At 62.5% G+C, this 50,033-nt stretch carries 52 protein-coding genes and 2 pseudogenes; 30 read left to right on the top strand and 24 right to left on the bottom strand.

Annotation, left to right across the window (positions count from 1 at the left end; genetic code table 11):
- Window positions 1-230, bottom strand: a pseudogene (locus tag AC13QO_RS25020) (invasion associated locus B family protein); the annotation flags it as partial.
- A 183-nt stretch (window positions 231-413) separates the two neighbouring features.
- On the opposite strand from AC13QO_RS25020, the gene coxB reads away from it, so the two are divergent.
- From coxB to AC13QO_RS24990, 6 genes are all read left to right on the top strand, one after another.
- The gene (gene coxB, locus AC13QO_RS25015; RefSeq protein WP_183705249.1) at window positions 414-1,298 is read left to right on the top strand and encodes a cytochrome c oxidase subunit II; all 885 of its coding nucleotides are present in this window, start codon (window positions 414-416) and stop codon (window positions 1,296-1,298) included.
- 18 nt (window positions 1,299-1,316) lie between these two features.
- Window positions 1,317-3,017 carry a cytochrome c oxidase subunit I gene (gene ctaD / locus AC13QO_RS25010; protein WP_488542178.1) on the top strand — a complete coding sequence of 567 codons (1,701 nt, stop codon included), beginning with the start codon at window positions 1,317-1,319 and terminating at the stop codon, window positions 3,015-3,017.
- 66 nt (window positions 3,018-3,083) lie between these two features.
- Entirely contained in the window at window positions 3,084-4,034 is a 951-nt protein-coding gene (locus AC13QO_RS25005; RefSeq protein WP_488542177.1) for a heme o synthase, read from the top strand.
- Window positions 4,034-4,174, top strand: a complete 141-nt coding sequence (locus tag AC13QO_RS25000) for a hypothetical protein (protein ID WP_488542176.1) — start codon at window positions 4,034-4,036, stop codon at window positions 4,172-4,174. The genes AC13QO_RS25005 and AC13QO_RS25000 overlap by 1 nt, the downstream gene beginning before the upstream one ends.
- Window positions 4,171-4,779, top strand: a complete 609-nt coding sequence (locus AC13QO_RS24995; RefSeq protein ID WP_488542175.1) for a cytochrome c oxidase assembly protein — start codon at window positions 4,171-4,173, stop codon at window positions 4,777-4,779. Before AC13QO_RS25000 ends, AC13QO_RS24995 begins: the two co-directional genes overlap by 4 nt.
- Window positions 4,780-4,839: 60 nt before the next feature.
- Window positions 4,840-5,718 (top strand): cytochrome c oxidase subunit 3, encoded by an 879-nt coding sequence (locus AC13QO_RS24990; protein ID WP_085777208.1) that lies wholly within the window; start codon window positions 4,840-4,842, stop codon window positions 5,716-5,718.
- Window positions 5,719-5,828: 110 nt separating this feature from the next.
- On the opposite strand, the gene AC13QO_RS24985 is transcribed toward AC13QO_RS24990, so the two are convergent.
- Window positions 5,829-6,092, bottom strand: a complete 264-nt coding sequence (locus AC13QO_RS24985; RefSeq protein WP_085777209.1) for a hypothetical protein — start codon at window positions 6,090-6,092, stop codon at window positions 5,829-5,831.
- 353 nt (window positions 6,093-6,445) lie between these two features.
- Between AC13QO_RS24985 and AC13QO_RS24980 the strand changes: the two genes are divergently transcribed.
- Complete coding sequence (locus AC13QO_RS24980) at window positions 6,446-6,928, top strand: HIT family protein (protein ID WP_085777210.1); 483 nt, start codon at window positions 6,446-6,448, stop codon at window positions 6,926-6,928.
- A gap of 40 nt (window positions 6,929-6,968) precedes the next feature.
- On the opposite strand, the gene AC13QO_RS24975 is transcribed toward AC13QO_RS24980, so the two are convergent.
- Window positions 6,969-7,610, bottom strand: coding sequence for a chloramphenicol phosphotransferase CPT family protein (locus AC13QO_RS24975; RefSeq protein WP_488542174.1), 642 nt, complete (start codon window positions 7,608-7,610; stop codon window positions 6,969-6,971).
- A 236-nt stretch (window positions 7,611-7,846) separates the two neighbouring features.
- Between AC13QO_RS24975 and AC13QO_RS24970 the strand changes: the two genes are divergently transcribed.
- From AC13QO_RS24970 to rnhA, 5 genes are all read left to right on the top strand, one after another.
- On the top strand, window positions 7,847-8,227 hold the full coding sequence (locus AC13QO_RS24970; RefSeq protein WP_085777212.1) for a DUF983 domain-containing protein: 381 nt from the start codon (window positions 7,847-7,849) through the stop codon (window positions 8,225-8,227).
- Complete coding sequence (locus AC13QO_RS24965) at window positions 8,220-8,975, top strand: SURF1 family protein (RefSeq protein ID WP_488542173.1); 756 nt, start codon at window positions 8,220-8,222, stop codon at window positions 8,973-8,975. The genes AC13QO_RS24970 and AC13QO_RS24965 overlap by 8 nt, the downstream gene beginning before the upstream one ends.
- Before the next feature lie 76 nt (window positions 8,976-9,051).
- Window positions 9,052-10,053, top strand: a complete 1,002-nt coding sequence (gene ispH, locus AC13QO_RS24960; protein ID WP_097597698.1) for a 4-hydroxy-3-methylbut-2-enyl diphosphate reductase — start codon at window positions 9,052-9,054, stop codon at window positions 10,051-10,053.
- Between the two features lie 55 nt (window positions 10,054-10,108).
- Window positions 10,109-11,074 carry a homoserine kinase gene (locus AC13QO_RS24955; RefSeq protein ID WP_488542172.1) on the top strand — a complete coding sequence of 322 codons (966 nt, stop codon included), beginning with the start codon at window positions 10,109-10,111 and terminating at the stop codon, window positions 11,072-11,074.
- Complete coding sequence (gene rnhA, locus AC13QO_RS24950; protein ID WP_183705263.1) at window positions 11,071-11,526, top strand: ribonuclease HI; 456 nt, start codon at window positions 11,071-11,073, stop codon at window positions 11,524-11,526. The genes AC13QO_RS24955 and rnhA overlap by 4 nt, the downstream gene beginning before the upstream one ends.
- 423 nt (window positions 11,527-11,949) lie before the next feature.
- On the opposite strand, the gene AC13QO_RS24945 is transcribed toward rnhA, so the two are convergent.
- The 3 genes from AC13QO_RS24945 to AC13QO_RS24935 form a co-directional block, all read right to left on the bottom strand.
- Entirely contained in the window at window positions 11,950-13,023 is a 1,074-nt protein-coding gene (locus tag AC13QO_RS24945; RefSeq protein WP_488542171.1) for a zinc-binding metallopeptidase family protein, read from the bottom strand.
- A 90-nt stretch (window positions 13,024-13,113) separates the two neighbouring features.
- Entirely contained in the window at window positions 13,114-13,305 is a 192-nt protein-coding gene (locus AC13QO_RS24940) for a CsbD family protein (protein WP_064800933.1), read from the bottom strand.
- 119 nt (window positions 13,306-13,424) lie between these two features.
- Window positions 13,425-14,030, bottom strand: a complete 606-nt coding sequence (locus AC13QO_RS24935) for a YqgE/AlgH family protein (RefSeq protein WP_011424313.1) — start codon at window positions 14,028-14,030, stop codon at window positions 13,425-13,427.
- 141 nt (window positions 14,031-14,171) lie between these two features.
- Between AC13QO_RS24935 and AC13QO_RS24930 the strand changes: the two genes are divergently transcribed.
- The 5 genes from AC13QO_RS24930 to AC13QO_RS24910 all read left to right on the top strand — a co-directional run bounded on the left by AC13QO_RS24930 (window position 14,172) and on the right by AC13QO_RS24910 (window position 18,591).
- Window positions 14,172-15,011, top strand: coding sequence for a protein-disulfide reductase DsbD domain-containing protein (locus AC13QO_RS24930; protein WP_488542170.1), 840 nt, complete (start codon window positions 14,172-14,174; stop codon window positions 15,009-15,011).
- Between the two features lie 76 nt (window positions 15,012-15,087).
- Window positions 15,088-15,573: a redoxin family protein gene (locus tag AC13QO_RS24925; RefSeq protein ID WP_488542169.1), complete on the top strand. Its 486-nt coding sequence runs from the start codon at window positions 15,088-15,090 to the stop codon at window positions 15,571-15,573.
- A gap of 483 nt (window positions 15,574-16,056) precedes the next feature.
- Window positions 16,057-16,806 (top strand): metal ABC transporter ATP-binding protein, encoded by a 750-nt coding sequence (locus AC13QO_RS24920; RefSeq protein WP_183705270.1) that lies wholly within the window; start codon window positions 16,057-16,059, stop codon window positions 16,804-16,806.
- Window positions 16,803-17,675, top strand: coding sequence for a metal ABC transporter permease (locus AC13QO_RS24915; RefSeq protein ID WP_488542168.1), 873 nt, complete (start codon window positions 16,803-16,805; stop codon window positions 17,673-17,675). The genes AC13QO_RS24920 and AC13QO_RS24915 overlap by 4 nt, the downstream gene beginning before the upstream one ends.
- 16 nt (window positions 17,676-17,691) lie before the next feature.
- Window positions 17,692-18,591: a metal ABC transporter solute-binding protein, Zn/Mn family gene (locus AC13QO_RS24910; RefSeq protein WP_488542167.1), complete on the top strand. Its 900-nt coding sequence runs from the start codon at window positions 17,692-17,694 to the stop codon at window positions 18,589-18,591.
- 61 nt (window positions 18,592-18,652) lie between these two features.
- On the opposite strand, the gene AC13QO_RS24905 is transcribed toward AC13QO_RS24910, so the two are convergent.
- The 6 genes from AC13QO_RS24905 to thrC form a co-directional block, all read right to left on the bottom strand.
- On the bottom strand, window positions 18,653-18,961 hold the full coding sequence (locus tag AC13QO_RS24905) for a Dabb family protein (RefSeq protein ID WP_097597683.1): 309 nt from the start codon (window positions 18,959-18,961) through the stop codon (window positions 18,653-18,655).
- 103 nt (window positions 18,962-19,064) lie between these two features.
- Window positions 19,065-19,484: a hypothetical protein gene (locus tag AC13QO_RS24900; protein ID WP_488542166.1), complete on the bottom strand. Its 420-nt coding sequence runs from the start codon at window positions 19,482-19,484 to the stop codon at window positions 19,065-19,067.
- 84 nt (window positions 19,485-19,568) lie between these two features.
- Window positions 19,569-22,481: a sensor domain-containing phosphodiesterase gene (locus AC13QO_RS24895; protein ID WP_183705276.1), complete on the bottom strand. Its 2,913-nt coding sequence runs from the start codon at window positions 22,479-22,481 to the stop codon at window positions 19,569-19,571.
- The gene (locus AC13QO_RS24890) at window positions 22,478-23,092 is read right to left on the bottom strand and encodes a GNAT family N-acetyltransferase (protein WP_488542165.1); all 615 of its coding nucleotides are present in this window, start codon (window positions 23,090-23,092) and stop codon (window positions 22,478-22,480) included. The genes AC13QO_RS24895 and AC13QO_RS24890 overlap by 4 nt, the downstream gene beginning before the upstream one ends.
- Before the next feature lie 28 nt (window positions 23,093-23,120).
- Window positions 23,121-24,416: a M16 family metallopeptidase gene (locus tag AC13QO_RS24885; protein WP_488542164.1), complete on the bottom strand. Its 1,296-nt coding sequence runs from the start codon at window positions 24,414-24,416 to the stop codon at window positions 23,121-23,123.
- A gap of 3 nt (window positions 24,417-24,419) precedes the next feature.
- Window positions 24,420-25,844, bottom strand: a complete 1,425-nt coding sequence (gene thrC, locus AC13QO_RS24880; RefSeq protein ID WP_488542163.1) for a threonine synthase — start codon at window positions 25,842-25,844, stop codon at window positions 24,420-24,422.
- Between the two features lie 264 nt (window positions 25,845-26,108).
- On the opposite strand from thrC, the gene AC13QO_RS24875 reads away from it, so the two are divergent.
- Window positions 26,109-26,756, top strand: coding sequence for a hypothetical protein (locus AC13QO_RS24875; protein ID WP_183705318.1), 648 nt, complete (start codon window positions 26,109-26,111; stop codon window positions 26,754-26,756).
- A 757-nt stretch (window positions 26,757-27,513) separates the two neighbouring features.
- On the opposite strand, the gene AC13QO_RS24870 is transcribed toward AC13QO_RS24875, so the two are convergent.
- Both AC13QO_RS24870 and AC13QO_RS24865 read right to left on the bottom strand, forming a co-directional pair.
- Entirely contained in the window at window positions 27,514-28,203 is a 690-nt protein-coding gene (locus AC13QO_RS24870) for an HAD family hydrolase (protein ID WP_221139121.1), read from the bottom strand.
- Between the two features lie 152 nt (window positions 28,204-28,355).
- The gene (locus tag AC13QO_RS24865) at window positions 28,356-29,744 is read right to left on the bottom strand and encodes an MFS transporter (protein ID WP_488542162.1); all 1,389 of its coding nucleotides are present in this window, start codon (window positions 29,742-29,744) and stop codon (window positions 28,356-28,358) included.
- A gap of 118 nt (window positions 29,745-29,862) precedes the next feature.
- Between AC13QO_RS24865 and AC13QO_RS24860 the strand changes: the two genes are divergently transcribed.
- Window positions 29,863-30,762 (top strand): LysR family transcriptional regulator, encoded by a 900-nt coding sequence (locus AC13QO_RS24860; protein ID WP_285195845.1) that lies wholly within the window; start codon window positions 29,863-29,865, stop codon window positions 30,760-30,762.
- Between the two features lie 215 nt (window positions 30,763-30,977).
- Here the strand turns inward: AC13QO_RS24860 and AC13QO_RS24855 are convergent, their stop codons facing one another.
- From AC13QO_RS24855 to AC13QO_RS24845, 3 genes are read right to left on the bottom strand one after another with little or no spacing between them, the layout of a single operon-like run.
- Window positions 30,978-31,421 (bottom strand): hypothetical protein, encoded by a 444-nt coding sequence (locus tag AC13QO_RS24855; RefSeq protein ID WP_097597665.1) that lies wholly within the window; start codon window positions 31,419-31,421, stop codon window positions 30,978-30,980.
- Window positions 31,422-31,430: 9 nt separating this feature from the next.
- The gene (locus tag AC13QO_RS24850) at window positions 31,431-31,775 is read right to left on the bottom strand and encodes a hypothetical protein (protein WP_285195844.1); all 345 of its coding nucleotides are present in this window, start codon (window positions 31,773-31,775) and stop codon (window positions 31,431-31,433) included.
- Between the two features lie 54 nt (window positions 31,776-31,829).
- On the bottom strand, window positions 31,830-32,402 hold the full coding sequence (locus tag AC13QO_RS24845; protein WP_085777238.1) for a hypothetical protein: 573 nt from the start codon (window positions 32,400-32,402) through the stop codon (window positions 31,830-31,832).
- A gap of 254 nt (window positions 32,403-32,656) precedes the next feature.
- Between AC13QO_RS24845 and AC13QO_RS24840 the strand changes: the two genes are divergently transcribed.
- Together AC13QO_RS24840 and AC13QO_RS24835 are read left to right on the top strand one after the other, a co-directional pair.
- Window positions 32,657-32,878, top strand: coding sequence for a hypothetical protein (locus tag AC13QO_RS24840; RefSeq protein WP_221113489.1), 222 nt, complete (start codon window positions 32,657-32,659; stop codon window positions 32,876-32,878).
- A gap of 270 nt (window positions 32,879-33,148) precedes the next feature.
- A complete protein-coding gene (locus AC13QO_RS24835; RefSeq protein ID WP_285195843.1) occupies window positions 33,149-33,580 on the top strand; it encodes a hypothetical protein in 432 nt (143 codons plus the stop codon).
- 51 nt (window positions 33,581-33,631) lie between these two features.
- Here AC13QO_RS24835 and AC13QO_RS24830 read toward each other — a convergent pair whose 3' ends face one another.
- Window positions 33,632-34,315 (bottom strand): ArsR/SmtB family transcription factor, encoded by a 684-nt coding sequence (locus AC13QO_RS24830; protein ID WP_488542161.1) that lies wholly within the window; start codon window positions 34,313-34,315, stop codon window positions 33,632-33,634.
- Window positions 34,316-34,383: 68 nt separating this feature from the next.
- Between AC13QO_RS24830 and AC13QO_RS24825 the strand changes: the two genes are divergently transcribed.
- From AC13QO_RS24825 to AC13QO_RS24810, 4 genes are all read left to right on the top strand, one after another.
- Window positions 34,384-34,713, top strand: coding sequence for an NIPSNAP family protein (locus AC13QO_RS24825; RefSeq protein ID WP_430957190.1), 330 nt, complete (start codon window positions 34,384-34,386; stop codon window positions 34,711-34,713).
- Window positions 34,710-35,060 carry an antibiotic biosynthesis monooxygenase family protein gene (locus AC13QO_RS24820; RefSeq protein WP_488542160.1) on the top strand — a complete coding sequence of 117 codons (351 nt, stop codon included), beginning with the start codon at window positions 34,710-34,712 and terminating at the stop codon, window positions 35,058-35,060. Before AC13QO_RS24825 ends, AC13QO_RS24820 begins: the two co-directional genes overlap by 4 nt.
- Window positions 35,061-35,308: 248 nt before the next feature.
- Complete coding sequence (locus tag AC13QO_RS24815; RefSeq protein WP_488542159.1) at window positions 35,309-35,575, top strand: hypothetical protein; 267 nt, start codon at window positions 35,309-35,311, stop codon at window positions 35,573-35,575.
- A 155-nt stretch (window positions 35,576-35,730) separates the two neighbouring features.
- The gene (locus tag AC13QO_RS24810) at window positions 35,731-36,861 is read left to right on the top strand and encodes a DNA methyltransferase (RefSeq protein ID WP_488542158.1); all 1,131 of its coding nucleotides are present in this window, start codon (window positions 35,731-35,733) and stop codon (window positions 36,859-36,861) included.
- A 229-nt stretch (window positions 36,862-37,090) separates the two neighbouring features.
- On the opposite strand, the gene AC13QO_RS24805 is transcribed toward AC13QO_RS24810, so the two are convergent.
- From AC13QO_RS24805 to mutY, 3 genes are read right to left on the bottom strand one after another with little or no spacing between them, the layout of a single operon-like run.
- Window positions 37,091-37,456: a nuclear transport factor 2 family protein gene (locus tag AC13QO_RS24805; RefSeq protein ID WP_488542157.1), complete on the bottom strand. Its 366-nt coding sequence runs from the start codon at window positions 37,454-37,456 to the stop codon at window positions 37,091-37,093.
- A 5-nt stretch (window positions 37,457-37,461) separates the two neighbouring features.
- Window positions 37,462-38,076: an HAD family hydrolase gene (locus AC13QO_RS24800; protein ID WP_183705295.1), complete on the bottom strand. Its 615-nt coding sequence runs from the start codon at window positions 38,074-38,076 to the stop codon at window positions 37,462-37,464.
- A 2-nt stretch (window positions 38,077-38,078) separates the two neighbouring features.
- Entirely contained in the window at window positions 38,079-39,170 is a 1,092-nt protein-coding gene (gene mutY, locus AC13QO_RS24795; RefSeq protein WP_285195837.1) for an A/G-specific adenine glycosylase, read from the bottom strand.
- A 96-nt stretch (window positions 39,171-39,266) separates the two neighbouring features.
- Between mutY and AC13QO_RS24790 the strand changes: the two genes are divergently transcribed.
- Window positions 39,267-39,764, top strand: coding sequence for a DUF721 domain-containing protein (locus AC13QO_RS24790; protein ID WP_085777248.1), 498 nt, complete (start codon window positions 39,267-39,269; stop codon window positions 39,762-39,764).
- Between the two features lie 54 nt (window positions 39,765-39,818).
- Here the strand turns inward: AC13QO_RS24790 and AC13QO_RS24785 are convergent, their stop codons facing one another.
- Entirely contained in the window at window positions 39,819-40,184 is a 366-nt protein-coding gene (locus tag AC13QO_RS24785; RefSeq protein ID WP_085777249.1) for a hypothetical protein, read from the bottom strand.
- 58 nt (window positions 40,185-40,242) lie between these two features.
- On the opposite strand from AC13QO_RS24785, the pseudogene relB reads away from it, so the two are divergent.
- The 3 genes and pseudogenes from relB (at window position 40,243) to AC13QO_RS24770 (ending at window position 45,077) form a co-directional block, all read left to right on the top strand.
- A pseudogene (gene relB, locus AC13QO_RS24780) lies at window positions 40,243-40,465 on the top strand (type II toxin-antitoxin system RelB family antitoxin).
- Window positions 40,466-40,625: 160 nt separating this feature from the next.
- Window positions 40,626-41,396, top strand: a complete 771-nt coding sequence (locus tag AC13QO_RS24775) for a DsbA family protein (protein WP_488542179.1) — start codon at window positions 40,626-40,628, stop codon at window positions 41,394-41,396.
- A gap of 219 nt (window positions 41,397-41,615) precedes the next feature.
- A complete protein-coding gene (locus AC13QO_RS24770; RefSeq protein WP_488542156.1) occupies window positions 41,616-45,077 on the top strand; it encodes a chromosome segregation SMC family protein in 3,462 nt (1,153 codons plus the stop codon).
- 261 nt (window positions 45,078-45,338) lie between these two features.
- On the opposite strand, the gene AC13QO_RS24765 is transcribed toward AC13QO_RS24770, so the two are convergent.
- A complete protein-coding gene (locus AC13QO_RS24765; protein ID WP_085777252.1) occupies window positions 45,339-45,992 on the bottom strand; it encodes a glutathione S-transferase family protein in 654 nt (217 codons plus the stop codon).
- Window positions 45,993-46,888: 896 nt separating this feature from the next.
- Here AC13QO_RS24765 and ppdK point away from each other — a divergent pair.
- On the top strand, window positions 46,889-49,555 hold the full coding sequence (ppdK, locus tag AC13QO_RS24760; protein ID WP_488542155.1) for a pyruvate, phosphate dikinase: 2,667 nt from the start codon (window positions 46,889-46,891) through the stop codon (window positions 49,553-49,555).
- A gap of 19 nt (window positions 49,556-49,574) precedes the next feature.
- Here the strand turns inward: ppdK and AC13QO_RS24755 are convergent, their stop codons facing one another.
- Window positions 49,575-49,850, bottom strand: a complete 276-nt coding sequence (locus AC13QO_RS24755; protein ID WP_488542154.1) for a hypothetical protein — start codon at window positions 49,848-49,850, stop codon at window positions 49,575-49,577.
- Window positions 49,851-50,033 lie beyond the last annotated feature (183 nt).

The following is a 50,033-nucleotide window of genomic DNA, read 5'->3' as shown; positions in this document are numbered from 1 at the left end:
AAGACGGGCGTCGTCGCTGCGGCCGCGATGCTTGCAGTCACGAGAAGCGACCGCGCGAGGGAACGGAAACCCATGGAAACCTCTGGATATCGAATCATTGCGGCTATTGTTGAAGCTGCCCACCGGAAATGAAAAGCCCCACCCCGTGAAAACCGGGGGACTGCGGCAGAAATTGGACCTTTGTCATATAATGTACGGCGGGCGGATCGGCCGGAAAGGGCATTTTTCATATGCCGATGAAAAACTTGGGATGTTTTGCCGTTCGGCCTGCCTGTGCTTTAAGCAAAAATGCCGCATAGACAATTGCTCCTGCCTGTTGCGGCAAATGCCAAACTGTGGTTTGAAGCGCTGAAGATGGCAAGGATTCTGCGTTCGATTTAGCAGGTCAAGCGCTCGAGGGAGATAATAAGGTGATGAAGAAGGCTTACGCAGCCCTGACCACGCTGGTCTGTCTGCTTTTTGCTTCCGGCACATATGCCGACCAGCCGACGCCGTGGCAGGCGACGCTGCAGCCGGCGGCGACGCCGATCATGCGGGAAATTCATTGGTTCGAACAATATACCCTGTGGTTTATCGTTCCGATCACGCTCTTCGTCCTGATCCTGCTCATCGTCGTCTGCTTCAAGTTCCGCGCCAGCGCTAACCCGGTTCCGTCGCGCACGAGCCACAATACGCTGATCGAGGTCATCTGGACCGTGGGGCCGGTCCTGGTGCTGCTCTTCCTCGCCATTCCCTCCTTCAACCTTCTGACAGCCCAGCTGACGCTGCCCGAAAATCCTGACGTGACGATCAAGGCGACCGCCACCCAGTGGCAGTGGAACTATGAATATGAAGGTTCGGGCGACAGCCCGCTCGCCTTCGATTCCTACCTCTTGAAGGATCAGGATCGCGCGGCCGCCGGCAAGGAAGACAAGTCGGTCTATCCGAGACTGCTCGCCGTCGACAACGAGCTGGTGCTGCCGGTCAACAAGACGGTGCGCGTTCTCGTGACCGCGGCACCGACCGACGTCATCCACGCTTTCGCCATGCCGTCCTTCGGCATCAAGATCGACGCCGTGCCGGGCCGCCTGAACGAGACCTGGTTCAGGGCCGAGCGCGAAGGCCTGTTCTATGGCCAGTGTTCCGAGCTCTGCGGCAAGGACCATGCGTTCATGCCGATCGCCATCCGCGTCGTCTCCGAGGACAAGTACAAGCAGTGGCTGACCACGGCCGCCAGCGACCTGCCCGGCGCCTACAAGACACTCATGGCCGCAACCGATGGTCCCGCAAAGACCGTCGACGTTGCCGAAGCACAGTAATTAAAGGGGATCGGGACAATGGCTGGACCTTCCGCTCACGACGATCATTCTCATGCCCACCACGACCATGCGCATGATGATCACGATCACCATGATCACGGGCACAAGCCGAGCTTTATCAATCGCTGGCTGTTCTCGACCAACCACAAGGACATCGGTACGCTCTACCTGATCTTCGCGATCATCGCCGGCATCATCGGCGGCGCGCTGTCGGTGGCCATGCGCATGGAGCTGCAGGAGCCGGGCATCCAGATCTTCCACGGCCTGGCCTCGATGGTCTACGGCTATGAGGGCGATGCCGCGATTGACGGCGCCAAGCAGATGTTCAACATGTTCACGACGGCGCACGCGCTGATCATGATCTTCTTCATGGTCATGCCGGCGATGATCGGCGGTTTTGCGAACTGGATGGTGCCGATCATGATCGGCGCCCCCGACATGGCCTTCCCGCGCCTGAACAACATCTCCTTCTGGCTGATCGTTCCGGCCTTCGCGCTGCTCTTGCTGTCGATGTTCGTCGAGGGCCCGGCAGGCGCTTACGGCACCGGCGGCGGCTGGACGATGTATCCGCCGCTGGCAACGAGCGGCACGCCCGGACCGGCGGTCGACCTGGCGATCTTCGCGCTGCATATCGCCGGCGCCTCGTCGATCCTCGGCGCGATCAACTTCATCACAACGATCCTCAACATGCGCGCCCCGGGCATGACGCTGCACAAGATGCCGCTCTTCGCCTGGTCTGTGCTGATCACCGCCTTCCTGCTCTTGCTGTCGCTGCCGGTTCTGGCAGGCGGCATCACCATGCTGCTGACCGACCGCAATTTCGGCACCTCGTTCTTCTCACCGGAAGGCGGCGGCGACCCGATCCTCTACCAGCACCTGTTCTGGTTCTTCGGTCACCCCGAGGTCTACATCCTCATCCTGCCCGGCTTCGGCATGATCAGCCACATCATCTCGACCTTCTCGAAGAAGCCGATATTCGGTTATCTCGGCATGGCTTACGCCATGGTCGCGATCGGCGCCGTCGGCTTCGTCGTCTGGGCGCACCATATGTATACGGTCGGTCTGTCGCTCGATGCGCAGCGCTACTTCGTCTTCGCGACGATGGTCATCGCCGTTCCGACGGGCGTGAAGATCTTCTCCTGGATCGCGACGATGTGGGGCGGCTCGATCTCGTTCCGCACCCCGATGATCTGGGCGATCGGCTTCATCTTCCTGTTCACGGTCGGCGGCGTTACCGGCGTCCAGCTTGCCAATGCCGGTCTCGACCGTTCGCTGCATGACACCTATTACGTCGTGGCTCACTTCCACTACGTTCTCTCGCTCGGCGCCGTCTTCGCGATCTTTGCCGGCTGGTACTACTGGTTCCCGAAGATGACCGGCTACATGTACAACGAGTTCCTCGGCAAGCTGCATTTCTGGGTCATGTTCATCGGCGTCAACCTGGTGTTCTTCCCGCAGCACTTCCTCGGTCTCGCCGGCATGCCACGCCGCTACATCGATTATCCGGATGCTTTTGCCGGCTGGAACTATGTGTCCTCGATCGGCTCCTACATCTCGGCCTTCGGCGTCCTGATCTTCCTCTTCTCGGTCTTCGAAGCCTTCGCCAAGAAGCGCATCGCCGGCGAAAATCCGTGGGGCGAGGGTGCGACGACGCTGGAATGGCAGCTGCCTTCGCCGCCGCCCTATCACCAGTGGGAACAGCTGCCGCGCATCAAGTAAAGCGCGCGGAAAACCGGACGCCGCATTCGATACGGCGTCCGGCATAAGTAAATTCAGGACGGAATGATGACGGTTATCGACAATCACGAGGCGCTTGCAGAGGACGGCGAAATGTCGGAAGCGAGCGCGCGCGATTATTTCGAGCTCTTGAAGCCACGGGTCATGTCGCTCGTGGTCTTCACCGCCTTTGCCGGCCTGGTGCTGGCGCCGGGTCATATCAACCCCGTCCTCGGCCTGATCGCCATCCTTTGCATCGCCGTCGGCGCCGGCGCCTCGGGCGCGCTGAACATGTGGTACGACGCCGATATCGACGCCGTCATGAGCCGCACGGCCAAGCGCCCGATCCCGGCCGGCCGCGTCGCCCCGTCGGAAGCGCTCGCCTTCGGTCTGGTGCTGTCGGGCTTTTCGGTCGTCATTCTCGGCCTTGCCGTCAACTGGCTCTCGGCCGGCATTCTCGCCTTCACCATCTTCTTCTACGCCGTCATCTATACCATGTGGCTGAAGCGCTCGACGCCGCAGAACATCGTCATCGGCGGTGCCGCCGGCGCCTTTCCGCCGATGATCGGCTGGGCTTGCGTGACGAATTCGGTGACGATCGAGAGCACCGTTCTCTTCCTGATCATCTTCCTGTGGACGCCGGCGCATTTCTGGGCCCTTGCCCTCTTCAAGATGCGTGATTACGAGGCCGTCGGCGTGCCGATGCTGCCGAACGTCGCCGGCGAGCGGATGACCAAGCATCAGATCGTCGCCTATGCGGTGCTGACCGCCATCTGCGCGGTCCTGCCGTCCTTCCTCGGTTTCGCAAGCTTCGGCTACGGCCTCGTCGCTGCCGCCCTCGGCGCGATCTTCATCACCTGTTCCATCGCCGTCTGGCGCATGCCGGACGGCGATCTCAAGATGATCCCGGCAAAGAAGCTCTTCGCCTTCTCGATCTTCTATCTCTTTGCCGTCTTTTCCGCTTTGATGATCGACCGGCTGGCCGCCATGCTGGTCTCGCAAGCAGGAGCCTCGTTCTGATGGATCTCGTCAAGCTCACCGAAAAGCAGATGAAGTCGCGCCGTAACCGCAACATCGCCCTCGGGCTGGTGCTCGCCGGCCTGGTCGTCCTGTTCTATACGATCACGATCGTCAAGATTGGCGGGGGAATGGCCGGATGAGCGAAGGAGCCGCCGCACCAAGGAAGCAGGGCCGTAACAACGGCGCCGTCGTGTTGATGTGCCTGAGCTTCGTCTTCGGCATGGGCGCAATGAGCTATGCCGCCGTGCCGCTCTACCGCATCTTCTGCCAGGTGACCGGCTATAACGGCACGACCCAGCGCGTCGAGCAGATGTCGAGCGTTGTTCTCGACCGCAAGATGCGCGTCACCTTCGACGCCAATGTCGCCCCCGGCCTGCAATGGGATTTCAAGCCGGTCGAGCGCGAGGTCAATCCGAAGATTGGCGAAACCATCCAGGTCAATTTCGTCGCCGAGAACCGGTCGAACGAAACCCAGCGCGGCCAGGCGGTATTCAACGTCACGCCGGGCGAAGCGGGCGCCTATTTCAACAAGGTTCAATGCTTCTGCTTTACGGAAACGGACCTGAAGCCGGGCGAGAAGCTGGAAATGCCGGTCGTGTTCTATATCGACCCTGAAATCGTCAAGGCGGTGGAATCGAAGGATATCCACACGGTGACGCTGTCATATACGTTCTACCCGAAAGAGGGTCCGAAGCCTGTCGCTTCGAATGAGGGTGGAGCGGTAAAGATTGAAAAGAAACTTTGATCAAGGCTCGTTTCCGGCTATGCCGGGGGCGAAGTGAGGAAGACATCCGGGGATAGCCACATGGCCGATGCGCATCAGAAGAACCACGACTACCACATCATCGATCCGAGCCCGTGGCCGATTCTCGCCTCGCTCGGCGCCTTCATCATGGCGATCGGCGGCGTCTGCTACATGCGTTACCTGAACGGCGGTTCCTTCAAGGTCGCCGGCGCCGAACTCGCCAATCCCTGGCTCTTCTACATCGGCCTCGTGCTGGTTCTCTACGTCATGTATGGCTGGTGGGCCGATACGGTGAAGGAAGCCCATGAGGGCTCTCACACCCGCGTCGTCTCGCTGCACCTGCGTTACGGCATGATCATGTTCATCGCCTCGGAAGTGATGTTCTTCGTCGCCTGGTTCTGGGCCTATTTCGACGCTAGCCTGTTTCCGAACGAGGCGATCCAGGCCTCGCGCATGGCCTATACCGGCGGCGTCTGGCCGCCGAAGGGCATCGAAGTCCTCGATCCCTGGCACCTGCCGATCTACAACACCGTTATCCTGCTGCTCTCCGGCACGACGGTCACCTGGGCGCACCATGCGCTGCTGCACAATGATCGCAAGGGCCTCGTTCAGGGCCTGACGCTGACCGTGCTGCTCGGCATTCTGTTCTCCTGCGTGCAGGCTTACGAATATGCCCACGCTCCGTTCGACTTCAAGAATTCGATCTACGGCGCGACCTTCTTCATGGCGACCGGCTTCCACGGTTTCCACGTCCTCGTCGGCACGATCTTCCTGCTGGTCTGCCTGCTGCGCGCGCTGCGCGGCGACTTCACCCCGAAGCAGCATTTCGGCTTCGAGGCAGCCGCCTGGTACTGGCACTTCGTCGACGTCGTCTGGCTGTTCCTGTTCTTCTGCATCTACGTCTGGGGCGGCTGGGGCGCTCCGGTGGCAGCAGGCTGATCGGGAGCGATGTTCAAGCGAAAGGCGGGCCTCGGGTCCGCCTTTTCTGTTTTTGGCTCCACGCACCGTGATCGCAGGGCTTAATCCACGGCGCGGCCCCTGACGTCCCGCTACGATTGAGTGAGAATCACCAAGGTCTCCGGCAACACTCCGTCATAATCCATAGCATCCGCCGCTTGCTTGGACTTCATAAATTCCTCCAGGCGGCCCATGTCGGGAACGTCCATGACGAGGCCAACGCGATTGGACGCCTGTGGATCGACAAATGTACGAATGTTTGTGCAGCCGAGGGGCTCGAAGACCTCTTTGCGGCGCGGTGAAGTGAGCCAATGCTTGACGTCCTTGACGTCGTGGTAGGCCAATATGGTAGGCATAGCATCCTCCTCTCAAAGCCAAATGGAACACTACGCCGCGATTGATCACATTGATATTACCCGGATGGGCGGGGCGCATCGTCGTCGGCAAATGGCAGAGATGTCGATGGTCTCTTAGCTTTCGGCCCCAGCTTCGCGCCTGGAAGCGATAATAGTGGCATTTGCCGCCGAACTCGGCGTCGATGCTCGGGTCAAGTCGGTCAAACCTGAGCCTAATGGAGAGTGGGACGTGCGATTGGTAAGAGGCGGACACTCATCCCATGCTTGGGCATCGACAAAGCATTTGCATGATCCGGAAGAGATCAAGAATGCTCCATCCCTAGAATTCCCGAATTCGCAGAGGAGTAGGCAATTTGCAGATCCCCGATCGTTTTCATATTGCCGAGACGGATGGATGGTTGGTGAACCATCGGATGAATTCCGCTCTTCCCGGCTATCTCATGATCAGCTCCAAGACGGATACGAACGATCTTTCCGATTTGTCCGAGGCCGCATTGAAAGAGCTTGGTCCGTTGCTGGCGACAGCTCAGGACCTACTGAAGCGGAAATTTGGAGCGCAGCGCGTTTATATCGGCCGATATGGACATTCTCCCGGCTATCCCATCCATTTTCATATCATCCCGATCTATGATTGGGTGGAGGAACTGTTCTGGAAAGACAGCCGCTATCGCGTGCTGCAGAATTTTGCTGACGGTCGGGGGGAAACCCCGACGGACGGCGCGGAACTAACGTTGTTTGTCTGGCGCGAGTTTTGCGAGCGCGCGAAGCCGCCCCAGGTTGAAGGGCGATCTGTCATTGAGACCATAGAAGTGCTGCGGGAGGCAATGCGACCTTGATTGTCAAACGCCTCCTACAGCTGTTGACGATTTATCGCCATCAACGTCCGCCAGCGATCCGTTCGAAGGCCGAGGGGGCGGGTATGCCGAGGTCGAGTTGGTGGCGGATCGCTTCGGCGCATTCCGGTGCCGTCAGCACCGACGTATCGACCTCCATATCGTAGATGCCAGGCCGATGCACCTCATCCTGCCAGCGCTGCACCGGTTCTGGGACCGGCACGTCTTCGGATGCTCTTGCATAAAGTGTCTCGCGCCCCTCTTGCTTGATCTCGCGCCGCTGCACGATGCTCTCGATCGGACAGCGCACGCCGACGAACAGCACGGGATATCCCTCCAGCCGCCGGGCGCAATCGGCGAGAATGCCGAGCGGCTGCGAGTAGCTGTCGTGATGGCCGAGATCGGCCACCACATTGAGCCCCAGGCCGGCATGAATGGCGATCGATTCGTAAAGGGCTGCGTAGAGGAACGGCACGAGCGCCTCGAGATCCGGGCGCTCGCCGCCGGGCCTCAGGCCAATGCCGGGCAGGTAGCGCTTCGGCGTCATGTTGTTGTAGGCGTCGACGCCGAGGTTGATCCACGGACCTTCGAATTCGTCCTGAATCGCGCGCGCAATGCTGGATTTGCCGCTTCTCGGCGCCCCGTTCAGGATGATGATCTGTCCGGCATGGCTGTCATTGGTCATCAGTCTTCTTCTTCTGTTTGGCGCGAATCATTACAGCGCCGCGTGTCTTCTCAGACACGCAAAGGACGCCGTAACGCCTTGAATTGCTGCATCATTCCTCACATCGATTCCGATCGGAGGAATTATGCAGCGGCGAAACCGCGCAGGCATTTCCATTCGGGATGCGAATACTTTATGGGAGAGTTAAGGCAGCATCGAAAATGCCGCGGCCGCAAGTGGCCGTACAGAGGAGCAGCATGAGCGACGACAGCGCGCAATTTCCCCCTCTAGATCCGGTAAAAACCGGTATCAAGGGCTGCTGCCCTCGCTGCGGCCATGGCAAACTTTTCAATGGCCTGCTGGGCCTGCAGCCGCGCTGCGCCTCCTGCGGCCTCGACTATTCCTTCGCCGATTCCGGTGACGGTCCCGCCGTCTTCGTCATCCTGATCGTCGGCTTCATCATCATCGGCATGGTTCTGTGGCTGCAGGTCAATTACGGGCCGCCGATCTGGGTGCATATCCTCATCTTCGGGCCGCTGACGATCATCCTGTCGCTTCTGACGCTGCGCTGGTTCAAGGGCATCCTGATTGCCATGCAGTACCGCCACAATGCCCGCGAAGGACGTCTGAGTGACTGACATCGATCGCGCCGCCCCGCGCCGCCGGCTGCCTGTGATAACCGGCATTTTGGTGCTGATTGCGCTGGCCATCCTGCTGTCGCTCGGCACCTGGCAGCTGCAGCGCCTCCACTGGAAGCAAGGCCTGCTCGCCGATATCGCCGCGCGCCAGGCTGCCGCGCCGGTGCCGCTCGCCGACATCGAGGTACTGGCGGCCTCCGGCGGCGATATCGAATACCGTAAGGTCACTGCCACCGGCCGCTATATCAACAACAAGGAACGGCACTTCTTCGCCACCTGGCGCGGCCAGACCGGCTTTTACGTATATACCCCGCTCGAGCTTGCCGACGGGCGCATCCTCTTCGTCAACCGCGGCTTCGTTCCCTATGAGGACAAGGAGCCCGAAATGCGCGTGCAGGGCCAGCTGACGGATCAGCAGACGGTCACGGGCCTGGCGCGCGCCAAACTTGCCGGCAAGCCCTCCTGGCTGGTGCCTGACAACGACGTCCGCAAGAACATCTTCTACTGGAAGGATCTCGACGTCATGGCCGAGAGCGTCGGTCTGGAGAAGGCGCGCGTCATCCCGTTCTTCGTCGATGCCGATTCCACGCCCAACCCGGCCGGCCTGCCGATCGGCGGCGTCACCCAGGTCGATCTGCCGAACGATCATCTGCAATATGCCCTGACCTGGTACGGACTTGCCGCCGTGCTCGTCGCCGTGGTGGCGATCTCCTGGTTCCGAAAACCCGGCAAGGCGCCGCGGCAATAGTATCGCTTCAATTCCCGGCCATATTGGGCTAGAGGTCCCTTACTCCCACGCTGGATGGAATTTTGACGGAACGGACATGAATATTGCGGCGAAACCTCCCTTGACGATCAGGCTCTGCGGCCCTCGCGGCTTTTGCGCCGGAGTCGACCGCGCCATCCAGATCGTCGTGCTGGCGCTGAAATCCTATGGCGCGCCGGTCTATGTGCGCCACGAGATCGTCCACAATCGTTATGTCGTCGAAGGACTGGAGGCAAAGGGCGCCGTCTTCGTCGAGGAACTGGACGAGATCCCGGCCGAGCATCGCGCCCAGCCGGTGGTCTTCTCCGCCCATGGCGTGCCGAAATCGGTGCCGGAGGATGCGGTGAGCCGCAATCTCTTCTATCTCGACGCCACCTGTCCGCTGGTTTCCAAGGTCCACAAGCAGGCGATGCGCCACAATCGCCTTGGCCGCCATGTCGTCCTCATCGGCCACGCCGGCCACCCCGAAGTGATCGGCACGATGGGGCAGTTGCCGGAAGGCGCGGTTTCGCTGATCGAGACCATCGAGGATGCCGACGCCTACGCCCCCGCCGATCCCGACAATCTCGGCTATGTCACCCAGACGACGCTGTCGGTCGATGATACGGCCGGCGTCATTGCCCGCCTGCAGGAGCGCTTCCCGAATTTGACTGCGCCGGCGGCGGACTCGATCTGTTACGCCACGACCAACCGCCAGGAAGTGGTGAAGCAGGCAGCCCCCGGCTGCGATCTCTTCATCATCGTCGGTGCGCCGAATTCGTCCAATTCCAAGCGCCTCGTCGAAGTGGCGCTGAGGGCAGGGGCGAAGAAATCGATCCTGGTGCAGCGCGCCGCCGAGCTCGACTGGGAGGAAATCGGCGCGATTTCGACGCTCGGCCTTTCCGCCGGCGCCTCGGCGCCTGAGGTGATCGTCAACGAGATCATCGAAGCCTTCCGCGCCCGCTTCGATGCCCGCGTCGAGCTGGCCGAGACGGTGCAGGAAACCGAAAACTTCCTGGTCAATCGCGAATTGCGCAGCATCGAGCTGACGGCGGCCGACATGGCCTTCGTCAACGGCTAGGCCGCCACCCGCGTCCCGGTCATCTACCATCCACAATACAGAGACGAGACCTCACTTGGCAGTCTACACCGATATCGCCGAAGACGATCTGAAATGGTTCCTGACGGAATATGATGCAGGCACGCTGCTCTCCTATAAGGGCATTGCCGAAGGCGTCGAAAACTCCAATTTCCTGCTGCATACTTCCAAGGCCCCGCTGATCCTGACGCTTTATGAGAAGCGCGTGGAAAAGCGCGACCTGCCGTTCTTCCTCGGCTTGATGCAGCATCTTTCGGCCCGCGGCCTCTCCTGCCCGCTGCCGTTGCCGCGCCGCGACGGCGCGCTGCTCGGTTCGCTCTCCGGCCGCCCGGCCGCGCTGATTTCCTTCCTCGAAGGGATGTGGCTGAGGAAGCCGGAGGCGAAGCATTGCCGCGAGGTCGGCAAGGCGCTGGCCGAGATGCATGTGGCGGGCGAGGGCTTCGATCTGAAGCGCCCCAACGCGCTGTCGATCGACGGCTGGCGGGGGCTCTGGGAGAAATCCGAGGCGCGTGCCGATGAGGTCGAGCCCGGCCTGCAGGGCGAGATCCGCAACGAGCTCGATTTTCTCGCCTCCGTCTGGCCGAAGAACCTGCCGTCTGGCGTCATCCATGCCGACCTCTTCCCCGACAACGTCTTCTTTTTGGGTGATGAGCTCTCAGGCCTGATCGATTTCTATTTCGCCTGCAACGACCTGCTCGCCTATGACGTCTCGATCTGCCTGAATGCCTGGTGCTTCGAGAAGGACGGCGCCTACAACATCACCAAAGGCATGGCGATGCTCGAGGGTTACCAGAGCGTCAGGCCGATGAGCGGTGAAGAAATCGCCGCCCTGCCGGTGCTCGCGCGCGGCTCGGCGCTGCGCTTCTTCCTGACGCGGCTCTATGACTGGCTGATGACGCCGGAAGGCGCCATGGTCACCAAGAAAGATCCGCTCGAATATCTGCGCAAGCTGCGCTTCCACCGCCAGATCGGTTCGGCCGCCGAATACGGGTTGAGCCTATGAAACATGTCGATATCTTCACCGACGGCGCATGCTCCGGCAATCCCGGTCCCGGCGGCTGGGGCGCGGTGCTGCGCTACGGCGAGGTGGAAAAGGAGCTTTGCGGCGGCGAGGCGGAGACGACCAACAATCGCATGGAACTAATGGCGGCGATCTCGGCGCTGCAGGCCCTGAAGAGCCCTTGCGAAGTCGACCTCTATACCGACAGCGCCTATGTCAAGGACGGGATCTCCAAGTGGATCTTCGGCTGGAAGAAAAACGGCTGGAAGACATCGGACAAGAAGCCGGTGAAGAATGCCGAACTCTGGCAGGCGCTTGAGGAAGCCCGCAACCGCCACAAGGTAACGCTGCACTGGGTCAAGGGGCATGCCGGCCACCCGGAAAACGAACGCGCCGACGAACTCGCCCGCAAGGGCATGGAGCCTTTCAAGAAGGGCAAGGCGGTTTCGTTTTAAGGGTGCGCGGTTTGCCGTCTCGCTCCTATTCCTATCATCTCGCTCGCGGCTTGAATGAGCCCGTCGGTCCAACCCAATCCCCGTCATGCTGGGGCTCGACCCTAGATCCACGCGACACCCACCAGATTGGGCATGGATCCTCGGCTCAAGGCCGAGGACGACGGAATGTGCGGTGACATCCCATGAACGCAGTTCTGCTGTCTCGGACATGGTGGGATCTTGCTGTTTTCGAGGGCAGAGCAAAGCCCGCAATGGAGGCTGGCATCTCGCCATGCTCCCTCATTCCTGTGACGAGCACAAGAATGAGGGTGGAGATATGGCGGGCGCCACGACAACCAGAGTGCCGATCTGGCGTTCCCCTGCACTGGTGGTTGCCTCCTGCTCTCTCATTTCGGTGACGAGCTCGGGGAGAGGCTTTGCCTCTCACGGCTGCCGCGCCGCTGCCCCCTGGATCAGCCGATGCAGATATTCGAGCTTGGCCACAACAGGCGAAGAGAGCACGAAGGGGTAGGAATCCGGCTGACCCATGCTGCGCTGGATGGCGTTGATCGCGATGCTGAGCGGCACCCACGCGCTGACGAGCTGCTCGGCGCTCTTTGCCCTATAGGGAAGAAAATCGACCTCGCCGGCGATTTCCTCGTGGCCGCGCGGATCGATGGCGATGCCGAAGGCGCGGGCCGTCTCCAGCGTGTCGACGATATGGAGGTAATGCGCGAAACATTCGGCGAAATCCTCCCAGGGATGCGACGAGGCATAGGCGCTGATGAAATTATCCTGCCATCCCAGAGGCGGGCCGTTGGAATAGTGGTTTTGCAGGGCGGCCGCATAATCCCGGCGCTCATCGCCGAAGACGGCGCGGAAATCGTCGAGGCCGTTCTGGTCGCGCACCAGCTTATTCCAGATGAAATGGCCGGCCTCGTGGCGGAAATGGCCAAGCAGCGTGCGGTAGGGCTCGTTCATCGAGCTGCGCGCCTGTTCGCGCGTCGCGTCGTCGGCTTCGGCGGCGCGGATGGTGATCAGGCCTTCCTCATGACCGGTCATGGCCGGCACGACATTGCCGTTGCCCTGCAGGGAATCTTCGAGGAAATCGAAGACCAGGCCGCCTTGCGGATCTTGGCCGCGATCGGGATGCGGCAGCTTCCAGCGCAAGAGCGAATAGAACAGATGACGCTGCGCCTGACCGATGCGACGCCAGCGATCGATGCCGTCCTGGGTGTCGGTATTCGGAACCAGCCGATTATGGCGGCAGGCGGTGCAGAATTCACCGTCGCTCTCGACGTCTACCAGCCAGTTGCAGATGTCGAGGCTGGCATTGGCGCAGAAGCGCACGTGCCGGTCGGGGTCGGAAACGAGCTGCCAGACCATTTCGTCGCGCGGCTCCAGCGCATGCATGGCAAGGTCGCCCGGGAGGAAGCCGAGACGGTGATTGCAGCGGACGCAGTGCCGGTTATCGAAGTGGACGACCTGATCGCAATTGTCGCAGGCAAAGAGTTTCATCGTTTTGATCTCTGCAAAGCAGGGGCGGATGAAAAATGCCCGCCGCGCGCGTGCGCGGCAGGCATGGTTCATCCGGGCTGAGCTGGTGGTTCAGAGCCGGTCGACAGCGCCTTTGAGCTTGTCCTTGACCTTGCCTGTTGCGACCTGTCCCTTGCCTTTGGCTTCCTGGACGTCGCCCTCGGCCTGCATGTCGCGATTGCCCGTGGCCTTGCCGGCGGCCTGCTTGGTCTTGCCGGCAATTTCGTTTGCCTTGCCTGAAATCTTGTCGCTGGTGCTACCCATCTGTGATGTCTCCATGCTTCGGCGTCGGACCTGTCGTCCGCGCGGAAAGGGAACGTCACTGGCGGCTATTCGTTCCCGCGACCGCCAGGGAGCCGCGACCGTCTTGCGAGCCGCGACCGTCAGGCGTGGCCGGCCTCGGCCGATAGCATGGCGGCGTTGATGCCCATGCCGGCAAGCGCCCGCTCGTACTTGTCGTCGAGGTTGCGGTCAAAGATCAGTTCCTCATTGGCCGGGCAGGTGAGCCAGCCATTGTTGGCGACCTCGTTTTCGAGCTGGCCGGCCGCCCAGGAGGAATAGCCGAGCAGCATGGTCGCGCGCTTCGGCCCGGCGCCCTTGGAGATGGCGCGCACGATATCGAGGGTCGCCGTCAGGCAGATGTCGTCGCTGACCGGGATCGAGGAGTCGCTGGCATAATCGTCCGAATGCAGCACGAAACCGCGGCCGCTCTCCACCGGGCCGCCCGTCTGGATCGGGAAATCGCGCGCCCGCTGCGGCAGCACGATCGGTTCTTCCTGCTTGATCATGTCGAGATGCAGGAGCACGTCGGTGAAGGTGAGGCTCTGCGGCCGGTTGATGACGAAGCCCATGGCGCCGGCATCCGAATGCGCGCAGATGTAAATCACAGTGCGCGCAAAATTGCGGTCTTCCATGCCTGGCATGGCGATGAGGAACTGGCCATCGAAGAAGCCACGTTCCCGTCTGTTCTTCAGCGTCGATAAGGACATCGTTCCTCCTGCTGCCAGACCGCACCAAGGCCCCGACAAGAGAAAGATGGGCCAATGTCACAAATCAATCAACCGAAAATGAAGATTTAAATGGGCGCGGCTTCTGGCGGCCGGAGAGCACTTTCGGTAAACCGTTGTTCCATGATGATTATTAGCTTGGCCCCGCGTAGGTTTTTAATTGCGGCCGTCTCAGGGGCCGCTGTTCTTATGCCCCTTTGCCAGGCCCATGCGGAAATGAGCGCCTGGGCCGAGGCCGAGGGTGGACGCATGCGCCTCGTGGCGCTGGCGCCGGATGCCGGCGGCAAAATTCGCGCCGGCCTGCAGATCGAGCCGAAACCCGGCTGGATCACCTACTGGCGCGAACCCGGCAACAGCGGCATTCCGCCTCAGGTCACCATCGCGCCGGCCGGCGGCGTCACGCTCGACGCCATTGCCTATCCCGTGCCGAAGCATTTTTTCAATGGCGAGATCGAGGATATCGCCTATGACGCGCCGGTGACGCTGCCGCTGTCCATGAGGGCGGCCGGCAAAGGCGAGGTGAAGATCGACGCCGCCGTCTTCATCGGCATCTGCAAGGATATCTGCATTCCCTTCCAGGCGAATTTGAGCCTGAAGCTCGGCCGTGCCATGCAGTCGCATCCGCAGGAAGAGGCGATCCTTGCGGCCGCTGATGCGACGCTGCCGAAGCCGCCTTCGGATGATTTCAAGGTGACGGCGCATGCGATCTCACCTGACAGGAAGACGCTGTCGCTGACCCTCGCTTTGCCGGGTGACGGGAAGGGCGCCCCTGATATCATCGTCATCGGTCCGAGCGGTTATGCCTTCACCAAGCAGAGCGGCGGCAAACGCGATGGCGCCATCTTCAAGACTGATATGATGATCGGCAGGCTGCCCAAGGATTACGATATTTCAGGCAAGCGCTGGGACGTGCTTGTTATCGATGGCGACAGGGCGATGGAGACCACGCTTGCCTTTGACTGACCGGCACTTATAGTCGCCCCATCCCCCGGCGGCGCCCGCCGCAGAGCCCGAACCCACAGAACCCGAGGAGAAAACCATGACCATCGCGATCGGCGACAAGCTTCCTGCCGCCACCTTCAAGGAAAAGACCGCCGACGGCCCGGTCGAAATCACCACCGAACAGCTTTTCGCCGGCAAGCTCGTCGTGCTCTTTGCCGTGCCGGGCGCCTTCACGCCCACCTGCTCGCTGAACCACCTGCCGGGCTATCTCGAAAACCGCGATACCATTCTCGGCAGGGGCGTCGACGACATCGCCGTTCTCGCCGTCAACGACTGGCATGTGATGGGCGCCTGGGCGCAATCCTCGGGCGGCCTCGGCAAGATCCACTTCCTCGCCGATTGGGACGCCGCCTTCACCAGGGCCGTCGGCCTCGAAGCCGACCTCTCCGCCGGCGGCCTCGGGCTGCGCTCCAAGCGCTATTCGATGCTGGTCGAAGACGGCGTGGTGAAAGCCTTGAACGTCGAGGAAAGCCCCGGCCAGGCCACCGTCTCGGGTGCTGCCGCGATGCTGGAACAGCTCTGAGCGATCGAAAAGCCGTCACCTAACCTGCTGATGTCGCTACAAGATCTGCCCCTCACCCTAACCCTCTCCCCGTAAAAACGGGGAGAGGGGACGTGCCCTGCGAGAGGTTGGTGGGGAATGGAGAGGTGCGGCATATCCCCTTCGCCCCGCAAGCGGGGAGAAGGTGCCGGCAGGCGGATGAGGGGCGTGCCGCGGACTCGAGCGCTGCCATCGTCTAAAGATTACACAGACATCGCGACACATGAAGGGCGGCCGTTCGGTCGCCTTTTTCAATTGTGTGAGCAGCTTTAAACTCCGCCTCAATCCTGCCGCAATCGTTATAACATAACCGTAATGTTATTACATTGTAGGACGAGCCATGCCGCGAAACCCCGATCGCCTCCCCATCAGCCTCATGGGACAATCGGCCCTATCGAGGGTAGTCGGCATCACCCTGGTCATTGCCGTCCTCTGGCTCGCCATCCATTGGGCGGTTCTGCTGCCATGACGCCGTTGATCCGTCTCGACGATCTCACCGTCGCCTATGATAGGCATCCCGCCGTCCATCATGTCTCCGGCGCCTTTGCTCCGGGCAGCCTGACGGCGATTGCCGGGCCGAATGGGGCGGGCAAGTCGACGCTGCTGAAGGCGATCATCGGTGAGCTTCGTCCGGCCGAGGGCAGGGTCGAACACCGGCTGGGGCGGGCGGAAATCGGCTATCTCCCGCAGGCGGCCGAGATCGATCGCCGCTTTCCGATCTCGGTCATCGATACCGTCATGCTCGGCGTCTGGAAGACGAGGGGAGCCTTCGGCCGTGTCGCGCCAGTCGACCTGAAGAGAGCAGGCGAGGCGCTTGCCGACGTCGGGCTCGAGGGCTTCGGCCGGCGCCATGTCGGATCGCTTTCGGCCGGCCAGTTCCAGCGCGTGCTCTTCGCCCGGCTGCTGCTGCAGGATGCCGGCGTCATCCTGCTCGACGAACCTTTTACCGCAATCGATGCCCGCACGACCCGGGACCTCATCGAACTCGTCATCCGCTGGCACGGCGAGGGCCGCACCGTCATTGCCGTGCTGCACGATTTCGAGCTCGTCCGCGCGCATTTCCCGCAAACCTTGCTGCTGGCCCGCGAGCTTGTCGGATGGGGCCTGACCGCCGAGGTCATGTCCTCCGCCAATCTGATGAAGGCGCGCGCCATGGCCGAGCGCTGGGACGAGGATGCCGCGGCCTGCGAATCCCAAGAGGCGCCGGCGGCATGACGGCCTATGATCTCTTCCTCGCGCCCTTTGCCGATTTCGGTTTCATGCGCCGGGCTCTCGTCGCCTGCCTCTGCCTCGGGATCGGCTCGGGGCCGATCGGCGTCTTCCTGATGCTGCGGCGCATGAGCCTGATGGGCGACGCGATGAGCCACGCGGTCCTGCCGGGGGCGGCGATCGGTTACCTCGTCGCCGGCTCGCTGTCGCTGACGGCGATGGGCATCGGCGGCCTTGTCGCCGGCCTGTCGGTGGCGCTGCTGTCGGGCGCCGTCAGCCGGATGACCGTGCTGCGGGAGGATGCGAGCTTTGCCAGCTTCTACCTCGCATCGCTGGCGCTCGGCGTCCTGATCGTGTCGTTGCGCGGCTCGAACATCGATCTGCTGCATGTGCTCTTCGGCACCATCCTGGCGATCGATGCGCCGGCGCTTTATCAGATCGGCGCGATCACCTCGCTGACGCTCGTCGCGCTCGCCGCCATCTACCGGCCGCTGGTTGCCGAATGTTTCGATCCGGGTTTTCTCAGGGCCGTCGGCGGGCGCGGCCCGGCCTATCATGTGCTTTTCCTGCTGCTGGTGGTGCTGAACCTTGTCGCCAGCTTCCAGGCGCTCGGCACGCTGATGGCGGTCGGCCTGATGATGCTACCGGCCGCCATCGCCCAGCTCTGGTCGCGCAGCCTGCCCGTGATGATGTTGATCGCGACCGCGAGCGCCGCCGCCTCCGGCTATCTCGGCCTGATCGCCTCATACCATCTCGAACTTGCCTCCGGCCCGACGATCATCATGACGGCAGCTGTGATCTACGCCTTCTCGATCCTTTTCGCGCCCTCCGGCATCGCCCGGCGCCTCTTTCCCCGCCCGCATCTGAAGGGCTGACCTCAAGGAGACTTCGATGAACCCGCGCAGACTGCTTCTTGCCGCCGCACTTCCCGCGCTGATGGCGCTCTCGGCCGCGCCGGCTTCCGCCGAAACGCTGAAGGTGGTTGCCTCCTTCACCGTGCTTGCCGATGTCGTCAAACAGGTCGGCGGCGACCATGTGCATGTGACGAGCCTGGTCGGACCGAACGGCGACCCCCATGAATTCGAGCCGTCGCCGGCCGATGCGAAGAATTTGAGGGCGGCCGACGTCGCCTTTGTCAGCGGCGAGGGCCTGGAAGGCTGGATGGACCGGCTGATCACCGCCTCGGGCTACAAGGGCAAGCCGGTGACGGTGTCCGAGGGTATCGCCACCCGCGCCATGGAAGAGGATGGCGCCGAAATCACCGACCCGCATGTCTGGAACAGCCCGGTCAACGTCAAGATCTGGGTCGCCAATATCGAGAAGGCGCTGTCTTCAGCCGATCCGGCCGATGCCGCCGCCTTCAAGACCAATGCCGAGCAATACACGAAGACGCTCGATGAACTGAACACCTATGCCCATGCGAAATTCGATGGGATCGCCGACGATCGCCGCAAGGTGCTGACCAGCCACGACGCTTTCGGCTATTTCGGCCGCGAATATAAGATCAGCTTCCTCGCGCCGCTCGGCCTTTCCACCGAAAGCGAAGCTTCGGCCGCCGATGTCGCCAAGCTGATCGACCAGATCAAGAGCGAGCACGTGAAGGCCTATTTCTTCGAGAATTCCAACGATCCGCGCCTCGTCAAGCAGGTGGCCAAGGCCACCGGCGCGGAGCCCGGCGGCGAGCTCTATGTCGAATCTCTCTCCGACGCCAAGGGCCCGGCCCCGACCTATGAGAAGATGTTCCGCTACAATGTCGACCAGCTCGCCGCCGCCATGGCGAAATCGAGCTAAAGGCTGGCCGCTCTGAAAGGGCGTCGCATGAAGCTTTGAATCAAGCGGCGCGCTTCCTACGCTAGAGATTGAGGTCGAAGACCAGGATGCCGGCAAGGCCGCCATCCGTCGAGGAGACGATACGCTCGCCGACCGCCACATGTTCGGGATGGACGAGATAGGCGTCCCGGGCTTCGGCGCTTTCGAAGGTTACGGCAAAACCGTCGACGAAGCCGGCATGCAGGCCTTCGGGCGAAACATTCGGCCCGTATTTGATATCCAATATGCCCGTGATGACCTGTTTTAGCGCGACGATCGCGTCGAATAGCGATTGCTTGTCGTCCATCGTCAGCGCCGTCTTCAGCCGCAGGAACACGCAATGCAGGATCATTATGGTCCTCCCGATTTTCTTGAGAGGAGAATAGCGGCCAAAGCCGCAAGGGCAATGAGATTTATTTTACGTGTCGTTGGCCGAGCGCCGCAGGAGGCCGAGCCTACATCTGGTCGGTCACCGCCATGTCACGATTATAGATCTTGCGGACGAGCTCGCCGGCGTGAGCACGGGCTTCGTCCTTCTGAGCCGGCGTCATCGGCCGGCAGGTGTTCCTGAGGTTGGACCGGTCGAGCACGGTGGCCGCACCTGAATTGGTGATGACGAGATGCCAGCTGCAGGAGGCGACCTTGTCGACGACCACCGCGCCATGGCATCCGGAAGACAGGCAGAAAGCCACGGTCTGCTGTGCGGCATGATCGCCCTTCTGTGCCAGCGCCAGCGCCGTCTGGAATTCCTGGGTCCATCGTTCACAATGCTTCACCCCAGGCACGCAGGCTTTCATGACGGGATGGACGTCACCGGCCCGAAGCGGCGAAACGAAAAAGACTCCGATCGACAGGGCGAGCAGAAGTTTGAGCATCGCAAATTCCTTATATGATAAGCGAGTGGCGCATATTGCCGGCCGCCGGTCAATCGCCATTTCTAGGGAGATCATTGCCGGTGATCACGCCCGTTTCGTCAGCGGAAACCGATCGCGAAGCAGCCGCAGCACCGAGTCCGACGGCATCGGCGGGCCGAAGAGATAGCTCTGCCCGTAGCTGCAGCCCATTTTGGCAAGCTCGATCGCATCCTCATTGGATTCGATTCCCTCGGCCACCACCTTCATCTCGAGCTCGGCCGCCATCGATATCACCGATCGGAGCACGGTTGCCTTCTTGTCGCTGCTGTCGCGCACCAGCGCCTTGTCGAGCTTGATCGTATCGAAGGGGAAGCGGGTGAGATAGGCAAGTGACGAATAGCCGGTGCCGAAATCATCGAGTGCCAGCCCGATGCCGGCTTCCTTGAGCTTCTGCAGAACGAGGCGGGCCTGTTCCGGATTTTCCATCACCATGGATTCCGTCAGTTCCAGCTTGAGCCGCGAGGGCGTGCAATGCGTCTTGGCGAGAACCGAGCGCACATCGTCATAAAGCTCGTTGTTGAGCAGCTGCACACTCGACAGGTTGATCGACACGAAGATTGGCAGTTCGCCGGTCTGGTTCTGCCAGCTCATCAGGTCATTGGTCGCCTGTTCGAGCGCGAACATGCCGAGCGCCCCGATGATGTCGGACGCCTCGGCAAGCGGAATGAATTCCGACGGCGGGATATTGCCGCGTTTCGGATGCTCCCAGCGCATCAGCGCCTCGAAGCCGGCGACCTCGACATCTTCAAGCCGGGCGATCGGCTGGTAGACCATCGACAATTCCCTGCGCTCGATGGCACGGCGCAGGTCTGTTTCGAGCTGCAGCCGGTCGGTGCCGAAGTCGCGGAAAGCCGGCTGGAACGGCTCGACGCGGTTGCCGCCGGCCCGTTTTGCCCGATACATGGCAAGCTCCGCATCACTGAGCAGGCCGCTGGCGCTCTCCTGCCGGTCCACCCAGGAGGCGAGCCCGATCGAGGCCGTCAGGATGATCTCACGATTGGCGAAATTGATCGGCACCATGATCGCCTTGCTCACAGCATCGGCGAAATCGGCGACCTTGGCCGGATCGTGCTCGGAGACCAGGATGAGGCCGAACTGGTCTCCGGCAAGCCGCGCCAGCGTGTCCTGCGGTTTCATCAGACGCCGCAGGCGCCGCGTCAGCGCAATCAGGATGTTGTCGCCGGCGGCAACGCCGAGGGAATCATTGACCAGCTTGTAGCGGTCGATATCGATCACCATCACAGTCGGGCGCAGCGTCTCGCCGCCCGGCGCCAGCGCCAGCACCGACTGCAGCCGGTCGAGGAAGACCTGCCGGTTCGGCAGGCCAGTCAGATTGTCGTGCAGCGCATCATGCAGCAGCCGCTCGACGGAATTCTTCTGCTCGGTGACGTCGACGATCGTGCCGACACAGCGGATGATCTCGCCGTTGGAGCCGAGCACCGGCCGGGCGCGGATCAAGAGCCAATGGAAATGCCCGTCCTCGGCGCGGATGCGGAATTCGTGGTTCAGCCGGCCGCGCCGGTGTTCGAGCAGCACGTCGAGCGTGGCGCGGAAGCGGTCGCGGTCGTCGGGATGCAGCCGCGGCAGCCAGTTGCGCGCCGCCCCATGCATGGTGCCGGGGGAGAGGCCGAGCTTGACCGAGACGTCGGGAATGGTGACGACGCGATCGCGCGCCACATCCCAGTCCCACACCATGTCGCCGGAGCCGGTCAAGGCCAGGGATTGCCGCTCGAGATCGGAAAACAGTCCCTGCTGAAAGGCGCCGCCGGCAAAGGCGTGCTGCATGACGGTGAAGCCGATCAAGAGCACGATCAGCACCAGGCCGCCGCCGAGCGCCGGCTGGATGATGTCGTTGTCCAGCCGTCCGGTCACGGTCAGCCACGCCCCAAACAGCCAGACGAGCGTCAGCGCCCAGGCCGGCACCAGCAGAATGGCGCGATCATAGCGATTGAAGCCGAGATAGATGATGAGCAGCAGGCCGGTCGCCGCCGTCAGCGCAAAGGACAGTCGGGCGATCCCGGCGGCGATCGACGGATCGTAGATCGCCACGCCGAACAGCAGGGCAAGGCCGAGCACCCAGGCGAGCGTGGCGTAGCCGAGATGGGCGTGCCAGCGATTGAGGTTCAGATAGGTAAAGAGGAAGATGACGAAACTCGAGGCGAGCGCAACTTCAGCGCAAGCGCGCCATATTCGCTGGTCGGCCGAGGCGACGCTGATGAGCTTTCCGAGGAAACCGAAGTCGACGCAGATATAGCCGAGCACTGCCCAGGCGAGCGCCGCCGTTGCCGGCAGCATCGAGGTGCCCTTGACGACGAAGAGGATGGTCAGGAACACGGCGAGCAGGCCGGCAATGCCGAGCACGATGCCGCGATAGAGCGTGAAGGCGTTGATCGTATCCTTGTAGGCGTTCGGTTCCCAGAGATAGATCTGCGGCAGTTGCGGCGTCGACAGTTCGGCGACGAAGGTGATGACGGCGCCCGGATTGAGCGTGATGCGGAAGACGTCGGCCTCGTCGCTGGGCTGGCGGTCGAGCGCAAAGCCTTCGCTCGGGGTAATGGCGATAATGCGCTGCGAACCGAGATCCGGCCAGAACAGCTTGGAATTGACCAGACGGAAATGCGGCGCGACGATCACGCGCTCCAACTGTTCCTCCGAGACGTTGGCGAGCGCAAACACCGCCCAGTCGCCCTGGTGGTTCTCCGAGCTCGCCCGGACCTCGATGCGCCGGCGGATGCCGTCGGCGCCGGCGGCCGTGGACACCTGGAAGGCCTCGCCCTGGTTGGCGTAGATCTCGGTCGTCGCCGTCAGGTCGAGCGCGGTATCGTCGCGGGAAATCTTCACCGGTTCGGCCGCCTGGGCAACGCCCGCCGAAAGGGCGAAGACCGCCAGGAAAAGGGCTGCGATCACCGCGATCACTCGTCCGGACGGTGACTTGGGCAGCATGCTGTTTCTGGTCATCGGCTGTCGGTTTTCCTGCCTTTGTACGTATCGGTGGCGAGCCGTGAGAACATCACGTGGTCGTGCCACTGACCGTTGATCTTCAAATATCCGCGCAGATAGCCTTCCCGCTGAAACCCGGCCTTTTCAAGCAGACGCATGCTGCGCGCGTTATCTGGAATACAGGCTGCTTCAATACGGTGCAACTCAAGCCCGGAGAAGATGTAAGGAATAACCAACTGAAGGGCAGCGTACATATGCCCCTGGCCGGCATGGCGTTCGCCCATCCAGTAGCCGATCATGCAGCTTTGTGCCGCACCGCGCCTGATATAGCCGATGGTGATGCCGCCGACGAGCGTCCGGTTTTCCTTGAGGAAGATGAACAGCGGGATCGACTGTCCCGAGGCATATTCCTGCTTGCCGCGAATGACCCGGGCGCGGTAGGCGCCCTCCGTCAGCTCGTCGCGCCGCCAGGTCGGCTCCCAGGGTTCGAGGAACTTGCGGCTTTCGGCGCGCAGCCGGTGCCACTGGTTGAAATCCTGATAGCGCGGCAGGCGCAGGAGATATTTGTCATTCTCCAGCTCCACCGCATCCGGCTGCCGCGACAGAAACCGAAACACCGATTTTGGCATCGATCACTCCCGGCAGACGGACGTCGGCTCAGCTGGCCTGCATCGTCTTCGGCGCCGGGACCGAAAGCGAGGCGATGATGTCTTCCATCGGCGCGAGCTGTTCCAGCGGCCCGATCGCCGAAAGCGTCGGCACCGTATCGTAGAACAGCCGGCCGGCGAGGTCGGTCAGCCGCTCGATGGTGATGCCCTCCAGCCGTTCCATCATCTCCGGATTGGAGATCGGCCGGCCGTAGAGCATCATCTGCCGTGCGATCTGGCCGGCACGCGCGGCCGGGCTTTCCTGGCCCATCAGCAACTGGGCGCGGATCTGGGCGCGGGCGCGTTCGATCTCCTTCTGGTGGATCTCGCTGGCCGACTTGTGCAGCTCGTCGATGATGACAGGCACCAACTCCGGCAGGTTTTCGCCGCCGGTGGCGGCATGGATGCCGAAGATGCCGGTATCGGAAAAGCCCCAGTGGAAGGCATAGACGGAATAACAGAGGCCGCGGAATTCGCGCACTTCCTGGAACAACCTCGAGGACATGCCGCCGCCGAGGATATTGGCGAGGATCTGCGAGCAGTAGAAGTCGCGGGCGTGGTAAGGCTTGCCCTCGAAGCCAAGCAGGATCTGCGCGTCCATCAGGTCGCGCGGCTCGCGCACGCTGCCGCCGACATAACGCGCCGCTTCCATCACCGGCGGTGCCGAAGGCTGCGTCGGCAGGCTGGCGAAACGTTGCTCGACCATGCGCAGGAATTCCTGGTGGTCGACGGCGCCGGTCGCCACCACGAACATCCGGTCGGTCGTGTAGTTGCGGCCGAGATAGGTGCGGATCTGCTGCGGCGTGAAGGAGACGACGGTCTGCGGCGTACCGAGGATCGCGCGCCCGAGCGTCTGGTCGCGATAGGCGGCCTCGGAGAAGCGGTCGAACACGACGTCGTCGGGCGTGTCGTTGGCGGCGTTGATCTCCTGCAGGATCACCTGCTTCTCACGCTCCAGCTCCTCCTCCTCGAAGGCCGATTCCGTCAGGATGTCGGCGAGGATGTCGACGGCGAGCGGCACGTGGTCCTTGAGCACCCGGGCATAATAGGAGGTCGTTTCGGTCGAGGTGGCGGCATTGACCTCGCCGCCGACATCCTCGATCTCCTCGGCAATCTGGCGGGCCGAGCGGCGCGCCGTGCCCTTGAAGGCCATGTGTTCGAGCAGGTGGGCGATGCCGTGCTCATCTTCCGTCTCGTTGCGCGATCCCGATTTGATCCAGACTCCGAGCGCAACGCTTTCCAGGTGCGGCATGGTTTCTGTGACTACTGTCAGCCCGGATTTGAGCCGGGTGCACTCAACTGTCATTGGCTATCTTTCTGCGCCTGCCGTCGTCTCGCTGCGGGCGTGGTTGCCGATGAAGGTCTCAACGGCTTTCAGCTCCGGTTTGATGATCTGGAAACGCTCCTCCCTTTGCATCAGACCAGCAAGCCACGTCGGAAGCGCCGGGTCAATACCGCAGGCCGATTTTACGGCAACCGGGAATTTTGCCGGATGCGCGGTCGCAAGCGTCACCATCGGCGTATTCGGCTTTTCTTTCTTCTTTGCCACGAAGACGCCGATCGCCGAATGCGGATCGAGCAGGTAGCCGGTCTCGGCATGGGTCTTGCGGATCGTCTCGGCCACTTGTTTCTCGCTGGCGCGACCGGCGCGGAAATCGCGGCGGATGGCCTTCAGCGCCTGGCTGCCGATCTCGAAACCGTTGGATTGCTTGAGGCTTTCCATTGCCGCACGCACCTTCGAGGCGTCGCGCCCATAGGCTTCGAACAGCAGCCGCTCGAAGTTCGAGGAGATCTGGATGTCCATCGACGGCGAGCTCGTCGCCTTGACCGCCTTCATGTCGTAGCGGCCGGTCTTCAGCGTCCTCGTCAGGATGTCGTTCTCATTGGTGGCGATGACCAGCCGGTCGATCGGCAGGCCCATGCGCTTGGCGCAGTAGCCGGCGAAAATATCGCCGAAATTGCCTGTGGGCACCGTGAACGAGATCTTCCGGTCGGGGCCGCCGAGGGCCACCGCCGTCGTGAAATAATAGACGATCTGGGCCATGATGCGCGCCCAGTTGATCGAGTTGACGCCGGAAAGACGGACCTTGTCGCGGAAGGCGGCGTCGTTGAACATCGCCTTGACGAGGTTCTGGCAGTCGTCGAAATTACCCTCGACGGCAAGCGCATGCACATTCGATGCCGTCGATGTCGTCATCTGCCGCTGCTGCACCGGCGAGACCTTGCCGTGCGGGAAGAGGATGAAGATATCGGTGCGCTCGCGCCCGGCAAAGGCGTCGATCGCCGCCCCGCCGGTATCGCCCGAGGTGGCGCCGACGATCGTCGCCCGCTCGCCGCGCTTTTCCAGCGCATAATCCATCAGCCGCGCCAGCAGCTGCATCGCCACGTCCTTGAAGGCGAGCGTCGTACCGTGGAACAGTTCCATGACGAAGCTGTTCGGCCCGGTCTGGACGAGCGGAGCGATCGCCAGATGGCGGAAAGTGCCGTAGGCCTCGTCGATCATTGCCCGGAAGGTCGCCTCGGGGATCTCGCCATTGGTGAAGGGCGAGAGAATGGTGAAGGCGATCTCCTGATAGGTCTTGCCCCTGAGCGCACGGATCTCCTTCTTGGAGAAGTGCGGCCATTCACGGGGAACGTAGAGCCCGCCGTCGCGCGCCAGCCCGGTCAAGAGGGCGTCGCAAAAGCCGAGGGAAGGGGCCTCGCCGCGGGTCGAGATATAGTCCACGTTCATCATCCTTGATCTATCGCTGAAAGACATCGGGCCGGGCGCGGCCATGGGCTTGCCTTGCCGGAAACCGAGAAGGCGTGGCCCTGCGGACATACGATCGCCGTTATCTTGTTGAAGTTGCCCGCATCCGGCGGCGAAAAGTGCATCAAAACGGCGCGTACCCAATCGATTTTTATTTGAGCCGCTGATATAGACCATCGCAAACCGTCGTGAAAGGCCTCACGCAAAAGACATGGGGCCGCCAAGAAACGCTTGTGCAAGGGGTGGAATATCGTGCTCGGCAAGGTCTCGCGTCTCATCGTCTCCGCTTCTCTTGTCGGCCTGCTCGCCGGCTGCAATTCGCTCGGCATCGGCGGCGACAGCAAACCGGAGGCTGCGCCCGCCCAGCCGAACGGCAACGCCCAGATCATGCCGCTGGCACCCGCCAACCCCTCCTCGAACAATCCTTCGATCGGCACGGCCAAGACCGCGCAGGGCACGACTGCCCCGGTCGTCCAGGGCGCCTGCCCGCAGATCTTCATGCGGGATCAGGATGCGATCTTCCGCACTTATGCCAAGGGCAAGAAGGACGATCCGCAGCAGATCGCCGTCCAGGCCTCCTTCGGCGATTACACCCGCCAATGCATGCTGAACGACACCAATCTGACGATGACGGTCGTCGCCCAGCTGCGCCTGATCACCGGCCCCGCCGGCGCTCCCGGCCCGGTGACGCTGCCGATTCGCGTCAGCGTGCTCGACGGCGAAAACGTGCTCTACTCCGAGGTCACTAAATTCCCGACTGAAATCCCGGCGGGCTCGCCGGGCACGCAGGTCATCTTCCGCAAGGAAGGCATCAAGATGCCCGTCGGCGCCGGCGCCCTGGTGCGCGTCAACGTCGGCTTCGACACCCAGCCGGTCAAGAGCAAGAAGAGCAGCTAGATTTTGCATTCGCACGAGCTTCGGCAGGAGCGCCCCTCACAAGCCTCGGTAATAGCGACGTCTTAAAAGCTGCGCCGCCGATGCGTTTGGCAACATCGCCAACCCCACATTCCGTCATCTGGGCTTGACCTGGCTTGACCCTGGGATCCACGACCCGGCATTAGGCTTCTGTGATTTTCCTGCAGTTGGATGCCGTGCCTTTCCACGCCGTGCCCGCCGCATGGATCCCAGGGTCAAGCCCTGGGATGACGGAGGAGAGGTGGTGCCGCGATCGATAACTCCGCGGCGTGGAGAGAGGTGGTGCCGGATGCATTAGTCCGCCGGCGCATCAGAGGTGGTGTCTGGGCTCATCGGCACAGCTACGGCGATGAAGCGACGCCAGATCCGGCGCCCACAAGCTTCGGCGAAAGCGACGTGTCACAAGCTGCTTCGGCGGTACGTTTGGCAGGAGCGTCCTTCACAAACCTCGGCAATAGCGACGTCTCAAAAGCTGCGCCGCCGATGCGTTTGGCGAGAACGCCAACCCCACACTCCGTCATCCGAGGGCTTGACCTGGGATCCACAACCAAGCACCCGGCCTCAATAATGTCCCTGCAGCTGCACTCCATCGCTCCTGACGCCGTGCCCGCCGCATGGATCCCGGGGTCAAGCCGTGGGACGGAGGAGAGGTGGTGCCGGGAGGCATACGCCCGTCGGCGTGGAGGAGGGGTGTGCCGCGACCGCATCGGGCCCAGCAGCCGAGCAAATGGCCGAGGCCTTAAAGCACGCCTTCCCAGGCGGCCAGCGCGGCAACGACGCCCGGCAGGTCGTTCATGCGTGAGATCACCGTCTCGGCGCCGGCATCGGTCAGTTTATCGGCATGGGCGGGGTAGCTGTGCGAGGCGCCGGTAAAGCCGATGACGCGCATGCCGGCGGCGCGCGCCGCATGTACGCCGTGAACGGAATCCTCGACCACGACCGTCTTGTCGGGAGTGACGCCCATGCGGCTTGCGCCGTGCAGGAAGATATCCGGCTTCGGCTTGACGCGGTCGGCGCCGAGGTCCTTGGCGGAGAAGATGTTCGGCGCGAAGAGCGGCATCAGGCCGACCTTGCCCAGCATCATGTCGAGCCGCTTCATGCTCGAATTCGAGCAGATGCAGCGCTTCATCGGCAGCCTGGAGACGGCGAATTCGACGCCTGGGATCGCCTTGACGTCATTCGCCAGCCTGATGTCGAGCAGCTTCTCGGACTTGTCGAGCAGAGAGGCCGAAAGCGGGATGCTGGCCTCACGCTCGACCTGCAGCAGGATGTTGTGCCAGGTCATGCCGGCGAAACGCTCGCCCATTTCCTCGACGCCGATCGGATATCCGGCCTCCGTCAAAAGCGCGGATTCAACTTCGGCCGCGATGATTTCGGAATCGACGAGAACGCCGTCGCAATCGAAGATGATTAGGTCGAAGCCGTCCATTGTTCACGCCTTGCTGGAAATCTGGTCTTGTCCGGGATGCTGCGGCTTTACACGATGGCCGGCCAAAGCTCAACCTGATCTCAAGCATGGCTGCGATGCGGCAGGCGACCGGCTCCGTAAAGCCGCTTCCACCCGGATGACCAGAAGCTCGTTCAGGACGCTCCGGGCTGTCCCGCCACTTCGTAGCGCGCCCGGCTCAGGCTGACCAAACTGGCTGCGGCTGCGCAGCCGCCCGATATGACCACCGCAAAGTCGAGTGCCGTCGACAACGGCAATGTTGCAAATAGGATTGACATGGAGATCCCGCCCAGGGTTTGGCCGAGAAGCCGCGCGGTGCCCTGCATGGCGCCGGCCGCACCGCTTCTGGCTTTCGGTGCCGAAAGAAGGAGAATGCGGTTGTTCGGCGTCTGGAACAATCCGAAACCGAGGCCGGCGACCACGGTGCCGACGACAAAGGCGGTACCGCGCGGATCGGGCGGCGTCAGGCCGGCCACCAGCAGACCAAGCGCCAACAGCGCCCCGCCGATGGCGCAAAGCCATGCCGTCTTGACGCGATTTGCCAGGCGTCCGGAGACCGGCGCAATGACAGCAGTCGCGGCCGGCCAGGCCATCATGTAGAGACCGGCCAGAACCGGCGTCATGTGCAGCCTGTGCTGCAGGTAGAAAGGGAGCGCGATGGTGCCCAGCATCTGACCGCAGAAGCAGAAAATCGAGGCAATGACCGATACGCGGAATGCCGGTGCGGCCAGGAGATCGGTCGGAATGAGCGGGACGTCACTGTTCCGTTCGAGGCGCAGCAGGCTGAACAGGCAGGCGAGCGACGCCACGATGAGGGCGGCGCCGCTGACCGGCGCGGTCGCAATCCGATCGGCGCCTGAAAAGAACAGGATGAACATCGCTGTATTGGCCAGCAACACCTTCGCATTCAGCTTCCGCTTCGCGCCTTCGACCTGCCCCAGCAGGCCGCCGCCGAAGAGAACGATCATGCCTAGCGGTATGTTGACCGCAAACAGCCAGGGCCAGCTCGTAACGGAAAGGATGGCGCCGGCAAGGCCCGGGCCCGCCGCGGAGGAAATGGCGATGATCATGGCATTGACGCCGATGATCGGACCCAGCATGTGCTGCGGCAGGGCCTGGCGCAGGTTCATCATCGCGAGGGCCATGATCGCGCCCGCGCCAAGGCCCTGCGCGAAACGAGCAAGGATCAGCACGGGCAGATCGCTCGCCAAGGCGCAGGCTGCTGACGCCGCGGTAAACAGCGCGACGCCGATCAGGAAGACCCTGCGCGCGCCGTAGATCTCGCCGAGCGCCCCGCAGGGAAGAATGGCGACGAGCACGGCCAGCTGATAGGCGGAGACGACCCATACGGTGCTATCCGCTTGCGCGTGCAGCGAAAGCGCGATCGAAGGCAAGGCGACATTGGCGATCGCCCCATCCAGAACGACGAGAACAATTGCCAGAAGCAGGAGGGCGACAGCCAGGTACCGTCGGGGTGACGCCAGGCCATCTTGAGCGATCGGGGGGGTGCAGGTGAGGGACATGGAAACTCCGGGATGCTTATGGGATGGCCGATTCATTAGCCCTCGTCGATCTCCTGCGCCAGACGCAACTGAAGCAATTGACCGTTGCATGCAGCGCCATGCCTGATAGAATAGCGCCATGTCCGATCTCGATTTCAATCTTCTGGTGGCACTGGATGCGTTGCTGCGCGAGCAGAGCGTATCGGCCGCCGCTCGCCGGCTTGGCCTCAGTACATCGGCCATGAGCCGGACGCTGTCGCGCTTGCGGGCGGCACTCGGCGATCCGATCCTGGTGCCAGCCGGGCGCGGCATGGTCGCCACACCGCATGCCCTGGCGATTGCCGAAGAGGTGCAGGTGTTGAAGGACGCCGTGAAAGCGGTGCTGAGTCCGCCATCGACCGTGGAAATCCGGGAAGTGCGGCGCGACTTCACCATCCGTGCCAATGAGGCCTTCGTGCTTCTCTACGCCGCCGATCTCAGCGCCGCCGTGACTAACGCCGCACCGGGGATAAGGCTTCGTTTTGCGCCACGATCGGACAAGGACGTTCAGGCTTTGCGGGACGCGGCAATCGATTTGGATATCGGTGTCTTGCCGCGCGACGGCGGGGAGCTGCGTTGCCAGAGCCTTTTCGAGGACCGGTTCGTCGGTGTCGCAAGGGCGGGGCATCCGATCTTCGATGCAGGGCTAACGGCTGCGGGCTATGCCGCCTGTGGTCATGTGGTCTTCTCGCCGCAAGCGGACTATGCCGGTCCCGTCGACAGGGCGCTCGCCGAGCTGGACCTTTACCGGGATGTCAGGCTGATCGTCCCGAGTTTCCCGGCGGTGATCGCCGTTGCAGCGGCTTCCGATCTGATCGGCTCTATCCCGAAGTCCTATTGCAAGTCTTCCCCGGTCAGCGGGATCAGGACCTTTGACCTGCCAGTCGCCGTGCCGGTTTTCAACATCGTCCAGGCCTGGCACCCTCGCATGGATGCAGATCCCGCCCATCGCTGGTTGCGGGCGCTGATTTTCGAGACTTTCCACAACGCCATGAACTGAGGAAGCGAGGCACGCCGCAGGCTGCGCCGAAGCTGTCGAACGCAGCTTGAATCGGGAAACGAGCTCACGCAGCTTTGCAGCTCCACAGGTTGTAGCGGTCTCGCTCGATGGATGAATGCTCTGTGTTGGCGGCGGGGAGGACCGACATTGAGCGCCGGTCCGCAATGGCGGCAAGGCACGGCTCACCTTGTTCAAGAGAGGTGAGCCCACTTACCTTATTGTTGCGGCAAGATGATCTTCTGAGTGGTCGTGCCTTTCACCGGCTTCTCGCCGGGAACATGCGACATCGTACGCGTTGTGCTTTGCAAGCTGTCGCCGTCCGTGCTGGTCTTAGTGCGCGACTTGCTGAACGTGCCCTGGTCGACCGCCTGGGCCTTGGTCTGGGCCTTCAGCTTGTCGCCATTGTCATTGATGTGGGTCTTGCTTTGCGCCTTTCCGTCGACCGTCGCGGCACTTCCGCCGGATCCGATCGACGATGTCGTGCCGCCGTCAGTCTGGCAGGCGCCGGCCGTCCCGACGGAGCTCGCGGATGTGCCGCCGACAGCAGCGCTTCCCGCCGTTCCCACGGTTCCTGCGGCGTTACACTCTTCTGCAAGAACGGCCGGGCTCGATGCGAGCAGTGCGATCGAGGCGGCAGCGATAAGATTGATAGGTTTCATTGCCATCTCCTATTTTTGCGGTTTCGTCACCGAACAGGTTCCATCGGAGCGTTTGGTGATGACGGTGCCGTCGGGCCGGGTAACGCTGGCGGTCGAATAGCTGTCGACGCTTCCCGAACTCGACGAGGATCCGGCGGAGGCCGATGACGAGGTGGAGCCGGCCGAACCGCTCCCCGTCGTGGTCGACGAGGACACATGCCCGTTGCCGGCGGTGACGGTAGTGGACATGTCGCCCGCCTGGGACTGGACGACGGTGCACGTCGTTCCGTCGTCGAGCTTGATCTCCTCGGCCATGGCCTGCCCGCCGATCGCCACGAGCGATGCCGTCAATGCGATTGTCGGAAATCTGGTCATTGCTTTCATCTCCAAAGGTTTTGGCCGGCGCCATCAAGGCGCCGGCCGACATCGTCAGCAACCTTTAGTGCCAGCGGCGTCCTTCTTGACCTGGCCCGGTGCGCAGCCTTTCTTGCCTTTGTTGTCGTGCGAAGAGCCTGCAGCACTGCTGCCGGTGCCGACAGTACTGCCGGTCTTGTCTCCATCCGCCGACGATGCGCCGGTTCCGACACTCGAAGCGGAATTGGCATCGCCCGAACCTGCGGCGCTACCGCCGGTTCCCACGCTGCTGCTGGACGTGCCGCCGCCGGCCGATGAACCGCCGGTGCCGAGCGTCGAAGCAGAGCCCGAGCCGGACCCCGAACCAGCAGCGCTACCGCCGGTGCCGACGGAACTGCTGGATGTGCCGCCGCCAGCCGACGAGCCGCCGGTGCCGAGGGTCGAGGACGAGCCGGAATTGCAGTTGGTCGTGCCGGCCGGGCAGGTGCCCCCGGCAGAGCTGCCACCAGTACCGACGGTGCTGCTCGCAGTTCCGCCGCCTGCCGACGAACCGCCGGTTCCGACCGTGCTTGACGATTGGGCGTAGCCGGACGCCGCCGTGCCGGCCAGAAGGGCCGCTGCCAATGCCAGATGTGTTACCTTCATCATAGGATATTCCTCCGTTTGTTCTTGAAGCGCTTTCGCATCCGGAGTGGATGGATAGCTCCATGGCAAACTTCGGTTAAACCTCACTGTTCCTCTCTTAAGCCCTCGGTCGGATAAAACCCCGACTTTGGTCTGATCCCGATCGCGATCGGCTGGCGGCGAAGAAATTAGCAATGCTGTTCTGCAGCGGCGCGACACGAGCACCGTTGCCTGTCCAAGGGCTTGATCCTACTATGGGCGACAAGAGGAGAGGGACCATGAGGCTGTCAGCTCTTTTTCAATCAGCGGCGGCCGCAGCGCTGCTATTTGCCTTCACGTCCGCCGATGCCACCGCCAAGGGCGGCAAGCACCACAATCACAAGAGCTGTGCGCAGCTGCAGGCGATGATGGATCATGGTTTGACCGGCGGAAAACATGCCGGCGACGGGCCTGAAAGGAAGGCAAAGATCGAAAAGAAGATGCGGAAAAAAGGCTGCTAGCTTGATGGCTTCGCGCGCCGGCAAAGGACGCCGGATGGAGCCCGCACTCGTGCCGAATGCGAGCGTGGCTCGACCGGAGCGGGCGCGCAGGGGCGGCAACTCAAGCGAGGCGAGTGGGAAATCGATGAAATTCGGTTGATCGGCAACCAGCTACATTGCCAGGACTACCTTTGGACTTTTCGTGCACTAGATGGCGCTCCGGGAAGATGAAACCACCGCCGCCGTGGGAGGGACGCGGCATGCCCGAAAGTGAACGAAGAGGAAGACTGTATGACGATCGAGGATATCATTGAAACCCTGGAAAGGACGGATATGCCCGACGGCCGGATCGACGCCTTCATCACCTGCGCCTTTATGCTGAAGCAGTTCCGGCCGGCCGAGCCGAAGGATTTCAACGGCCCTCGCGACTACCTGCCGAGCAGCATCAGGTCTGAGCACGGCTTCCTGATGGCGCGGCCGTTCACCCATGACGTGAATCACGCAATCGATCTATGCCGGGAAATTCGGCCGGATGCGATCTGGCACCTCGCCCGCGCCCGACAGACGCCGGATGATCCGCTTTACGGTGCTCAACTGCGTGAAACGGCGGAAGGCCAAAGCGTCCTGGGTGAAGCCGAGAGCAATCACGCGGCGTTGGCGCTGACGCTGGCGGCGCTGCGGGCGCATGTGCGGCAGGAAGGTGAAAAGACCGCAAGGGCATAATGGAGCACCGTCCGCAACTTCGTGGCAGGTTTTTGCAGATCTGCAGCCAGTCTATCCAGCCGGAAAAAGCAATAGAAATTGCCGCTCGCCTTCCGGGGTAAAGAGGATCGAGCGGCTTTCCGTCGTTCGCCGCGCCCAGCCCCTGTCGAGGAAACTTGAAAGCAGCGCCTTGCCAAGGCTGCCGGCCAGATGGGCGCGCCTTTCGCTCCAGTCGAGGCAGAAGCGGCAGAGCGGCCGGCGCGAGGATCTGAGATTGCCGACGTCGATGCCGATGCGGGCGAGATCGCTCTCGCCCTTATCAGTCAGCGCAAGACCCTCTCCGACCGCCTCGATCGCGCCTGAGGCAATCAGGTTGTCGAGCATGCGCACGCCGTAATCGCCGGCGAGATGATCGTAGCAGATGCGCGCCTTGCGCAGCGCCGGCTCCTTCGGACCGGGCCGGTGGCGCAGATGCCCGCGGCCGGCGGCAAAGCCCATCATGCTTTCGATCAGCCGGGCGACAGCCTCGTCGGCCAGCGTGAAATAGCGGTGGCGCCCCTGCTTGCGCTGGGCGATCAGGCCGCCGGCTTCGAGCTTGGCCAGATGGGTGCTTGCCGTCTGCACGGTGATGCCGCCGACGCCGGCAAGCTCGGTCGCCGTCAGCGCCCGCCCGCCGGTCAGCGCCGCCAGCATATTGGCCCGCGCCGGATCGCCGATCAACGCGCCGATCTGCGCAATATCAGGACCTTCCTTCATACTTCGATCGTAACCGAAGCATCGCCGTCCGGCAATGTGCGAAAACGGGAAGCACAAAGGAGAACCCGATGATCACCTGCTTTATCCGTTATGAGATCGACCCCTTCAGGAAGGAAGCCTTTGCCGAATATGCCGAGAATTGGGGCCAGGCGATTCCTCGCAACGGCGCCGATCTGATCGGCTATTTCGCCCCGCATGAGGGCTCGGCGACGACGGCCTACGGCGTCTACAACATCGAAAGCCTCGCCGCCTACGAAGCCTATCGCGCCAGGCTGGCCGCCGACCCACTCGGCCGCGAGAATTACGAATTTGCCAGACGCGAACGCTTCATCCTCAAGGAGGACCGCATCTTCCTGAAAAACGTCTCCGCTCCCCACGCCAAGCTGGTGCTGCCATGATCGCCGTCATCTTCGAAGTCGTGCCCTATATGGGCGAACGCCACAAATATCTCGACCTCGCCGGCGGGCTGCGCGCCGAGCTCGAAACCATCGACGGCTTCATCTCGATCGAACGGTTCGAAAGCCTCACCAATCGCGGCAAGCTGCTGTCACTGTCCTTCTTCCGCGACGAGGCGGCGGTCAAGGAATGGCGCAATCGCGAGGGCCACCGGGCCGCCCAGCAGGCCGGCCGCGGCGGCGTCTTCGCCGATTACCGCCTGCGGATCGCCAGTGTCGTGCGTGATTACGGCATGTTCGAACGCGACGAGGCGCCGGCCGACAGCCGCAAAGTCCATGATGCGGCATGATGCAGAGCCGCTCCGGGCGGGCCACCGGCGCCCTGAAAGTTGCTTATCTATGGCCTCTTGGCAGTCACGCAACTGGCGCGCGCGTGACAGCAAATTATATCCGTCAGTCGATGAAGAAAATGCTATCTACGGTCTTCATCTGAAACCAGACCGGAAACCGAACTGTGTGGACTTCAAGGATCGTTAAATTTGCTTGGACGGCTATATTTTCCTTTATCTTCATTGTCTTGGCATTTTACGTCATCTCGATGATTGTCATTTTTATCCAATATCCTGATCGCATTGGAGTTACATTCCCCGAGCGAGCAATCTCAGATGCTGCTGGTTTGATCAACGGCAATCCAAATGAAATTGACGGTAAGTGTCGCAAAAATGGTAGTTATTTTGAGAAGAAAGTTAGTTGCGAGATGAGAAGAACTAAAGGTAATAAAATAACGGATACTATATCATTGGAATATGAGCTGATGTTTGACTCGATACTGAGTTTTTCTGATGTGAGGGAAAATCTGGAATAAAAAGATCACAGATGCCCTCGGTCCGATGGGACCTGCGCCCGGTTACCCGGCAGCCACAATAAATTCCCGAAATCGGCCATCGCTTCAGGCTTTGGTAACTAAGTTGGGTAACCATAACGGAGAGTTAAGCGTAAAGCGTATGAGTGAGTATCAGAATGGCGTCAGTTTTTCCGCTTGCCGACCTCAAGGCTTCCGTCAAGGCGGACTCCTGGGTTGACACGATCATCAAGGGCGACTGCGTGAGCGCCCTTGAAGCCTTGCCCAACCACTCCGTTGATGTGATCTTCGCCGACCCTCCGTATAATCTTCAGCTCGGCGGAACGCTGCACCGTCCCGACCAGTCGCTGGTCGATGCGGTCGACGACGAATGGGATCAGTTCGCCTCCTTCGAAGCCTATGACGCCTTCACCCGCGCCTGGCTGCTCGCCTGCCGCCGGGTGCTGAAGCCGACGGGCTCGATCTGGGTGATCGGCTCCTACCACAATATTTTCCGCGTCGGCGCCACGTTGCAGGATCTGAATTTCTGGATCCTGAACGACATCATCTGGCGCAAGACCAATCCGATGCCGAATTTCAAGGGCCGCCGTTTCCAGAACGCCCATGAGACGATGATCTGGGCGAGCCCCAATGCCAAGGCCAAGGGCTACACCTTCAACTACGATGCGATGAAGGCGGCCAATGACGACGTGCAGATGCGCTCGGACTGGCTGTTCCCGATCTGCAATGGCAGCGAACGGCTGAAGGGCGAGAATGGCAAGAAGGTGCATCCGACGCAGAAGCCGGAAGCGCTGCTTGCCCGCGTCATCATGGCCTCGACCAAGCCAGGCGATATCGTGCTCGATCCCTTCTTCGGTTCGGGAACAACAGGCGCCGTCGCCAAGCGCCTCGGCCGTCACTTTGTCGGTATCGAGCGGGAGCAGGATTATATCGATGCGGCTTCGGCCCGCATTGCCGCCGTCGAGCCGCTGGGGAAGGCGGAACTGACGGTCATGACCGGCAAGAAGGCCGAAGTGCGCGTTGCCTTCAACGTGCTTGTCGAAAGCGGCCTGATCAAGCCCGGCCAGGTGCTGACCGATGCGAAGCGCCGCTACAGCGCCATCGTTCGCGCCGACGGCACCGTTGCCTCCGGCGGCGAGGCCGGCTCCATTCATCGTCTCGGCGCCAAGGTGCAGGGTCTCGATGCATGCAACGGATGGACCTTCTGGCATTTCGAAGACGGGCAGTCCCTGCGCCCGATCGACGATTTGAGGTCCGTCATCCGCAGTGATCTGGCAAAGGTGGATTGAGCAGCGCCCCAGATCCCGATGATTTTAGGCCAGATTGGCCTAAAATCTGAATCCGGATCTACGTCAGAAAACTAGAGCATGATGTCGTCCGAAAACCGCTTACACTTTTCGGCATCATGCTCTGGGGATCGAAATACCTTCTTCCGGTTTCCTCCAGTTGCGGAAGAAGACCAAGGCGCCCGGGGCTCGAGCCTCGGGCGTCTTCTATTTCAGCGTCCGGATTGCCTCGTCAAAACGCCTTGTAATCGGTGACCTCGACGCGCGTGATGCGGCCGTCTTCATTGAAGGTGATCGTCTCCTCGCCCTCGCGCAGCAGCGGCTTGCCGATCCGGCTGTGGGTGGCGCGGAGCGACCAGACGGCGCGGCCGGAGAGGGGCGTCAGGTTTTCCACCAGCGAATTCTCGGCCGTCTGATCGGGGTAATCGTCGAAATAGCGCCGGAAGGCGGCCATGATCTCGGTGCGCCCGGCAAGGCTGCCGACGCCGTTCGAGATATAGGTCGCGTCCTCGGCGAAATAGTCCTCGATTGTGGGAAAATCCAGCGCGTTGATGGCGGCGTGGAAGCGTTCGATTTCTTCTGCCGGGTCGAAGGCCATGGGTCTCAGACCCTCACGCCATGGGCGGCGAGATCGCTGCGCAGTTTATCCGCGCCCGAAAACAGCACTGCGTTCCAGCCGAAAGCCTTGGCGCCTTCGACATTGGCCGGCGCGTCGTCGATGAAGATCGTCGCGGCGGGGTCGAGGCCGAAGCTCTTCGTATGCGTCTCGTAGATCGCGATGTCAGGCTTGATGAGGCCGACATCGCCGGAAACGGTGACGCCGCGCGGTTTCGTCAGGAAGGGGAAACGCACCTGCGCCTCGCGAAACGTGTCGGAGGCGAAGTTGGTGAGCATCGTCACGTCACGGCCCTCCTCGATCAGTCCCTCCATGATCGCGACGCTCTCCTCATAGGCGTGCGGCACCATCTCGTGCCAGTATTTGCGAAAGGCGCGGATATGCTCCTCGCGCGTCGGATGCGCTTCGATCAGCAGCGCTTCGGCCTCCGCCCAGGTGCGGCCGCGGTCCTGCTCGACGTTCCAGTCATGGGTGCAGATATTGGCGAAGAACCAGTTGCGCTCGGCCTCGTCGGGAATGAGGCGGGCGAAAGGAAGATTGGGATCGTAATGAATGAGGACTTTGCCGATATCGAAAACGATATGCTTTATTTCGGTGGTCATGTTTATGCCCTGGATGTTTTGAATGCGAGAGGAATAGCCGCTGCGATCGCTTTTTTCATGACGGTCGGCAAGGCCTGCGCTTCAAGATTTGTAACGGGTTCCCACCATCCGTCATCCATGTCAGGCTTTTGGGCAATCGCCGCCCGCCAGATGGCAAGCCTGAGCTCGAAATGGGTGAAGACATGGGTAACAGTGCCGCTGGCCTGCCATCCGGCGGCGAAAGGAGCGGCCGCCGCCGAGGTTTCGCCGTCGAGCCGCGCCGTCCAGGCCGTCGTCGGCACCTCGGTCATGCCGCCGAGCAGGCCGCTTTCACCGCGCCGCCTGAGCAGGATTTCGCCCTCTCTGGTCACCGCGATAAAGGCCGCGCCATGGCGCACCGGCTTTTCCTTCTTCGCCGCCTTGACCGGAAAGAGCTCGGGATCGGACAATTTCAGCGCCTGGCAGACGTCTCGGAACGGACAGAGCGAACAGGCCGGGCGCTTCGGCGTGCAGATCGTCGCCCCAAGATCCATCATCGCCTGGGCGAAATCGCCCGGCCGGCCCGGCGGCGTCAGCAGCGCCACCTTCGCCTTCATCAGCGGCTTGGCGCCCGGAAGCGGCGTTTCGATCGCATAAAGCCTGGAGATCACCCGCTCGACATTGCCGTCCATGACCGCAGCCTGCCGGTTGAAGGCGATGGCCGCGACGGCCGCTGCCGTATAGTCGCCGATCCCGGGGAGCGATTTCAGATCCTCCTCGGTATCGGGAAAGACGCCGCCATGTTCCCTCGCCACCGCTTCGGCGCATTTCTTCAGATTGCGGGCGCGCGCGTAATAGCCGAGGCCCGCCCAGGCGGCCATCACCTCGTCGTTGTCGGCGGCGGCGAGATCGGTGACGTCAGGCCAGCGCCGGAGAAATTTCTCGAAATAGGGTTTGACCGCCTGCACCGTGGTCTGCTGCAGCATCACCTCGGACAGCCAGACGCGATAGGGATCGGCGCGGACGCCGCGCGCCGCCATGCCGGGCGAAACGCGCCAGGGCAGGTCGCGGTGATGGCGGTCGTACCAGTCGAGGAGGGGCTTTGCCGAGGGGGTGTCGAGTGTGGTGGTCGTCATGATTTGCCGCATTGGGGGGAAGGCCCTATACTTGGCGAAGCAACGCCGCGCGATCAAGTCGGCCGCACCAATTCGGGGCGCCGTCCAAGGGTTTCGATGAGTTATCCACGCAAAGATGTGAAACAGATTTCCGAGCTGGCGAACGGGCTGATCGATCCGGTCCTTGCCCGGCGCGCCGGCATCAACACGGCGCTGCTCGGCTCGTGGAGCGAAATCGCCGGCGAGGATTTTGCCGATTGCACCCGCCCGGAGAAAATCGCCTGGGCTCGCGGCGGCGGCGATGACGGCAACTTCCGCCCCGGCGTGCTGACCATCGCCTGCGAAGGGGCACGCGCGCTCTTCCTCACCCATGCCCAGGGCGAACTCATCCAGCGCATCAACAGCTTCTTCGGCTTCGCCGCCGTCCACCAGATCCGCATCGTCCAGAAACCGGTGTCGCAAGCCGTCCGCCGCTCCCGCACCCCGCCGCCGCTGAAGGGCGAAGCCGCCCGCAAGCTCGAAGGCATGATGGAGGGCATCGAAGGCGACAAGCTGCGGCAGGCGATTGAGCGACTGGGGACTGCGGTGATGGGCAAGCGGGGGAATGGGCGCTGATGAGCGACGCCCATCTTGGCCGGCAACACATTGGGGTGCCACGGCACCGCATGCTTAGTTTTTTGATCCTGCTTCGATACGCTCGCGGGTAACTGCGAATTCCATCCTGCCTGAGATCGAATTGTAAGGCTCACATTCTGTGATCGCATCAGCGATCAACGGGGCAGCCGTTTTTTCCCATTCGGATGGCGGCGTGTGGAAGTTGATGGATAGAAAATCGGCAGATCCGTCCTTGATGACCGCCACAACCATGAAGTCATAGGAGCTCGGCGCGTCCGCGGGTAGCTTCAGACATTTAAGCATCTGGCTGAAAACAATATTCCCGCCGTCTTCAGAGGCGATGCCGCTTGTGACCTTCGTGGCCAATGCGACAGAGACAATGAGTACGGAATAGAGAAAAGCTTTGGTGAAAGAACGCATTCAAATTACCCTCTGAGTAGGCGTCGGCTATACTTCTACAGCAGACTGGAGAAAAATCATGCTAGTCTTGCAGTTGCCCCCTGATATCGAAGCGACTGACTCAGCTTTCGAGGCGTACCGGCCGCAGCAAGAGTTTCTATGCGCGGCAAGCCATCATCGAGCAGCTCGACGACCTCGAAGATATCTATCTTGCTGAAAAGCGCCTCAAAGAGCTTCGGCGGAGCGAGAGCGATACCGTGCCGCTGGCCGAGCTGTTGGCGCGTCATGGGTTGGACGACTGAGTTTCGGAGCAAAACCTCCAATCCTGCAATTTTTGGTCTAGTCGTCTTCCCGCGGTCACAATTCTTTGAAGGAAGTTGCTGATCAGTGCCTTGTGGGCGGCTGTCAGCCGTTATATCGCACAGTCACGCCGTCAATCTCATTTATGGGGAACCCATGCAGATGTCCGAAATGCAACTGACGAAACGCCGCCTCTTGAGCGGAATCGCCATCGCCGCAGCTGCCGCCGTGCTTGTCGCCTGCAACGACAGCAAGGACGCTGCCGATGCTTCGTCTTCCGGCAAGACCATGGCCGACGGCACCAATGTCGATACCATCAAGACGGCGGCCACCACGGCGGGGGACATGCCGCAGTCTGACGGCGATGTCGATATGGCCGAGGTGCTGAAACCCGGCGCGCTGCCGGAAATGGCGCTTGGCAAGGCCGACGCGCCCGTCAAGATCGTCGAATATATGTCGATGACCTGCCCGCATTGCGCCCATTTCCACAACACCACCTTCGACGCCATCAAGCAGAAATACGTCGACACCGGCAAGGTGCAGTTCATCATCCGCGAATTCCCCTTCGATCCGCGTGCGGCGGCGGCCTTCATGCTCGCCCGCTGCAGTTCCTCCAATCCGGAGCAGTTGAGCACGCCGGAACAGTATTTCCCGATGGTTTCGATGCTGTTCAAGCAGCAGCAGGTCTGGGCCGCCGCCGATGACGGCCGCGCTGCACTGCTGCAGATGTCGAAGCTTGCCGGATTTACTGAGGATAGCTTCACGAAATGCTTGACGAACCAGAAGCTTCTGGATGAAGTGAACGCCACGCGGGAAAGGGGATCGAAGGATTTCGGCGTCAACGCCACGCCAACCTTCCTCATCAATGGCAAGCGCTATTCTGGAGACATGCCGGTTGACACCATGTCGAAGCTCATCGACAGCCTCATCTGAACCGGATCGTTCGACCACAACGGGCGACGGCGAAAGCCGTGCGCCCGTTTTTCGTTTTCAGCGCAGTTTGCGGGCGTGGCCCCCTCATCCGCCCTACGGGCACCTTCTCCCCGCTGGGGAGAAGAGGGAATCGAGACGTTGCGGCAAATCCCCTTCGCCCCAGCGGGGAGAAGGTGCCGGCAGGCGGATGAGGGGGCTTCCTGCCGTGGATATCTCCGCATGAAGTTCAACAAGCTGCGCCTGGTCGGCTTCAAATCCTTCGTCGAGCCGACGGAATTCATCATCGAGCGGGGGCTGACCGGCGTCGTCGGCCCGAACGGCTGCGGCAAGTCCAATCTCGTCGAGGCGCTGCGCTGGGTGATGGGCGAGAATTCATACAAGAACATGCGCGCCTCCGGCATGGACGACGTGATCTTTTCCGGCTCCGGCAACCGCCCAGCCCGCAATACCGCCGAGGTGGCCCTCTATCTCGACAATGGCGAGCGGACCGCACCTGCCGCCTTCAACGACAGCGACGAGATCCAGGTCACCCGCCGCATCGAGCGCGAGCAGGGCTCGCTCTATCGCATCAACGGGAAGGAAAGCCGCGCCAAGGATGTGCAGCTGCTGTTTGCCGATGCCTCGACCGGCGCCCGTTCACCCTCGATGGTCGGCCAGGGCCGTATTGGCGAGCTGATCCAGGCAAAGCCGCAGGCCCGCCGCCAGCTCCTGGAAGAAGCGGCCGGCATTTCGGGCCTGCATTCGCGCCGCCATGAGGCCGAGCTGCGTCTGCGCGCTGCCGAAACCAATCTCGAGCGCCTCGACGACGTCACCTCGCAGCTCGAAAGCCAGATCGAGAGCCTGAAGCGCCAGGCGCGCCAGGCCAATCGATTCAAGACGCTGTCGGCCGATATCCGCGCCCGCGAGGCGATGCTGCTGCATATCCGCTGGGTGCAGGCCAAGGAGGCTGAGGCGGAGGCCGACAGCGCTCTGAACCAGGCGACATCAATCGTTGCCGAAAAGGCGCAAGCGCAGATGGAGGCAGCCAAGCAGCAGGGCATCGCCAGCCTGAAGCTGCCGGAACTGCGCGACGGCGAGGCGCGCGCCGCCGCCGCCCTGCAGCGCCTGCAGATCGCCAGGAGCCAGCTGGAGGAGGATGCCGGCCGCATCCTGCGCCGCCGCGACGAACTGACCCGCCGTCTCGCCCAGCTTGCCGAGGATATCCGCCGCGAGGAGCGGCTGGTGGCCGATAATGCCGTCATCCTCGCCAAGCTCGACGCCGAAGAGGCCGAGATTTCGGACATCCTCGCCGATTCCGGCCGTCATGCCGAGGAGACACGCGAAGCCTTCGAAGCGGCGGCGGCAAAACTTGCCGACAGCGAGCGCATCTTCACGCAGCTGACGGCCGAGCGCGCTGAAGCCGCCGCCGGGCGCAACCAGCTGGAGCGCGCCATTCGCGATCTGGCTGACCGCCGCATGCGCCTCGAGCGCCAGATGGACGAAGCAAACGCGGAATTGTCGGCGATCGGCGAGAAGATATCAGGCCTGCCCGATCCGGATGAAAAACGCGCGATGGTCGAGGCCGGCGAAATCGCGCTTGCCGATGCCGATGCCGCCGTCCAGACGGTCGAACAGGCGCTGGCGGCTGCCCGTCAGGCCGAGGCACTGTCGCGCGCGCCGGTCGATCAGGCCCGCTCTGGCCTGAATGCGCTGGAAACCGAAGCCCGCACCATTTCCCGCATGCTCGCCGCCGGTGCCGCGGCCGGCAAGTTCCCGCCGATTGCCGAGGAGCTGAAGGTCGATCGCGGCTTCGAGACGGCGCTCGGTGCAGCACTCGGCGACGATCTGGAATCGCCGCTCGATGCCGAGGCGCCGGCCCATTGGTCTGTCAATGGCGATGGCGCCGGCGATCCGGCGCTTCCCGAAGGCGCCGTGCCGCTGATCGCTCATATCAGCGCGCCATCAGCTCTCACCCGCCGCCTGCGCCAGATCGGCCTGGTCGCCGATGGCGACGCGCGCTCCCTGATGGCGGCGCTGAAGCCCGGCCAGCGGCTGGTGACGAAGGAGGGCGCCGTCTATCGCTGGGACGGCCATGTCACCGGCGCCGATGCCCCGAGCGCTGCCGCGCTGCGCCTTGCCCAGAAGAACCGCCTGGCCGAACTCGAAAGCGAAGCGGCGATCGCCCGTGATGTGCTTGCCGAGGCCGAAGAGCGGCAGGCAGGGGCGGCCGATTCGATCCGCCTCGAGGAGCGGCGGCTGGCCGAGGCCCGCGACATGAGCCGGCTGTCGGCGCGCCATCTGGCCGAAGCGCGCGAGGCGCTGGCTGCGGCCGAGCGGGCTTCCGGCGATCTCATCCGCCGCCGCGACGTCGTCAGCGAGGCTGCGAGCCAGCTGGGCGCGCAATTGGAAGAGATCGGCGTCCAGGAGGAAAACGCCCGAATCGAGCTGGAGGACGCGCCCGATCTCACCGAGATCGACGAGCGCTTGCGCTTCCAGCAGGCGGAAGTGGCGACCGACCGCGGCACGCTCGCCGAGGCCCGCGCCCGTCATGAAAGCCTGGCGAGGGAAAACGAGGCCCGCCAGCGCCGCATCATGGCGATCGGCCAGGAGCGCGAGACCTGGCGCCAGCGGGCGGCAAGCGGCGAGGATCATGTCGCCACACTGCGCGAGCGCGAGGAAGAGGCGCGCGAAGAGGCGGCCGATCTCGAAATGGCGCCTGACGAATTCGACGACAAGCGTCGCGCCCTGCTGAGCGAATTACAGAAGGCCGAGGAGGCGCGCCGCAATGCCGGCGATCTTCTGGCCGAAGCCGAACGCATCCAGCGCGATGCCGATCACAAGGCGGCGACCGCGCTTTCCGAGCTTGCCGAATACCGCGAACGCCGCGGCCGCGCCGAGGAGCGCCTGGTCTCGGCCCGCGAACGTCGGCACGAAAGTGAAGTCCGCATCCGCGAGGCGCTGAACGTGCCGCCGCATGAGGCGCTTCGGCTCGCCGGCCTGCAGCCGATGCAGGCTCTGCCCGATCCGCGCGAGGTCGAGCGCGAGCTGGAGCGGCTGAAGATGGAGCGCGAACGGCTCGGCGCCGTCAACCTGCGCGCCGACGAGGAGCAGAAGGAGCTGAGCGAGAAGCTCGAAGCGCTGATCAAGGAGCGCGACGACGTCATCGACGCGATCCGCAAGCTGCGCGGCGCCATCCAGAGCCTGAACCGCGAGGGCCGCGAGCGCCTGGTCGCCGCCTTCGACGTCGTCAATGGCCAGTTCCAGCGGCTGTTCACCCATCTCTTCGGCGGCGGCACCGCCGAGCTGCAGCTGATCGAATCCGATGATCCGCTGGAGGCCGGCCTCGAAATCCTGGCCCGCCCGCCCGGCAAGAAGCCGCAGACGATGACGCTGCTGTCGGGCGGCGAACAGGCGCTGACTGCAATGGCGCTGATCTTCGCCGTCTTCCTCACCAACCCGGCGCCGATCTGCGTGCTAGACGAGGTGGACGCGCCGCTCGACGACCACAATGTCGAACGCTACTGCAACCTGATGGACGAAATGGCGGCTTCGACCGAGACCCGCTTCGTCATCATCACCCATAATCCCATCACCATGGCCCGCATGAACCGCCTCTTCGGCGTCACCATGGCCGAGCAGGGCGTCTCCACCCTCGTCTCCGTCGACCTGCAGACAGCCGAACGCCTGCGCGAAATTGCCTGAGGTCTTGCGAGGAGGCTGTGCTCCCAGGGTCAAGCCCTCGGATCACCAATGAGAGTTGGTGCGGGGCGCGATGAAGCTACGGCCGGCGCAGAGCCGCAAGCTGCGTCGCCGGTGCGTGGTGAGAACGCCAACCACACTCTCCGTCATCCCAGGGCTTGACCAGGCTTGACCCTGGGATCCATGGCCAAACACAAACACGCGGACTTCTATTTCTCTGCCGTGGGACGCCTTCGCCGTTCACCGACCCGCCATGATCCCTGATCAGTCCGCCGCCGATGCGGCCTGAAAAACCGCGAACTGCGCGGCGAAGGCGCGCTGATAGGCGGGTCGCGCCTCAGCGCGGGCGACATAGGCGGCGAGGCTGGGATAATCGTCGAGGATATTGGATGACTTCAGCCGCAGCAGCACCGACGCCATCAGCAAATCGCCGGCGCTGAATGCGCCGTCGAGCCAGTCGGCGTCGCCGAGATGGGCCGAAAGGCTGTTCAGCCGTTTGCGGATGCTGCCCTCCAGGGAACGCAGGCGCTTCTCATACCAGGGTTCGTCGCGCTCGAGAATCCTGGCGAGGCTGTGCTCGAAGATCGGCGTCTCCACCGTATTGAGCGCAGCAAACATCCAGGCAGTCGCCCGCGCCCGTCCATTGACGTCTTGCGGCAACAGGCCCCCATGACGCTCGGCGATATGAAGGACGATCGCGCCGGATTCGAACAATGTGAGATCGCCTTCCTCATAGGTCGGGATCTGCCCGAATGGCTGGCGCGCCAGGTGCGCCGGCTGCTTCATCGTCTCGAATGAGACGAGGCGGACATCATACGGCTGGCCGGCTTCCTCGAGCGCCCAGCGAACCCGCATGTCGCGCGCCAGCCCACGGCCCCGATCGGGCGAACGTTCAAAGGCGGTAATGGTGATCGTCATCGTTTTCTCCATGGCTTGTCTGCATTGAAGACGTGCGGCCAAACGGGGTTCCGACATTCACCGCCGTCGGGCGTCAGCTTTTTGCAGAAACGGCTGTCTGCAATCGGCGCAGGATCTGCCTCGCCGCATTTCGAGAGGGTCGTTTCGACGACGAGGCGATTGCTCACTGGTCGGTCGGGACTCGCGCTCGAGACGGAATTCGTACAAATCGCGTGCAATTTTCCCGCATTCGGCGATAAACACCAAAAAAGGTCGGCTGTCTTGCGGTCCCTACCCCATTTGGGTGATGCTCTTTTCTCTGACTTGCATTAGAAGTTGTTTCAACGCAACCTGATGACTTTGCTGAAGAGCGGGGCGGTCAAAGTTGCGGATTTGTCGAATTTGCGATGCGCTTTTCAGGTAGAGGGCAAGGACCTGGAAGCTGTTTGAGCAATCCCTGGAAATGCGAAGCGTCTCTTGAGGAGTTGCGGAAAACAAGGATCAGGGCGGTTCCATGAATCGCCCTGGGTTGAGGGACCCCCCGTCCGGTTTTCCTGGCCGGACGGAAACAAGGCTTTGCGGGACATTGTTGCAGTCCCGCAAAGCTTTTTTTATGCCTTCTTCAGGCGGGGTTACATGGCTTTCAGCCGCCAGTGACTGTGAAAATATTGTGCGACGCAGCATTTTCGCCGCATTTGTCGATTTTCATTTCAACTCCAAGGCATTAAGCTGATTTCCCAGACGCTGGCGGTGTTTGTTAAACTTCTCCTTCGTCATGCTCGGGCTTGTCCCGAGCATCTGCAGCCAGTCGATCTGGAGCAGATCCTCGGCACAAGGCCGAGGATGACGGCGAGGGGAGCAAGACATGTCAGCAAACTGAGGGATCACGCTGATCCTTTTGTGGTGTTGGGGGGAAGATGACCAAGTGGGTCTATAGGTTCGGCGACGGACAGGCTGAGGGTGGCGCGCGCGACCATGAGATTCTCGGCGGCAAAGGCGCCAACCTCGCTGAAATGTGCGCTCTCGGGCTTCCCGTCCCGCCGGGGCTGACGATCGTCAGCAGCGCCTGCAACACTTATTACACGAATGGCGGCCATATCGACGACCGGCTGAAGGCCGAGGTGCGCGCCGGCATAGCTGCGATCGAGGCCATCACCGGCCGCCATTTCGGATCCACCAGCCAGCCGCTGCTGCTCTCCGTGCGCTCCGGCGCTCGCGTCTCCATGCCCGGCATGATGGACACGGTGCTGAACCTCGGCCTCAACGACGAGACGGTGCAGGCGCTCGGCCACGATGCCGGCGATGCGCGTTTTGCCTGGGACAGCTACCGCCGCTTCATCCAGATGTATGCCGACGTCGTCATGGGGCTTGGGAACGACGCCTTCGAGGAGATTCTCGAAGACGAGAAGGCCAAGCTCGGCCACGAACTCGATACCGAGCTCAGCGCCACCGAATGGCAGCATATCGTCTCGCTCTACAAGAGGCTGATCGAGGAGGAGCTCGATCGGGAATTCCCGCAGAATCCGGAAGTCCAGCTCTGGGGCGCGGTTGGCGCGGTCTTTTCCAGCTGGATGAGCGCGCGCGCCGTCACCTATCGCCAGCTGCACAATATCCCCGAAGGCTGGGGCACGGCGGTCAATATCCAGGCCATGGTTTTCGGCAATCTCGGCAATAGCTCGGCCACCGGCGTCGCCTTCACCCGCAACCCCTCGACCGGCGAGAAGGCGCTCTACGGCGAATTCCTCGTCAATGCGCAAGGCGAGGATGTCGTTGCCGGCATCCGCACGCCGCACAGCATCACCGAGGAGGGGCGGCTTTCCTCCGGCTCCGACAAGCCCTCGATGGAAAAGCTGATGCCGGAGGCCTTCCGCGAGCTCACCCGCATCTGCAGCGAGCTCGAGATGCATTACCGCGATATGCAGGATATCGAATTCACCATCGAGCGCGGCAAGCTGTGGATGCTGCAGACACGCGCGGGCAAGCGGTCGACCCGGGCGGCGATGAAGATCGCCGTCGACATGGTCGATGAGAAAGTGATTACCGAGGCGGAGGCGGTGCTGCGCATCGAACCCTCCAGCCTCGATCAGCTCCTGCATCCGACGATCGATCCGCGCGTCAACCGCCAGGTGATCGGCACCGGCCTGCCGGCCTCGCCGGGGGCCGCGACCGGCGCCATCGTCTTCACCGCGGAAGAGGCGGTGGAGGCGGAAGCCGAGGGCCGCAAGGTCATTCTGCTTAGGGTCGAGACCAGCCCGGAGGATATTCACGGCATGCATGCGGCCGAAGGCATCCTGACGACGCGCGGCGGCATGACCAGCCATGCGGCGGTCGTCGCCCGCGGCATGGGCATTCCCTGCGTCGTCGGCGCCGGCACCATGCGCATCGATCAACGCAACGAACGGCTGCTCGGCATCGGCGTCACCCTGAAGAAGGGCGACATCATCACCATCGACGGCTCGGCCGGCCAGGTGCTGAAGGGCGAGGTGCCGATGATCCAGCCGGAGCTGTCGGGCGATTTCGGCCGCATCATGGGCTGGGCCGACCGGGCGCGGCGCATGACGGTGCGCACCAATGCCGATACGCCGGCCGATGCGCGCGCCGCCCGCTCCTTCGGCGCCGAGGGCATCGGCCTTTGCCGCACCGAACACATGTTCTTCGAGGGCGAGCGCATCCATGTCATGCGCGAGATGATCCTTGCCGAGGATGAGAAGGGCAGGCGGCTGGCGCTCGACAAGCTCTTGCCGATGCAGCGCTCCGATTTCACCGGCCTTTTTACCGTCATGCACGGCCTGCCGGTGACGATCCGCCTGCTCGATCCGCCGCTGCACGAATTCCTGCCGAAGACCGACGACGAGGTCGCCGAGGTCGCCTTCGCCATGGGCATGGAGGCCTTAGCGCTGCGCCAGCGCGTCGATGCGCTGCACGAGTTCAACCCGATGCTCGGCCATCGCGGCTGCCGGCTGGCGATCTCCTATCCGGAGATCGTCGAGATGCAGGCCCGCGCCATCTTCGAGGCGGCGGTGGCGGCCGCCCAGGAGACCGGAGCGGCGGTCGTGCCCGAGATCATGGTGCCGCTCGTCGGCCTCCGTTCCGAGCTCGATTACGTCAAGGCCTGCATCGACGCCATCGCCGGCAATGTCATGGCCGAAGCCGGCATGAAGATCGATTATCTCGTCGGCACGATGATCGAGCTGCCGCGCGCGGCGCTGCGCGCCCATGTCATCGCCGAGGCGGCGGAATTCTTCTCCTTCGGCACCAACGACCTGACGCAAACCACTTTCGGCATCTCGCGCGACGATGCCTCCGCCTTCATCCCCACCTATCAGCGCAAGGGCATCATCGAGCACGATCCCTTCATCTCGCTCGATTTCGACGGGGTGGGGGAATTGATCAGCATCGCCGCCGAACGCGGTCGGCGCACCCGCAACGACATGAAGCTCGGCATCTGCGGCGAACATGGCGGCGATCCGGCCTCGATCCGCTTCTGCGAAACGATCGGCCTCGACTATGTCTCCTGCTCGCCCTTTCGCGTGCCGATCGCCAGACTGGCGGCGGCGCAGGCGGTCATTTCGGAAAACCGGTAAAACCGGGCGAGGCCTGCCGTCAGTGGTGATAGCGCCAGTGATCGCGGTAGACGTAGGGCCCGTTCAGATCCCAGGCCATGCTGTGCATCAGCTCGGCACTCGCAGCCCGCGATTCGGCCCGCCGGTCGAGCTCGATGCGCTGCAGGCAGGTGGCAAACCCATCGGTGCCGCGGCGGAAACCATAGCTCAGGCATCGCTGCTCATCCGCCGCCCGCCGCTCCTCCGGCGTCATCGTCTGGCAGGCGGAAAGGCCGGCGGTCACGGCGAGGAGGGTGAGGAGAAGGGGGAGGCGCATCGGGGTGTTCCTTGCTTTTCCCTGAGGAAATGCCATTCGGGTGGTGGCGTCAAGCGAGCGAACGCCGAGATGGGTGATGACGTGAATGGTGTGCCGTGCGGCCCCCTCATCCGACCCTTCGGGCCACCTTCTTGGATAAGAAAAATGTAGGATATTGATGCTTGCCGGGCGGGTGGCCGCCCG

The organism is Rhizobium sp. CNPSo 3670 (genome assembly GCF_057784555.1).
This window is presented reverse-complemented; position numbering and strand designations above follow the sequence as displayed.

Bases quoted from the DNA above. Each gene is read 5' to 3' on its own strand.
- AC13QO_RS24970 (WP_085777212.1), top strand. From the start codon at position 7,847: ATGAGCGACGACAGCGCGCAATTTCCCCCTCTAGATCCGGTAAAAACC.
- AC13QO_RS24775 (WP_488542179.1), top strand. From the start codon at position 40,626: ATGTCCGAAATGCAACTGACGAAACGCCGCCTCTTGAGCGGAATCGCC.
- AC13QO_RS24840 (WP_221113489.1), top strand. From the start codon at position 32,657: ATGAGGCTGTCAGCTCTTTTTCAATCAGCGGCGGCCGCAGCGCTGCTA.
- AC13QO_RS24990 (WP_085777208.1), top strand. From the start codon at position 4,840: ATGGCCGATGCGCATCAGAAGAACCACGACTACCACATCATCGATCCG.
- AC13QO_RS24890 (WP_488542165.1), bottom strand. From the start codon at position 23,092: ATGCCAAAATCGGTGTTTCGGTTTCTGTCGCGGCAGCCGGATGCGGTG.
- AC13QO_RS24810 (WP_488542158.1), top strand. From the start codon at position 35,731: ATGGCGTCAGTTTTTCCGCTTGCCGACCTCAAGGCTTCCGTCAAGGCG.
- AC13QO_RS24915 (WP_488542168.1), top strand. From the start codon at position 16,803: ATGACGGCCTATGATCTCTTCCTCGCGCCCTTTGCCGATTTCGGTTTC.
- AC13QO_RS24770 (WP_488542156.1), top strand. From the start codon at position 41,616: ATGAAGTTCAACAAGCTGCGCCTGGTCGGCTTCAAATCCTTCGTCGAG.
- AC13QO_RS24895 (WP_183705276.1), bottom strand. From the start codon at position 22,481: ATGACCAGAAACAGCATGCTGCCCAAGTCACCGTCCGGACGAGTGATC.
- mutY (WP_285195837.1), bottom strand. From the start codon at position 39,170: ATGACGACCACCACACTCGACACCCCCTCGGCAAAGCCCCTCCTCGAC.
- AC13QO_RS24945 (WP_488542171.1), bottom strand. From the start codon at position 13,023: ATGAAACTCTTTGCCTGCGACAATTGCGATCAGGTCGTCCACTTCGAT.
- AC13QO_RS24790 (WP_085777248.1), top strand. From the start codon at position 39,267: ATGAGTTATCCACGCAAAGATGTGAAACAGATTTCCGAGCTGGCGAAC.
- AC13QO_RS24885 (WP_488542164.1), bottom strand. From the start codon at position 24,416: ATGACAGTTGAGTGCACCCGGCTCAAATCCGGGCTGACAGTAGTCACA.
- AC13QO_RS24850 (WP_285195844.1), bottom strand. From the start codon at position 31,775: ATGACCAGATTTCCGACAATCGCATTGACGGCATCGCTCGTGGCGATC.
- AC13QO_RS25000 (WP_488542176.1), top strand. From the start codon at position 4,034: ATGGATCTCGTCAAGCTCACCGAAAAGCAGATGAAGTCGCGCCGTAAC.
- AC13QO_RS24975 (WP_488542174.1), bottom strand. From the start codon at position 7,610: ATGACCAATGACAGCCATGCCGGACAGATCATCATCCTGAACGGGGCG.
- AC13QO_RS24830 (WP_488542161.1), bottom strand. From the start codon at position 34,315: ATGAAGGAAGGTCCTGATATTGCGCAGATCGGCGCGTTGATCGGCGAT.
- AC13QO_RS24825 (WP_430957190.1), top strand. From the start codon at position 34,384: ATGATCACCTGCTTTATCCGTTATGAGATCGACCCCTTCAGGAAGGAA.
- coxB (WP_183705249.1), top strand. From the start codon at position 414: ATGAAGAAGGCTTACGCAGCCCTGACCACGCTGGTCTGTCTGCTTTTT.
- AC13QO_RS24800 (WP_183705295.1), bottom strand. From the start codon at position 38,076: ATGACCACCGAAATAAAGCATATCGTTTTCGATATCGGCAAAGTCCTC.
- AC13QO_RS24930 (WP_488542170.1), top strand. From the start codon at position 14,172: ATGATGATTATTAGCTTGGCCCCGCGTAGGTTTTTAATTGCGGCCGTC.
- AC13QO_RS24865 (WP_488542162.1), bottom strand. From the start codon at position 29,744: ATGTCCCTCACCTGCACCCCCCCGATCGCTCAAGATGGCCTGGCGTCA.
- AC13QO_RS24765 (WP_085777252.1), bottom strand. From the start codon at position 45,992: ATGACGATCACCATTACCGCCTTTGAACGTTCGCCCGATCGGGGCCGT.
- AC13QO_RS25005 (WP_488542177.1), top strand. From the start codon at position 3,084: ATGACGGTTATCGACAATCACGAGGCGCTTGCAGAGGACGGCGAAATG.
- AC13QO_RS24870 (WP_221139121.1), bottom strand. From the start codon at position 28,203: ATGGACGGCTTCGACCTAATCATCTTCGATTGCGACGGCGTTCTCGTC.
- AC13QO_RS24905 (WP_097597683.1), bottom strand. From the start codon at position 18,961: ATGATCCTGCATTGCGTGTTCCTGCGGCTGAAGACGGCGCTGACGATG.
- rnhA (WP_183705263.1), top strand. From the start codon at position 11,071: ATGAAACATGTCGATATCTTCACCGACGGCGCATGCTCCGGCAATCCC.
- AC13QO_RS24995 (WP_488542175.1), top strand. From the start codon at position 4,171: ATGAGCGAAGGAGCCGCCGCACCAAGGAAGCAGGGCCGTAACAACGGC.
- AC13QO_RS24815 (WP_488542159.1), top strand. From the start codon at position 35,309: ATGATTGTCATTTTTATCCAATATCCTGATCGCATTGGAGTTACATTC.
- ctaD (WP_488542178.1), top strand. From the start codon at position 1,317: ATGGCTGGACCTTCCGCTCACGACGATCATTCTCATGCCCACCACGAC.
- AC13QO_RS24845 (WP_085777238.1), bottom strand. From the start codon at position 32,402: ATGATGAAGGTAACACATCTGGCATTGGCAGCGGCCCTTCTGGCCGGC.
- AC13QO_RS24785 (WP_085777249.1), bottom strand. From the start codon at position 40,184: ATGCGTTCTTTCACCAAAGCTTTTCTCTATTCCGTACTCATTGTCTCT.
- AC13QO_RS24835 (WP_285195843.1), top strand. From the start codon at position 33,149: ATGACGATCGAGGATATCATTGAAACCCTGGAAAGGACGGATATGCCC.
- AC13QO_RS24755 (WP_488542154.1), bottom strand. From the start codon at position 49,850: ATGCGCCTCCCCCTTCTCCTCACCCTCCTCGCCGTGACCGCCGGCCTT.
- AC13QO_RS24900 (WP_488542166.1), bottom strand. From the start codon at position 19,484: ATGCTCAAACTTCTGCTCGCCCTGTCGATCGGAGTCTTTTTCGTTTCG.
- AC13QO_RS24910 (WP_488542167.1), top strand. From the start codon at position 17,692: ATGAACCCGCGCAGACTGCTTCTTGCCGCCGCACTTCCCGCGCTGATG.
- thrC (WP_488542163.1), bottom strand. From the start codon at position 25,844: ATGATGAACGTGGACTATATCTCGACCCGCGGCGAGGCCCCTTCCCTC.
- AC13QO_RS24855 (WP_097597665.1), bottom strand. From the start codon at position 31,421: ATGAAACCTATCAATCTTATCGCTGCCGCCTCGATCGCACTGCTCGCA.
- AC13QO_RS24935 (WP_011424313.1), bottom strand. From the start codon at position 14,030: ATGTCCTTATCGACGCTGAAGAACAGACGGGAACGTGGCTTCTTCGAT.
- AC13QO_RS24920 (WP_183705270.1), top strand. From the start codon at position 16,057: ATGACGCCGTTGATCCGTCTCGACGATCTCACCGTCGCCTATGATAGG.
- AC13QO_RS24805 (WP_488542157.1), bottom strand. From the start codon at position 37,456: ATGGCCTTCGACCCGGCAGAAGAAATCGAACGCTTCCACGCCGCCATC.
- AC13QO_RS24925 (WP_488542169.1), top strand. From the start codon at position 15,088: ATGACCATCGCGATCGGCGACAAGCTTCCTGCCGCCACCTTCAAGGAA.
- AC13QO_RS24985 (WP_085777209.1), bottom strand. From the start codon at position 6,092: ATGCCTACCATATTGGCCTACCACGACGTCAAGGACGTCAAGCATTGG.
- AC13QO_RS24820 (WP_488542160.1), top strand. From the start codon at position 34,710: ATGATCGCCGTCATCTTCGAAGTCGTGCCCTATATGGGCGAACGCCAC.
- ispH (WP_097597698.1), top strand. From the start codon at position 9,052: ATGAATATTGCGGCGAAACCTCCCTTGACGATCAGGCTCTGCGGCCCT.
- ppdK (WP_488542155.1), top strand. From the start codon at position 46,889: ATGACCAAGTGGGTCTATAGGTTCGGCGACGGACAGGCTGAGGGTGGC.
- AC13QO_RS24940 (WP_064800933.1), bottom strand. From the start codon at position 13,305: ATGGGTAGCACCAGCGACAAGATTTCAGGCAAGGCAAACGAAATTGCC.
- AC13QO_RS24860 (WP_285195845.1), top strand. From the start codon at position 29,863: ATGTCCGATCTCGATTTCAATCTTCTGGTGGCACTGGATGCGTTGCTG.